This window comes from Methylobacterium sp. ARG-1 (assembly GCF_001262595.1).
Taxonomy (GTDB): domain Bacteria; phylum Pseudomonadota; class Alphaproteobacteria; order Rhizobiales; family Beijerinckiaceae; genus Methylobacterium; species Methylobacterium brachiatum.
The window spans coordinates 1-55,005 of record NZ_LHCD01000011.1 but is presented as its reverse complement, the minus strand read 5'-3'; the positions used below and the strand labels follow the sequence as shown (position 1 = coordinate 55,005).

The following is a 55,005-nucleotide window of genomic DNA, read 5'->3' as shown; positions in this document are numbered from 1 at the left end:
GCGAGGTCATACCAGGTCAATACGGTGTCGGCGGCAATCATCGGTCGCGCTCAGCCGGCGCGGATGCGCCGTTTCTGGTGCTTGCGCTAAGTTCGCATGGTAATCAGTTGGTTAACGACGGAGGGCCGGGCGATCACGGCGGCGCGAGGGTGGCAGAAGCGCCGCTATCCCAGCCGGCCGGGGGGCGGGCTTCGATCGCCGATCCACCAGTATTCGAGTCAAATCATCGCCCAGATAACATAAGTTACGAGCGCCTGATCTGCGGCAAATTCGGGAACAATGCCGGAGCGATCCGGTTTTCCGGGCATTCACCTCTGGACGTTGCCGGTGCCGATCCCGGCTGCGGTGCGTCCGCCCCTGCCGCCCCCGGCGACCCGACCCGGCGCTTCCATGCAGCTTCCCCGCGGCGCACGCCGCCTTATCGCCGTCCGGCCCCCGGGCCTCAAGGCGGGGCGGTGCATCCCTTCGCCGGATCGGGCCTGTGCGCCGCCGCGCTCTGCGACGAGCCGCCGAAGGGACCCTCGAGGACAGCCCAATGACGCGATCCGATCCCGTGGCCGAGCCCTTCCCGGACAACACGGACGCTTTGCTGGCTCTCGGCCATGCACTCCGTGAAGCCGGCTACAATTTCACCACCGTGACGCCCGCCACCCACGCCATCGTCAACGCGCGATCGCAGAACGCCGAGGCGCGCAACCTGCGCGACGTGGTCGGCTGGTCCCGGCCGTTCCGGGCGGAGATCCTGCCGGCGCCGCTCCTGGCGCTGATGCGGGAGGCCGGGGCGGTGGTCGAGGAGGACGGACTCCTGCGCCCCACCGTCCGGTTCTCAAGCCTCGACGACGAGCTGTTCGCCCATTCCTCCTACCCGCCGAGCGCGACCGACGCGGTGTTCTTCGGGCCCGACACGATGCGCTTCGTCGGCGCGGTGCTGGCGCATCTCGCGGCGCGCAAGACCCCGGTGCGCCGGGCGGTCGATCTCGGCTGCGGCTCGGGTGCGGCCGGGATCTGCATCGCCAAGCGGTCGCCGGGGGCCGAGGTGGTGCTGGTCGACATCAACCCCGCCGCGCTGCGGGCCGCGCGGGTCAACGCCCGGCTCGCCGGCACCGACGGCATCGAGGCCCGGCACAGCGACATGCTGCGCGACGTCGAGGGCACCTTCGACCTCATCGTGTCGAACCCGCCCTTCATGGTCGATCCCGCGGCCCGGGCCTACCGGCACGGCGGCGGCCCGCTGGGCGCCGGCCTGCCGCTGGCGGTGGTCGAGCAGGCGATCGAGCGGCTCGCCCCCGGGGGCAGCCTCGTGATGTTCACCGGTGCGGCGATCGTCGATGGGGCGGACCCGTTCCGCGACGCCGTCGCCGAGGCTTGCGGCCGGGCCGGGCTGGACTGGACCTACCGGGAATTCGACCCGGACGAGTACGGCGAGGAATTGGCGAACGCGGTCTACGCCGATGTCGAGCGCCTCGCCCTGGTCGTCGTCACGGTGGCCCGGCCGTGAGCACACCGATCGGGATCCCCGATGCGCAGCAGGAATTCCTGCGCGATGCCCTGGCGGGCCTGACGGCCGAGCCCAAAACCCTGCCGGGCAAGTATCTCTGGGACGAGACCGGCTCCGACCTGTTCGACCGGATCTGCCACAATCCCGATTACTACCCGACCCAGGAGGAGATGACGCTGCTGCCCCGGGTCGCCGCGGAGCTCGCGGCCCAGGTGGCGCCGGGGGTGACCGTGGTGGAATTCGGCAGCGGCGCGAGCCGCAAGATCCGCACGCTGCTCGACGCCCTGACGGCGCCGGCCGCCTACGTGGCGATCGACATTTCGGGCGAGTACCTGGAGGGCGCGATCCGCCGCCTGGCGCCGGATTATCCCGGCATCGCCATGGTGCCGGTCTGCGCCGATTACTCGAAGCCGGTGCAGCTTCCGGTCGCGGCGGGGCCGGGCGGGATCCTGGGCTTCTATCCCGGCACCAGCATCGGCAACTTCGCGCCCCCGGACGCCGCCCTGTTCCTGGAACGAGCCCGGGCGACGCTCGGGCCGAGCCTGTTCCTGGTCGGGGCCGATGCCACCACCGCGCCCGAGCGGCTGCAGCGCGCCTATGGCGCCGCCGACGGGTTGATGGCGGCGTTCCACCGCAACATCCTGGTCCGGCTCAACCGGGAACTTGGGGCCGATTTCGACCTCGACAATTTCGGGCACGCGATCACACTCTGCCCCGATCCGCTGCGGGTCGAGGCGCATCTCGTGGCGCACCGGCCGGCGACCTACCGGCTGGGCGGGGCGAGCATCGCCTTCGCGGCCGCTGAGCACGTCCGGACCGACACGTCCCACAAATACACCCCGGCGGCGTTCCAGGCCCTGGCGATCCGGAGCGGCTGGCAGCCGCGCGGCCTCTGGCAGGCCGAGGGCGGCAGCTTCGCCCTGCATCTGCTGGAGAGTCCGGGCTGATCGCGGGATTTCCGATGCCGGCACCTGATTCTGGGCGACGGGGGCCGGCTCTCCCGGCTTCGACCGCATGAGGCGCGGGTCCACTCGCCTGGGTGTGGGAGCGGGTTCATAGAACGCGGTCCGGACGGTTCTCGGCGGCAAGAGACGTCTGTCCGTGGCCAACACGCGCCTTCCCTCCCCCTCCGCGGGGGAGGGTGGCCCCCGAAGGGGGTCGGGAGAGGGGAGCAACGGTTCAGAAGACGGCATTGGCCGTCATGCCGGTCGCGCCTTGTCCTGAACCCGGGTTCTTCTCTCCCGATCCTCGCCAACGCGAGGTCCACCCTCCCCCGCAAAGGGGGGAGGGAAGGCGCGCGTGGGGTTGGCCTTGGTTCGCCTCCGGCGGCGATGTGTGAACATCGTGGCTCCCACGGCAGAGGATCCTGTCGCGCTTCGTTATCGCCCTCGGCTCCGAACCGGGATGGCCTCTGGTGCCACGGGATACGGAGCGCGCGGCGCCGGGCGCGGAAGCTCCGAAACCCTGGAGCCTGCCACCGAGGGCTGCCGGTGCGGGCGCGTCGGGACGACGGGGCGTCCCCTGCGGTGGTCGCGACCGAGCGGCCGTCTACGGCGTCTCGAACGGACGGTGCTTGTCGTCAGCGGTATGCCCGGCTGCGCCCTTCGGCACCGCGCTGGTGTCGACCATCGTCCGCTGGTCGCGCACCGGCGGGGGGAAATCCGTGAGCGGGCGCCAGGGCGTCGCCGGCAGGCCCATGCGGATGGCGGAATTTGACGACCGGAACAGCCAGGCCGCGACCAGCATCCAGGGCACGACGAAGAAGACGAAAGCAGTGAGTCCCACGACGATCCTCCGGGGCGATGAGCCGTCCCGGGAAACGCGGGACCGGCCAGCATCGATCCGGCGCCTCCCCGCGCCGTGCGCAGGCCGCTCGCCTGAAGAGCCGCCCCGCCCGCCGCTTCGAGGACGGTCCGCCAGGCGCCCTGGCTATCCGCGCGGGGCCGTGCCATGGGCAACGCGGTGATCGATCATCCCGCCCCCGTCCTTGCGATGTCCCCGACAGGTCTGGGATGGTCCGCGTTCTTCGAGGACCAGCGCAGCCCCCAGGAGGCCGCGCTGGCGGCCATGCGGATCGCCACGGTCCACCGCGCGCGCCTGACCGCCCTGTCCCCCGCCGGCCCCGTCGAGCTGGCGCTCCCGATCCATACGAAGACCAGTGCGTTCGCGGTGGGCGATTGGGTCTTGGTCGATCCCGAGACCCTGACCGTGCAGCGCCGGTTGGACCGCAAGACCGTCCTGGAACGGCGCGTCGAGGGCAGCGCGACCCTTCAGGCCGCCGCGGCCAATGTCGACACCCTATTCGTGGTCACCTCCTGCAACGCCGATTTCAACCCCGCCCGGCTCGAGCGCTACTTGGCGCTGGCCAACCAGGGGGGCGCCGATCCCGTCATCCTGCTCACCAAGGCGGACATGACCGCCGATCCGGGCGACTTCGAGCGCCAGGCCGCGGCCCTGCAGCGCGGGCTGACCGTGCTGGCCGTCAATCCCCGCGTCCCGGAGGCGGCGGACCTCCTGGCCCCGTGGTGCGGCGTCGGGCAGACCATCGCGCTGGTCGGCTCGTCCGGGGTCGGCAAATCGACCCTCGTTAATACCCTGACCGGCCCAGGCCGGGACGCGCCCCAGCAGACCGGCGGCATTCGCGAGCACGACGCGAAGGGGCGCCACACCACGACGGCGCGGTCGCTGCACGCCATCGCGGGCGGCGGCTGGGTCATCGACACGCCGGGCATGCGCACCCTCCAGGTCAGCGACGCCGCCGACGGCATCGCGACCCTGTTCGCCGAGATCACCGAGCTCGCCCCGTCCTGCCGCTTCCGGGACTGCACCCACGCGCATGAGCCGGGCTGCGCCGTGCAGGCCGCCATCGCGGACGGCCGGCTGGACCCGGAGCGGCTGACCCGCTGGCGCAAGCTGCTTACCGAAAGCCGCGGACCCGCCTCGATCCCCGCCGGGCCGCGCGGCCGCAGACGGCCGCATTCCTGATCAAGCCGAGCGTCCGGCCCGTTCACGCCGCCTTGGCGCGCGATCACCGCGCAACGCAGCCCGGTGGCCGAAGCCATTGTGCCAGCAAAAAGTTCGGGTTCCTTCCGTGCTGCCAAGGTTACCGGAAGATCGATCGCAACATAGGTTTATCTTGGCTCACAGTCTCAGAAGCTTGGGCGTGCCATCCACTAACATGGTTTGGTTTTTACGCCATTTTATGGGCGAACTAGGCTGAAAATGGCCTGCCGGTCTTAAAAGAATACTGAACCAATAGCCCGAAGCGCGGTTGGTCGAGGAGCGAGGCGGGATGCCCTGACGGGCCATCGCGTCCCCGAAAGCGCGCGCGGTGAAGTCCCGTGCCGTGCCTCCAGCAAGGACCGGACAGCATGTATTACCTCGACAAGCGCCTCCAATACCCCGTGAAGGTCGACAAGCCCGATCCGATCTACGCGCGCATGCTTCAGCAGGCGATCGGCGGGATCGAGGGCGAGATCCGCGTGTGTATGCAATACTTCTTCCAGGCTTGGGGCAATCGCGCGCCGACCACGAAGTATCGCGACATGCTGCTCAACACCGCCACGGAAGAGCTGGGTCATATCGAGATGCTCGCCACCGCGGTGGCGATGAACCTCGAGACCGCCCCCACGAAGGTGCAGGAGGCGGGCGCCGCCGACGCGATCGTCGGGGCCGTGATGGGCGGCGAGAACCCGCGCCACATCGCCGAGGGCATGCTGCACAAGACGCTGCTGTCCACCGGCATGGCGGCCTTTCCGGGCAATTCCGACGGCCTGCCCTTCGACATGAGCCACATTTACGCCAGCGGCAACATCGCGGCTGACATGTACTGCAACGTCGCCGCCGAGAGCACCGGCCGGGTTCTGGCCGTGCGCTTGTACAACGCGACCAACGATGCCGGCATGCGCGACATGTGGAGCTTCCTGATCGCGCGCGACACGATGCACCAGCAGCAATGGCTGGCGGTGATCGAGGAGCTGGGCGGCCATCAGGGCAACCTGCCGATCCCGAATTCCTTCCCGCAGGAGAAAGAGAACCAGAAGTTCAACTACAACTTCTTCTCGTCCTCGGCCGACGGCTCGCCGCCGCCCGAAGGCCGCTGGACCCAGGGCCCGTCGCTCGACGGCAAGGGCCAATACAGCATCGTCCAGAACCAGCCGATGGGTCAGGAGCCGGTGCTCGGCCCGGCCCGTCCCGACAGCGCCGCCCAGTCCGAACAGATCGGCTGAGCTCGCGGCGTTCCGGAGGTCGGCCTGCGGGCCGGCCCCGGAGCGCCGTTTTGCCGTGCGGACAGAACAATCCTCCCGAGTGTTGGTTAGTCTTCAGACAACCACCCGTGGAATGACAGCCGGAACATCGCTCCCATGAAGGCACTCGTCTGGCACGGCACCCGTGACGTTCGCTGCGACACGGTCCCGGATCCGGAGATTGAGGATGGCCGCGATGCCATCATCAAGGTGACGAGCTGCGCGATCTGCGGCTCGGACCTCCACCTCTACGATCACTTCATGCCGGGCATGAAGTCGGGCGACGTGCTGGGCCACGAGGCCATGGGCGAGGTCGTCGAGGTCGGCAAGGACAACAAGGCGCTCAAGGTCGGCGACCGGATCGTTGTCCCGTTCACCATCACCTGCGGCCAGTGCGAGCAGTGCCGGCGCGGCAATTTCTCGGTGTGCGAGCGTTCGAACCGCAACAAGGGGCTGGGCGATACCGCGTTCGGGCACACGACTGCCGGTCTGTTCGGCTACACCCACCTGACCGGCGGCTATGCGGGCGGCCAGGCCGAATTCCTGCGCGTGCCGTTCGCGGACTCGACGCATATCAAGGTCCCCGAGGGCATCTCGGACGAGAAGCTCCTGTTCCTGTCGGACGTGTTCCCGACCGGCTGGCAGGGCGCGGTCCAGTGCGACATCCAGCCGACCGACACGGTGGCGATCTGGGGCTGTGGCGCGGTCGGCCAGATGGCGATCCGCTCGGCGCTGCTCCTCGGGGCCAAGCGCGTCATCGCGATCGACCGCGTGCCCGAGCGCCTGCAGATGGCCGAGGCCGGCGGTGCCGAGGTGATCGACTACGACGCCGAGCCCAACATCGTCGGCCGCCTCAACGACATGACCGACGGCCGCGGCCCGGAGAAGTGCATCGACGCGGTCGGGCTCGAGGCGCATGCCATGGGCGCCGTGGACGCCGTCTACGACCGGGCCAAGCAGGCGATGCTGCTGGAGACCGACCGCGCCCACGTGCTGCGCCAGATGATCATGGTCTGCCGCCCGGCCGGCGTGCTCTCGGTCCCCGGCGTGTATGGCGGCCTCATCGACAAATTCCCGATCGGTGCCCTGATGAACAAGGGCCTGACGGTCCGCACCGGCCAGACCCACGTCAACCGCTGGACCCCCGACCTGCTCAAGCGGATCGAGGACGGCCAGATCGATCCGTCCTTCGTCATCACCCATACGATCGGGCTGGAGGACGGCCCGGAAATGTATCGGGTGTTCCGCGACAAGCAGGACGGCTGCATCAAGGTGGTGATCCGGCCATGAGCAACAGCACGCATCAATCTCCCGCCCCCCGCACGGCCCCCCGTGGTGCCCCCGGCGGCGGCGCCTATACCCGGCACGACGAACTGGCCCGGGGCCTCGGCTGGTTCTCGATCGGGCTGGGCCTCCTGGAACTGACCGCCGCGCACGGCCTGTGCCGGGCGCTGGGGCTCAAGGGCCGCGAGACCCTGGTGCAGGCCTACGGCGTCCGCGAGGTGGCGACCGGCGTCGCGATCCTCATGAGCCACGATCCGACCCCCTGGATCCTGGCCCGCGTCGGCGGTGATGCCCTCGATCTCGCCACCTTGGCCACCGGCTTCGAGGACGACAACCCGAAGCAGTCCAACCTCGCCGCCGCCACCGCCGCGGTCGCGGGCGTCACGGTCCTGGACGTGATCTGCGCGCAGGGGCTGATCGGCCAGAAGCGCCTCTCGCGGCCCGGCGCCTTCGATTACAGCGACCGGAGTGGCTTCGCGCGGCCCGCGCGGACCATGCGGGGCGCGGCCTCCGACTTCGCCACGCCGGAGGATTTCCGCATTCCCGAGCCTCTGCGGCCCTGGACGGAGGAGCGGGCTTAGCGACCCCGGCCAAGAATCGGGCCGCCCGCGCCGTCGTGCGCAGGCGGCCTCAGCTGTCGATCACGTGGGGCACGAACCGCGCCCGGTCGGTGGTGATGCGGCGCGGGCCCTCACGCATGCAGAGGCCGGCGGGCTCGTCGCCGACGATCCAGCTGCCCACCAGGGCATGGCGGTCGGCGAAGACCGGAAGCTCGGCCAGTGCCTGCCGCACGAAGCCTTCGCGTCCGTAGGGGCCCTCGTCGCGCTCCAGAAGCACGCCGTCGCGCACGAGCATTATGTTGGCGCCCTCGCGCGAGACGAGCGGCTTCCGCACGAAGGATTTGCCCAGGGCCGCCTTGGCGGGATCGGCCTCGAAATAGGCCGGGAGCAGGTTCGGGTGGCCGGGCGCCATCGCCCAGAGATGGGCGAGCAGGCCCTTGTTGGACAGCACGGCCTTCCAGGGCGGCTCGACGAAGCGGGTCGGCGCGGCGCCGATCGCGGCCCCGAAGGCGTCGCCGAACATCCACTCCCAGGGATAGAGCTTGAACAGGGCGGCGAGCGGCCGGCCGCCGCCGAGGAATTGCCCGTCCTCGGACAGGCCGATCGCCTCCAGCGGCACGAACGGGGCGGCGAGCCCCGCCTGCACGGCGCAATCCTGGAGGTAGGCCACCGTGCCCCGGTCCTCGGGCACGTCGGGATAGCAGGTGAAGGCCAGGGTGCCGGGGAGCCCCATCGCGGCGAGGCGGGCGATCAGCCGCTCGTGGAGTGCGTTGAACTGGTCCGTCCACGCGGGCAGGATTCCGCGGGCCAGGCCATCCTCCAGCCAGAGCCACTGGAACACGGCGCTCTCGTAGAGGGCGGTCGGCGTGTCGGCGTTGTATTCGAGGAGCTTGGCCGGCCCGGTCCCGGCGCTACCGTAGCGAAGGTCCATCCGGCCGTAGAGGGATGGGTCGCGCCGCCGGAAACTGTCCGCGATGGCGTCCCAGGCCAGTTCGGGGATCGCCAGGGAGGCGAGGATCGCGCCATCCGTCACGGCCCGCTCGGTGAAGGCGAGGCAGAGGGCGTGGAGCTCCCGGGTCGGCGCCTCGATGTCGTCCTCGATCTCGGCCAGGGTGAAGGCGTAATAGGCGCTCTCGTCCCAGTAGGGTTCGTCGTCGAAGGTGTGGAAGGTGAAGCCGGCCCGCGCCGCGTGATCGCGCCAATCCGGCCGCTCCGGCAGGGACACCCGGCGCATCAGCCGCCTCCGAACCCGCCCGAACGGCTGCCCGCGGACGCGATCGCCCGCCCGGTCGCCCCGAACCCGCCCTGGGAGACCATCCGGGGCGCGGATGACGTCGTGCGCGCCACGCTGGAGGCGACGCGGGTCGCCGGGCGGCCCGCCGAGGCGTAGACCCGGCCGCCCGAACCGGTGCAGTAGCCGCCGCCCCCACCGCCGCTTCCGCCGGACGCCGGGGGCTCCTCCGCGTGCCGGTAGAGCGGCTGGGCCGGCAGGCCCTGCTCCAGCGTGCGCCCGATCATGTAGCCGGCCATCAGGGGCACGAAGGACCCGGCCGCGTCCGGGGCGATCGTCTCCCCGGCGACGCAGCCATCGGCACCGTGATGCGCCCGGCAGGCCTCTGCGGTGGCTTAGCGCGGCGCGGTGGCGGGATAGGCCGACTGGGCCGCCGCGTAATCGGTCGTGCAGGCATCCTCCGTGCGCAGGCCCTGGCCGATGCAGGCGGCGAGGCTGTCGTAGACGAGGGCGTCCTCCTCCTTCTGGGACGGATCGAGCCAGCCCAGCCTCAGCGCCGCGGCGCCCGCCGCCGTGACCAGGACCAGGGAGATGGCGGCCGAGCGCTTGCGGCGACGGCTCTCGGCGGGGTCTTCCCCGACCCCGACCGGGCGCGCCTCCGCCATGTCAGGCGGTCATCGCGGCGGCGTTGACGAGGCCGCCCGCGAAGGAGGCCGCGCCCAGGAGCACGGCGGCGGCCATCCGGCCGTCCTCGATGCGCCGGGAGAGATCGGGCACCGCGAGGCGCACGAGCCAGTAGATCAGGATCTGCGCCACGAGGGCGACGAGGCCCCAGACGATGCAATCGAGGATCGACTGGGCGTTGTAGATCGCCACCGAGAGCGGCAGCGCGAAGCCGACCAGGCTGAAGCCCAGGGCCACCGCCGCGGCCGCCACGTCCCGGCGGATTAGCGCGAGTTCGTTGTGGGCGGTGGCGAGGGTATAGACGAGCAGATAGAGACCGATCAGGCCCCCGGCCGTCACCACGTAGAGCAGGAAGGCCGGCAGGCCCGAGATCGAGATCACGCCGCAGGCCTTTCGGCCAGAACCGGCGCGGAGCCCGATGATGAACCGGTCGGGTCGTGCATGGAGGCGTATCCGTCGCGTCGCGCGCAGCCGATCACGGCTGGAACCTGTCGTTCCGCAAGGCGTAACACGCGCTCGGCGACGGTCACAAACGAAGGCCGGCGATGCCGCGCCGGGGCCGAGCGAGCGGGTGCGGGGCTTCGTTCTCCGCGCGTCCCGCCGGGCGCGGACGCGGTGGGTGCTGCGCGGAACGGGTGCGCGGCCGCAGGGGCGGTGCCAAGCACGGTGCCGCGGATTCGCGTCGCTTCTTAGAAGCATCAAAAAATATTGCGCTAGAAGTTCGGCGCCCGTTTCGTATGATCCGTAAGCACAAAAGAGGTCTCTCATGGACAATGGATCGACGTTCGTTCAGGCTTTCACGATCCTGTTCAGGGAGGGGCTCGAAGCTTTGCTGGTGGTCGCCGCGCTGGCCGCCTTCATGCGGCGGGCCGATGCCGGTCACCGGATCGCCCCGATCTATCTCGGTGCCGGGGCCGCGGTGCTGGCCAGTCTCGGCATGGCCTGGGTGTTCGAGACCTATTACGACGGCAACCACAACGACCTGATCGAGGCCGGCGTCATGCTGCTGGCCGCCGCCCTGATGTTCTATATGAGCGGCTGGCTGTTCCTGCGGCAGGATCCGAAGGCCTGGCAGGCGGACCTCAACCGCCTGGCCGAGCAGGCGCTCGGGGCCGGGACCGTGCTGTCCCTGGCCGGCATCGCCTTCCTGGCCGTGTTCCGCGAGGGGGCTGAGACGGTGCTGTTCCTGCACGCGCTCGCCCGGACCGCCGGCGGCTGGGACGGGCCGCTGTTCGGCGGGCTCGGCGCGGCGGCGCTCGCGCTGATCGCCCTGTACGCCGCCATGCAATGGCTGGCGCTGCGCCTGCCGCTGCGGCCGATCTTCGTGCTGACCTCGGCGTTCCTGTTCGTGATGGGGTTGAAGCTCGTTGGGGCCGCGATCCAGGAATTGCAGGAGCAGGGGCTGGTCGCCGTGCACGATGACGGCGTGCCGGGCTTCGTGGCGGATATCGGCTTCAACGGCAGCTGGGAGGCGCTGGGAATCCAGGGCGCCCTGGTCCTGACGGCCATCGCCGGCCTGCTCGTGGTCCGGGCCCGGCGAGCCGAGCCGGCGAGCCGGACCAGCCCGGCCGTGTCGCGCTGAGGCGTCCCCGATCCTGAGCGCATCGGGAAGAGCCTGACCCGGCAGCGGCATTCGCCGAGCGAGCCGGGCCGACTACAAAAACGGGCCCTGCGAAGGAGGTAATGGGGCTGCCGATCTCGGCGGCCCGCAGATGACGCGCATTCGTGAGCGCACCGCTCGATCGTTGTCCAGGCCGGCTCCGAGTCCCGGCCCCCCGCACCGTAAACCCGTCGCAACGCCGCAGGCGGGATAGGTTTCCGGATCCGGGTGGTTTGCGAGACGACATCACGAGTGCACGATGGACGTCCGCAACACGACGACGCCGGCGGCCCTGGGCCACCACGCGGAACTGACCCTGCGCGGGATCGTGCTCGGGGCGGCAATCACGGTCATCTTCATGGCCGCCAACCTCTATATGGGGTTGAAGACCGGGATGACGTTCTCGTCGTCGATCCCGGCCGCAATGATCTCGATGGGTGCGTTCCGGCTGATGGGCGGGGCCGGCATCCTCGAGAACAACATCGTCCAGACCCAGGCCTCGGCCGCCGGCACCCTGTGCAACGTCGTGCTGGCGCTGCCCGGCCTCGTGTTGATCGGGCATTGGAGCGGCTTCCCGTTCTGGCAGACCACGGCGGTCTGCGCGCTGGGCGGCCTGCTCGGCGTGGCCTTCTCGATCCCCCTGCGCCGGGCGCTCGTCTCCGGCAGCGACCTGCCATACCCAGAGGGTGTGGCGGCCGCCGAGGTTCTGAAGACCGGCCAGGAGGATGCCGGCGGCCACGGCCTGCGCGACCTGCTGGCGGCGGCGGGAGTCGCCGGCACGATCGGGCTCGCCACGACCGGGCTCAAGCTGCTGGGCGACGGGCTCTCCGGCGCGATCAGTCTCGGCGGCGCCGCCTTCCGCACCGGCACCGGGTTCTCCCTGGCGCTGGTCGGCGTCGGCTACCTGGTCGGCATCGGGGCCTGTCTCGCCTTGCTCACCGGCGTCGTGATCGCCTGGGGAATCGCGGTGCCGATCCTGACCGCGCTCGCGCCCGACGCCGGCAAGACCGCCGGGCAGGCCGCCGAGGCGGTCTGGTCCGAGCAGGTGCGGCTGATGGGGGCCGGCATCATCGCGGTGGGCGGCCTCTGGACCGTGGCCTCGCTCGCCCGGCCGATCGCGGCCAGCATCCGCACCGCCCTGTCGACCACCGGCAGCAGCCTGGGTTCCGATCACCCGCGCGAGGAGCGCGACCTGCCGATCGCCTGGGTCGGGGCCGGGGCGCTCGCCCTGTGCGTGCCACTGGCGCTCCTGTTCGGCGCCTTCGCCGGGCCGGCCGGGCTCGGCGGGACCATGATCACCCTGGCGCTCGCCGCGACCCTGTTCACGGTCCTGTTCGGCTTCCTGATGGCCGCCGCCTGCGGCTACCTGGCGGGGCTGCTCGGCTCCTCGTCGAGCCCGATCTCGGGGATCGGGATCCTCACCACCATGGCGACCGCGCTGCTCCTGCCGCTGTTCCTCGGCCAGGTCGGCGGGCCGGACGGCGACCGGTTCGCCACCGCCATGGCGCTGCTGCTCACGGCGGTCATCGTCACCACCGCGTCGATCGCCAACGACAATCTGCAGGATCTCAAGACCGGGCAGGTGGTCGGCGCCACCCCCTGGCACCAGCAGGTCGCGCTGATCATCGGGGTCTCGGTCGGCTCGCTGGTGATCGCGCCGCTGCTCGAGCTGCTCTACCAGGCCTACGGCTTCATCGGTGCGCCCTCGCGCGAGGGGCTCGATCCGGCAAGCGCCATGGCGGCGCCTCAGGCCGCCCTGATGACCCAGATCGCCAAGGGCATCACCGAGGGCGCGCTGCCGTGGACGATGGTGCTGATCGGTGCCGGGCTCGGCGTGGTGCTGGTGGCGGTGGAGGCCTGGCTGCGGCGGCGCAACCTCACCTTCCCGGCGCTCACGGTCGGGATCGGCATGTACCTGCCGCTTTCCGTCGAGATGACCATCGCGATCGGCGGCATTCTCGGCTGGATCGCCGAGCGCCGGTTGCGCGGCCGGGTCCGCGGCTCCCGGCGGGAGGCGGTGCTGGGCGCCGCCCGCCGCCGCGGCGTGCTCCTGGCCTCGGGCTTCCTGGTCGGCGAGAGCTGCGTCGGCGTGCTGCTGGCGGCCGCCGACCTGATGGCCGGGCACAGCGGAGCACTCGCCATCGCCGGGCCGGGCTTCGCGTCGACGGCGACCTGGCTCGGGCTGGCGGTGTTTCTGGCCGGGCTTGGGGTTTATCTGCGGCTGGTCTCCGCGGTCGACGACGCGGCGCGCGCATGAGGCCGCTGCGCTCGCAAGGACGGGTAGAGGATCGGGTTATGAATCCGGGGCCGTTGTCCAATCCCCGTGCCGGGAGATCGCCATGAGAGCGGCTGTATCCGAGACCCGCGCGTTCCCGCTGAGCGCCGGAATCTTGTTCGGGCTGGGGCTCGGCGGGTTCTTCGACGGGATCGTGCTGCACCAGATCCTGCAATGGCATCACATGCTCAGCAGCTGGTACCCGATCGATTCCATTCCCAATCTCGAGCTGAACACCCGCTGGGACGGGATCTTCCACAGCGCCACCTACGTGTTCGTGGTGCTCGGGCTGTTCATCCTGTGGCGCGCCGCCCATCGCGGGCACCTGTCCTGGTCGAACAAGCTGCTGGCCGGCTCGCTGCTCATGGGCTGGGGCCTGTTCAACAGCGTCGAGGGTGTGATCGACCACCAGATCCTCGGGGTGCACCACGTCAACGAGACGATGCCCCGGGACCAGTGGGTGTTCTGGGATTCCGGCTTCCTGCTCTGGGGCCTCGCCATGCTGATCGTGGGCTGGCTGCTGGTCCGGGCCGGCCGCCGGGAGCGGGCGGCGTGAGGCTTCAGCGCGCCGCCCTGCCGGCGTTCGTCCCCTGGCTCGTCCTCGGGGCGGCCTTGGTTCTGGCAACGATGCCGGCCTGGCGGCCCCTGATCTTCGGCACTGCGCTCACCCTCGACGACCTGTTGAGCCTGCGCTGCCTGTCCGGCTGAGCCTCAGGCGCCGACCTCGCCAAGCAGCGTCTGGACGAAACGGCGGGTGCGGGGATCGGCGGGCCGGGCGAACAAGTCGGCCGGTGGTCCCTGCTCCACGACGGTGCCGCCGTCGAGGAACACCACCGCGTCGGCGACCCGGCGGGCGAGGCGCAGGTCGTGGGTCGCCATCAGCATGGTCATGCCCTCGCGGGCGAGGCCGGCCAGCACGTCCACCACCTCTGCGGCGAGCTCTGGATCGAGCGCCGAGGTCGGCTCGTCGCACAGCAGCAGGCGCGGGGAGGGGGCCAGCGCCCGGGCGATCGCCACGCGCTGCTGCTGGCCGCCGGAGAGGCTCGCCGGCCAAGCCTCGGCCTTCTGGGCGAGGCCGACCCGGTCGAGCAGCTCCAGCGCCCGGACCCGGGCCGCCGCCTTGGGCCATTTGCCCACGGTGATCAGCCCCTCGGTGATGTTCTCGATCACCGTGCGGTGGGGAAACAGCTGGAAGTTCTGGAACACCATGCCGGTCTGGCGGCGCACCGCGAGCACGTCCCGCCGGGCGGGCGGCGCACCGGGCCGGAAGTCGAGCCGCTGGTCGCCCAGCACCAGCGTGCCGGCCTGCGGGATCTCCAGCAGGTTCACGCAGCGCAGCAGCGTCGACTTGCCCGAGCCCGACGGGCCGATCAGCGCCGTGACCTTGCCCTCCGGCACCGTCAGGTCGACGCCGCGCAGGATCGGGTTGTCGCCGAAGCGCTTCTGGATGGCCTGGAGGGCGATCATGCCCGGGCCTCCAGGTAGCCGCCGTAGCGCCCGAGCCGCCGCTCCAGCCCGCTCTGGAGCCAGGACAGGGCGGAGCACAGCACGAGGTAGATGAGCGCCGCCTCGACGTAGAGGATCAGCGGCTCGTAGGTGACCGCGACGATGCGCTGGGCCGCCTGGAACATCTCCGGCACGGTGATCGCGGCGGCGAGCGAGGTGTCCTTCACCAGGGCGATGAAGGTGTTGGACAGGGACGGCACCGCCACCCGGGCCGCCTGGGGCAGGATCGTGCGCCGCATGGCCTGGGCCGGGGTCATGCCGGTGGCGTAGGCGGCCTCCCACTGCCCCTTCGGGATCGACGCGATGGCGGCGCGCACGATCTCGGACGCGTAGGCGCCGATATTGAGGGTGAAGCCGATCACCGCGGCCGGAAAAGCGTCGATCAGGATGCCGACGCTCGGCAAGCCGTAGAAGATCACGAACAGCTGCACGAGGAGCGGCGTGCCCCGGAAGATCCAGACATAGGTCCAGGCGAGCGCCGCCAGCGGCCGCGGCCCGAACAGGCGCGCGAGGGCGATCACCAGCGCGAGGCTCAGCCCGAGCGCGAAGGCGATCAGCGTCAGCGGCACGGTGAACCGGAGACAGGCTGCGAGCAGCGGCCCGAGCGACTGGAGCATGAGGTCGGGCCAGTGCGGCACGGGTCGGTGTTTCCTGCGGGATCGGGCGACGGTCTATACGGCTTTGCGCCGCGGATCGCGCGGGGGATTTTTCGGGTTGGTTTCGGATCACCCGCGCCTTGAGGGGAATGCGGTTCGGTGACCGAACCCGCCCAGCGGGGGCTGACGGGCTCACACCTTTCCGGACGAGGCGCGGGTCCCCTCTCCCGGGCGGGAGAGGGACAGGGTGAGGGATGCCACCTCTCCGGATAGACCTGTCCCCTCACCCCAACCCTCTTCCGCACGGGAGAGGGGGCGTGTTGCGGCCTGCGCGGACCGGAAGGGGGAGGGCGGCTATCTACCGCGAAACGTCCGCCCCAAAATACGTCTGCGCGATCGCCGCGTAGCTGCCGTCGGCCTTGATCTCGGCGAGCGCCTTGTCGATCGCCGCCTTCAGGGCGGGGTTGTTCTTGCGCAGGAGGATGCCAGAGGCGTCGGCGTCGTCCTTCTGGGCGACGATCTTCACGGGGGCGTTCGGCTGCTTCTTGTGGAAGTCGAGGAAGGACAGGTTGTCGTTGACGGTGGCGTCGGCGCGGCCGGTGACGACCAGCTGGATTGACTGGTCGAACCCGTCGGTGCCGACCGGCTCGGCCCCGGCCTCGGTGGCCAGCCGGGCGAAGTTGCTGCTCAGGCTCTGGGCGGACTTCTTGCCCTTCAGGTCGGCGAAGGACTTGATCGTGCCGTTGTCGGCCCGGGTGATCAGCACGGCCCGGGAGCGGATATAGGGCTCGGAGAAGTCGAACTTCGCCTGGCGCTCCTTGGTGATGCTGACCTGGTTGATCACCACGTCGTAGCGCTTGGCATCGAGCCCGGCGATCAGACCGTCCCACTTGCCCTCCACGAACTGGGGCGTGACGCCCAGCTTCTCGGCGACCTTGCGGCCGATCTCCACGTCGAACCCGGCCAGCGCCCCGGAGGCGTCGTGGAAGCTGAACGGCGCGTAGGTCCCCTCGGTGCCGATCCGCAGGGTCTTGGCGGCCCGGATCGCGTCGAGGTCGTCGGCCCGCGCGGACGCGCCCATGAGAAGCGCCGCGGCGGCGAAAATGGCCACGCGGGCGGCGGAGACAAGACGCATCACGGGGAACTCCAGAGCTGGATGATCGGGTGCTTCGGGGCCGGCCCGTCACCGCCGGCGTCAGGCCTGAACTCCTATACCAAGCGGCCCCGGCGGCGCCTACGCCGCGGCGGGGCGGGGGTTTGCCCGGGAGCAGGGTCTTTCCGGAGGCGCCGGATTTCGGGCCGATCCGTTCTCCGCTCTGGGCCGCGCGGTTTCCGGCCCGGACGCGCCCGAGCACGGGCCGCCGGCGCCGCAAGGCTATGATCGGGCGGGCCTTTCCGGCCTCAGGCCCCGCCGCGCGGCCCCGGGATGGCAGAGCGGGGACCGAGCGTCTGCCGGGCCCTCAAGCTGTGGATCGGGGAGAAGATTTTCCGAGGCCGCGGCGAGCCGGCGCCACCTCGAGCCGCTTCGCCGCGCACAAGGCCGGAACCCGCGAAATCTTCCACATCCTGTCGGGGTGCCTGGAGATCCACAGGACCCGGGAAGTCATCACCCTGGAGGGCGGCGACACGGCGACGATCCGGGTCGATGTCGCGCACGGGTTCGTGAATGTCGGCCCCGTGGTGAGCAAGCTCATCCTGCTGATCCTGTCGGCGCTAGGCTTGCGGCACCCGGGCCGGCGCCGCGCAAACACATCGCGGCTTTTGTCGAGCCCGTGCCGGGGCGGGCGTTGATCTCGGATGATCCTTCGGCACAGTGCCGGCGTGTCGCCGATCCGGGGTGGCCGCGTCGCCCCGGAGCGGCCCGGACCGGTCTCTTTCTGTGAGCCGGGGCGCGCGGCCCGCCCCGGCGGAGGATCGCGCATGAGCTCGCCCGCCCAGCCCTACCAGGGCGTCTTCCCGGTCGCCCCCACGGTGTTCGACGCCTCGGGCGCCCTCGATCTCGACGGGCAGCGCCGGGCGATCGACTTCATGATCGAGGCCGGCAGCCACGGAATCTGCATCCTGGCGAACTTTTCCGAGCAGTTCGTCCTCACGGACGCCGAGCGCGAGACCGTGATGCACGCGGTGCTCGACCACGTCGCCGGCCGGGTGCCGGTGATCGTGACGACCACGCACTTCGCCACACAGGTCTGCGCCGAGCGCTCGCGCCGGGCGGAAGCAGCCGGCGCCGCCATGGTGATGGTGATGCCGCCCTATCACGGCGCCACCATCCGGGTGCCGGAACTCGGCATCTACGATTTCTTCCGCGGCGTCTCGGACGCGATCTCGATCCCGATCATGATCCAGGACGCGCCGGTGGCGGGCACACCGCTCTCGGCCGCGTTCCTGGCCCGCATGGCCCGGGAGATCGAACACGTCTCCTACTTCAAGATCGAGACCCAAGGGGCGGCGGGCAAGCTGCGCGAGCTGATCGCGCTCGGCGGCGACGCGGTGATCGGCCCCTGGGACGGTGAGGAGGCGATCACCCTGATGGCCGATCTCGATGCCGGCGCAACCGGGGCGATGACCGGCGGCGCCTATCCGGACGGGATCCGCCAGATCACCGACGCCTACGCGGCCGGACGCCGGAACGACGCGCTCGACGCCTACGCGCGCTGGCTGCCGCTGATCAACCACGAGAACCGGCAATGCGGCCTGCTCGCCTGCAAGGCGCTGATGGCCGAGGGCGGGATCATCGCCCACGAGACCGCCCGCCTGCCGCTCCAGCCCCTCCATCCCGATACGCGCGCGGCGCTGATCGAGCTGGCGCGGCGGAACGATGCGCTGGTGCTGCGCTGGGGGCGGTGAGGGTTATCGGGGCGGGCGGCGCTCTGACAGACGCGCGGCCCGCCCTCGCTGTGAGGCTCACATCGGCGTCCGTGAGGCGCGACGGACTCCCTCTCCCGCACGGGAGAGGGAACCTGCGTTTCATTCGGCGATGCAGGATCCCCGCTCTCGCGCCGGACCTGAGACCGCAGGCCCTGCGGATCAGTTCGCCCGCCCGGACGAACCCCGCCCCAACACCCCCGACAACCGCCGCACCGCCTCCCGCGCCAGCTCCGGGCTGATGGCGAAGCAGATGCGGATCAGGCCTTCGCCCGCGGGGCCGAAGGCCGTGCCCGGGGCGACGCCGACCTTGGCGTCGCGCAGCAGGCGGTAGGCGAGTTCGAGGCTCGGCTCGTCGCCGGCGATCCGGGGCATGAGGTAGAAGGCGCCGTCCGGCGGCGCCACCGTCACGCCGGGCAGGCGCGCCAGCCCCTCCACCAGAATTGCCCGGGCCTCGGCGCAGCGGTCGACCATGGTGCGGATGAAGCCGTCGCCCTCCTCGAGGGCCGCGATGCAGGCGTGCTGGATGAAGGTCGGGATCGAGGTGGTGCTGTACTGGCCGAGCTTGGCGAAGGTCGGCGCCAGGCCCCGGGGGAAGATCACCCAGCCGGCGCGCCAGCCGGTCATCGCCCAGTTCTTCGAGAAGGTGTTGGTGACGATCAGGCGGTCGTCCTCCGTGCAGATCTGCAGGAAGGACGGCGCGATCTGGTTGCCGTAGGTGAAGTGCGCGTAGACCTCGTCGGAGAGGATCCACAGCCCGCGCGCGCGGGCGAGGTCGCGCAACGCCGTCATCTCGGCGAGCGGCATGGTCCAGCCGGTCGGGTTCGACGGCGAGTTGACCATGATCACCCGGGTGCGCGGCGTCAGGGCCGCTTCGATATCGGCCAGCGGCAGCGTGAAGCGCCCGTCGGGCTGGATCCGGTAGGGCACCGTTACGGGCACGCCGCCGGTGATGCGGACCGCCTCGGCGAGGTTCGGCCAGGCCGGGGCGGGGATGAGGATCTCGTCGCCCGGCTCCAGCAGCGCCTGCGCGGCCTGCATGATCGCGTTCATGCCACCGGCCGTGACGGCGAACCGTTCCGCCGGGACGTCCACGCCCCAGTGCCGGGCGTGATAGGCGCCGAGCGCCGCCCGGAGGGCCGGCAGGCCGAGCGAGGTGGTGTAGCGGGTATGCCCGGCCTGCATCGCCCGGTGCGCCGCCTCGACGATGAAGGGCGGCGTCGGCAGGTCGCCCTCGCCGATCCAGAGCTTCACAACGTCCGGGTCGTCCCGGCCGCGATCCGCCACCAGTCCGATCTGGCTCGTGCCGATCCCGCGGATGCGCTCCGAGAGGAGGGCGGCGAGGTCGACGGGCGTGTTGAGGGCGGCAGCGGCAACGGGTTCGACCATGGGCGACGGGTCTCGTGGTGTCCGGGGAACGGCGCGGCCCGAGGCGAGGCGGCAAGCGGGCGGGCGCCATGCCTGCAAGGTCCCGGCCGTTCGGGGAATCGGCCCGAGCCTGCCGTGTCCGGCCGCGCGCGTCCAGGCCCAGGACAGCCCCGGCACAGGTTCGGATATTTTCGGCTTTTCAGAAATTTCTGAAATCGGTATACGTGGAGGCACTGATCCCGAGCCGGAGATTCGTCGTGCTCGACACCCTCGACCCCCTGATCCTTGCCCGCATCCAGTTCGGCTTCACGGTGGCGTTCCACATCGTGTTCCCGGCCTTCTCGATCGGGCTGGCGAGCTTCCTCGCCGTGCTGGAGGGCCTGTGGCTCGCCACCGGCCGGCAGGTCTTCATGGACCTGTTCAAGTACTGGCTGAAGATCTTCGCCATCGCCTTCGCCATGGGCGTCGTCTCCGGCCTGGTGATGTCCTACCAGTTCGGCACCAACTGGTCGGTCTTCTCCGACAAGACCGGCCCGGTGCTCGGCCCGATGATGGCCTACGAGGTGCTGTCGGCCTTCTTCCTGGAGGCGGGCTTCCTCGGGGTGATGCTGTTCGGGATGAGCAAGGTCGGGCCGCGCCTGCACTTCGCCGCGACCCTGATGGTGGCGTTCGGGACCTTTTTCTCGGCGTTCTGGATCCTGTCGGTGAATTCCTGGATGCAGACGCCGACGGGCTACGGCACCAACGCTGCGGGCCAGTTCGTGCCGCTGGACTGGTGGGCGATCGTGTTCAACCCGTCCTTCCCGTACCGCCTCGTCCACATGGTGCTGGCGGCCTACCTGACCACGGCGCTCGTGGTCGGCGCGGTCGGCGCCTGGCACCTGCTGCGCGACCGCACCAACCCGGCGGCGCAGACGATGTTTTCGATGGCGATGTGGATGGCCGCCGTGGTGGCGCCGGTCCAGATCCTCGCGGGCGACGCCCACGGGCTCAACACCCTCGAGCACCAGCCCGCCAAGGTCATGGCCATGGAGGGCCACTTCCAGAGCCACCCGGACGGGGCGCCCCTGGTCCTGTTCGGCCTGCCCGACCAAGAGGCCGGCACGATCCGCTACGCGGTGGAGATCCCGAAACTGTCCTCGCTCGTGCTCAAGCACAGCTTCGACGCGCCGCTCGCCGGCCTCGACAGCCTGCCGCGCACGGACTGGCCGCCGGTGCCGATCGTGTTCTGGTCGTTCCGCGTCATGGTCGGGCTCGGCCTGCTGATGCTGCTGCTCGGGACCCTGAGCCTGCTGGCCCGCTGGCGCGGGGCGCTCTACCGGTGGAGCCCGCTGCACCGCTTCGCCGTCGCCATGGGCCCGGCCGGCTTCGTGGCGGTGCTCGCCGGCTGGATCACCACCGAGGTCGGGCGCCAGCCCTACACGGTCTACGGCCTGCTGCGGACCGCGCACTCCGCCTCGCCGCTGCACGGCCCGGCGGTGGCCGCCTCGCTCACCGCTTTTGTGGTGATCTACTTCTCGGTGTTTGCCATGGGGGTGTTCTACATCCTGCGCCTGATGGCCCAGCCGCCCCATGCCGGCGAGTCCGGGATCGAGCCCGGCGCGCCGATCCGCACCGCCGGCATCACCCCCGCCCCGTCGGTCGATCCCGACCGCGCCCTCCAGCCGGCCGAGTGAGGCAGCCATGGTCTACAGCGTCGATCTCACCGTGATCTGGGCGTTCGTGATCGCCTTCGCGGTCTTCGCCTACATCGTCATGGACGGTTTCGATCTCGGCATCGGCATCCTGTTCCCGGCCCTGCGGCCGGGACCGGAGCGCGACACCGCGATGAACTCGGTCGCCCCGGTCTGGGACGGCAACGAGACCTGGCTGGTTCTGGGCGGCGGCGGCCTGTTCGCGGCCTTCCCGCTGGCCTACGCGGTGATCCTGCCGGCGCTCTACGCGCCGATCATCGCGATGCTGCTCGGGCTGATCTTCCGGGGCGTTGCCTTCGAGTTCCGCTGGCGCGATCCCCGCCACCGGGCGGCGTGGGACGTCGCCTTCACGGGCGGCTCGGTGGTGGCGGCGCTCGCCCAGGGGATCGCGCTCGGCGCGCTCTTGCAGGGCATCGCGGTCGAGGGCCGGGCCTATGCCGGCGGCTGGTGGGACTGGCTGACCCCGTTCAGCCTGCTGGTCGGCGCGAGCCTCGTGGTCGCCTACGCGCTGCTCGGGGCGACCTGGCTGGTGATGCGCACGGAAGGGCTGCTCCAGCTCCAGGCCCGCCGGCTGGCGCAGCGCCTGACGCTCGCCACGGTTGCGGCGATCGCGCTGGTCAGCGCCGCGACGCCGTTCCTGCAGGGGCGCTACTTCGAGCGCTGGCTGGCGATGCCGAACGTTCTGGTCTCGGCGCAGGTGCCGCTGCTGGTGGCGCTGGCCGCCTACGCCCTTTGGCGGACCCTGCGGGACGGGGGCGAGCGGGCGCCGTTCCTGATCGCGCTCGGCCTGTTCGCCCTGTCGTTCCTGGGGCTCGGGATCAGCATCTTCCCCGACGTCGTGCCGGGCCGGATCACGATCTGGCAGGCGGCCGCCCCCGAGGCGAGCCAGATCTTCATGCTGGTCGGCGCCGCAATCCTGGTCCCGATCATCCTGATCTACACCGCGTATTCCTACTGGGTGTTCCGCGGCAAGGTCGACGCGCACGGGTATCACTGATGGCGCCTGCAACCCCGCTCCCGCTCTGGAAGCGCCTCGCCTGGTTCGCCGCGATCTGGGCCGGGAGCATCCTCGGCCTCGGCGCCGTGGCGACGCTCCTCCGGTTCTGGCTCAAGAGCTGATAAGCCGGCACCGCCCTCCGCTATCCCGGGGGCTCCACCGTTCGACGGATCACCGCCGTGCAACTGCCTCCCCTGGTCCAGACCTTCGTGCTGCATTTCGGCGAGATGGGCTCGCGCTGGGGCATCAACCGGACGGTAGGGCAGATCTACGCCCTGCTGTTCGTGGCCGAGCGGCCACTCAACGCCGACGAGATCGTCGAGCGGCTGGGCGTCTCGCGCTCCAATGTCAGCATGGGGCTCAAGGAGCTGCAGGCCTGGAACCTCGTGCGGCTCCAGCACATGCCCGGGGATCGGCGGGACTATTTCGCCACCCCGGAGGACATCTGGCAGATCGTCCGCACCCTGGTCGAGGAGCGCAAGAAGCGCGAGATCGACCCGACCCTGACCCTGCTGCGCGAGCTGCTGATGGTCGAGCCCGGAACCGAGGCGGAGCGCCACGCCCAGGCCCGGCTCCGGGAGATGCACGACCTGTTCGAGCTGTTCGCCGGCTGGTACGCCGACGTGCGCCGGCTCGACACCGAGCGCCTGGTCCAGCTCCTCACCCTCGGCTCCAAGGTCCAGAAGGTGCTGGCGATGAAGGACCACCTGACCGGCCTGCCCGGCCGCCTCGTGCGGCGGACCGACAAGGGGGAGTGAGGGGCCGGGATATCCGAGGGGTGGGTCGCACCCGCCGCCTCACGCGCTGAGCGCGCGCCGGTAGATCGCGATCAGCGATTGCGCCGCGTTCTCGATATGGCGGCGCAGGAGGTCGGCGGCCGCGTCGATCTTTCCGGCCTCGCACAGGGCCAGGATCTCCCGGTGCTCCCGGTCGGCGCGGGCGACGTCCCCGGAGGCCGAGAGCTGGAGCCGGGTCGGGCGGTCGCAATCCTGCAGCAGGCCGGCGACGATGCTCAGCGAGCGCGGGCGCTCGGCGTGCTGCAGCAGATCGAGGTGGAAACGTCGGTTCAGCTCGCCCCAGCGCAGGATCTCGCCGGCCGCCAGGGCGGCGCTGTAATCCTCGGTAAGGCCGTGCAGCGCCTCGAAATCCGCCTGCGACAAGCGCCGCGCCGAGAGGGCCAGCAGCTCCGGCTCGAGCTGGACCCGGAGGGTGAAGATGTCTTCCACCTCCTCCACGGACAGGCCCGAGACCACGGCGCCGCGATGCGGCATGATCTTGATCAGGCCGGTGGCCTCGAGCTGCAGCAGGGCCTCCCGGATCGGGATCCGGCTGATCCCGAACTCCTCCGCCAGGGCGTCCTGGCGCAGCTGGGTGCCGGCCGGGAACTCGCCGGTCAGGATCCGCTGCCGCAGCGACTCGGCGACGGCGGCAGCCACGGTCTTGTGGACGAGCCGGTCGGGCGCGGGTCGAAGGTGTGCCGCAGGGGACATCAGGGCCTCAAGGACAGGATCGGATCGCCTAGCACCGGAAGCCACGCGTGCAATCGCAAGGCCAATGCCTGAATCGCGGGCGGGCTCGAGGAACAGGCCGAACCGCGCTCCGCAGGGCCCGCACGGCCGGCCTCATCGGGCGGACGCGAACACGCGCAACGGCAGGCCGGCCTTCGAGACGGTTCCGTCGTCGGTCGGACGCGCACCAGCCCGGATAGAGCGCCCACACACAACCTGAGGGGCGCGGGGACCGGGCATAGATGGGCCACTGACAGACGTCGAAACCCTCAAGGACACAAGGGTATCTAAGCTTTATCGACTACGCCAGATACGATCATGCAAGTCAAGAATATTTGTATAAAATCATCCACAGAGTGAGATTTGTACGCTTCCGACATTCGCGCGGTGGTCCGGCCGGCGCCTGGCTCGGCTAGTGCGGTGCCGGCCCGGCCCAGGGCGCCTGGGCGAGCTTCTGCCCGAGATAGCCGATCAGCGCCGTGATCCGGGCCGGCCGCGGGTCGCCGGGGGGCGTCACGAGGTGGAGCGCGATCGGCGGCGGCGACCAGCCGGGCAGGACCCGCTCCAGGCGCCCGGTTTCCAGGTCGTCCCAGATCATGAAATCGGGCTGCAGGGCGAGGCCGAGACCGGCCCGGAGCGCCGGCGCCAGCGCCTCGGCGTTGTTTGCGCGCAACTGCCCGCCCGGTACGATCACGGCTTCCGCGCCGGCCGCGTCGATGAACCGCCAGCGGTCGGGCGTCGGCAGGTAAGCGTAGCCCAGGCAGGCGTGGCGGGCGAGGTCGTCCGGATGGTCGGGCCGTCCGTGCCGGTCGAGATAGGCGGGCGTCGCCACCAGCGAGCGCCGGATCGCGCAGAGCCGCCGGGCGCGCAAGGAAGAATCCGGCAGGGCCGCGATCCGCAGCCCGATATCGAAGCCGCCGCCCACGAGGTCGACCACCGCATCCGACAGGTGCAGGTCCACGGAGACGGACGGGTGCTGCCGCAGGAAATCCGGCAGGAGCGGCGCGACATGCATCACCCCGAAGGTCATCGGCGCGGCCAGGCGCACGAGGCCGCGCGGCTCGGCGGCGCCCGCGATGGCCAGCGCCTCCGCGGCCTCGCCCTCCGCCAGGATCCGGGCGGCGCTGGCCTTGGCGGCGTGGCCGGCCTCCGTCAGGGCGAGCTTGCGCGAGGTGCGGTTGAACAGGCGCGCGCCGATCCGCGCCTCCAGCCGGCCGACCGCCTTCGAGACGGTGCCCTTCGACAGGCCCAGATCCTCCGCGGCCCGGCCGAAGGAGCCGACCTCCACCACCTTGGCGAAGACCGCCCAGGCCTCGAAATCGGGGAGCCGCATGAGTCGCATTCCGGAAACGATGGGTTTCCATCGTTTCTATTTTACAGCGCCATCGCAAGGGCCAGATTGCCGTCATCGCAAACGCCCCGCGCAATGCACGGCGGCTTCTCGGGAGATAGCGTCATGGTGCAGTCCGGCCTCCACCACGTCACGGCCTTTTCCGGCCCGGCCCTCCGCAACCTCGACTTCCACACCCGCGTGCTCGGCCAGCGGCTGGTGAAGAAGACCGTCAACTTCGACGATCCGGGCACCTACCACCTGTATTACGGCGACGCGGCCGGGCAGCCCGGCACGATCATGACCTTCTTCCCGATCGCGCATGCGGCCCCCGGCCGGGTCGGGATCGGCGAGACCCAGGAGACCGCGTTCCGGGTGCCCCGTGGCTCGATCGGCTGGTGGACCCACCGGCTGATCGAGAAGGGCGTCGCCCACGAGCCGCTGGTCCAGGTGTTCGGTGCGCCGACCCTGCGGTTCCGCGACCCGGACGGGATGATGCTGGCGCTCGTCGGCGTCGACGGCGCCGAGGCGGAGGCCGCCTGGGCCTCGGCCGAGGTTCCGGCCGAGCACGCGATCCGCGGGCTGCACGGGGTCACGCTCCTCCTCGAGAGGGAAGAGGCCACGGCCGCGATCCTCACGGAGGTGCTGGGCCTGCGCGAGGAGGCCCGCGAGGGCAACCTGATCCGGTTCGCCGGCAGCGCGGCGCTCGGAAGCTTCGTGACCCTCCGGGCGGTCGGCGGCTTCCTGCCCGGCCGTCAGGGGGCGGGCTCGGTCCACCACATCGCGTTCCGGGCGGCGGACGATGCCGCGCAGGCCGCGATGGCGGAGAAGCTCGCCGGGCTCGGGCTCCAGGTCACCGAGCAGCGGGACCGCCAGTATTTCCGGTCGGTCTATTTCCGCGAGCCCGGCGGCGTGCTGTTCGAGATCGCCACCGACGCCCCCGGCTTCGCCGTGGACGAGCCGATGGATGCCCTCGGCACCGCCCTGAAGCTGCCCGCCGGGCTGGAGCCGCACCGGGCCCAGATCGAGGCGGTGCTGCCGAAGGTCGCCTGAACCAGATCTCCGCCCCGGAGGAACGGGGCGGAGGTGCAAATATACTCATCAGCGAGGTCGCCATGACCCAAGACGTCCGCACGCCCAATGCCCTCGGCCTGATCCACCACTTCGAGCCCGGCGCCACCGAAGCGCGGCCGTTGCTGCTCCTGCACGGGACCGGCGGCAACGAGCACGATCTCCTGCCGCTCGGCCGGATCGTGGCCCCGGGCGCCGCCCTGCTGTCGCCCCGCGGAGCGGTGTCGGAGAACGGTATGCCGCGCTTCTTCCGGCGGCTGGCCGAGGGTGTGTTCGACGAGGCCGACCTGCGCCGCCGCACCGAGGATCTCGCGGCCTTCGTGGCCGCGGCGCGGGCGCGCTACGGCCTGGCCGCCCCGCTGGCCCTCGGCTTCTCGAACGGCGCCAACATCGCCGCCGCGCTGCTGATGCTGCACCCGGAGGTGCTGGCGGGCGCGGTGCTGATCCGGCCGATGGTGCCGCTGGCCGAGCCGCCCGCCGCCGACCTCGCGGGCAAGCCGGTGCTGATGCTCTCCGGGGCGATGGACCCGATCGTCCCGGCCGAGAATGCCGGCCGGCTGGCCCGGCAGCTCACAGCCGCCGGCGCGGCGGTCGCGCACCAGATCCTGCCGGTCGGCCACGGCCTGTCGCAGGCCGATGTCAGCCTCGCGGCCGACTGGGTCCGCGGCCTCGCCCGGCCGGGCGCGGCCTGATCCCCACAAGACATCCCACGTTGAACCGGAGTATTGCCATGGCCGCCCCGTTCGCCTCCGCCACCGCCCTGCTGCCGGTGACCGGCCGGGTCCTGATGAGCGCGCTGTTCCTGGTGAGCGGGGTCGGCAAGCTCGCCGCCCCGGCCGCCACGCTCGCCACCATCCGGGCCGCCGGCCTGCCGCTGCCGGAGGTCTCGTTCGCGGCCGCCGCCCTGGTGGAGGTCCTGGGCGGCCTGCTGCTGATTGCCGGCTACCGGACCCGGCTCGTCGCCCTGGCGCTTGCGGGATTCGCGGTGGCCACCGCCCTGACTTTCCACACGGCCCTGGCGGACCCGAACCAGATGTTCCACTTCCTCAAGAACCTCGCCGTGGCGGGCGGCTTGCTTCAGGTCGCGGCCTTCGGGGCCGGCCCGTTCAGCCTCGACGCCCGTCGGGGCCGGGCCTGACCAGGCGTCGCCACACAGGGAACCGGGATGACCACAACCGACCAGCTGCTCGCCCTCGGGATCATCGGCGCCGGCATCATGGGCGAGCGCCTGATCGGCGCGATCCACGGCGCGTCGGATTCGCCGGTCCGGGTCGCCGCCCTGTGGGACCCATCCCCGGAGGCCCTGGCCCGGGTCGGCGCCGCCTACCCGGTGGTGCCGCAGGTTGCCGATTCCGACGCCGTCGTGGCGGCGAGCGCCTGCGTCTACGTCGCCTCGCCGCCGGCCTCGCATCTCGGCTACGCCCGCGCGGCGCTGGCTGCCGGCCGGACCGTCTTCTGCGAGAAGCCCCTGGCGATCGACCTTGCCGACGCCCGCGCCTTCGTGGCCGAGGCCGGGGCGGCCGGGGCGGTGAACTTCCCGTTCGCCTCCTCGCCCGGCGTCGCCGCGCTGGAGCGCTGGATCGCCGAGGGCGCGGTCGGGACGCCCCGCCGGCTCAGCATCGCGGTGGCCTTCGCCCGCTGGCCGCGCCCCTGGCAGGCCGACGCGGCGCGCTGGCTCGACGCCCGGGCCGAGGGCGGATTCACCCGCGAGGTCGTCTCGCACTTCCTGTTCCTCGCCCGCCGCCTGTGCGGGCCGCTGGACGGGCTCGCCGGCACGGTCGCCTTTCCGGAGCCCGGCCGCTCCGAGCGGGCGATCGACGTGACCCTGAGGGCCGGTGCCATCCCGGTGACCCTGACCGGCCGGGTCGGCGGCGTCCCGGAGGACGACCACAACACTTGGACGCTGGAGGGCGATGCCGGCGCCATCCGCCTGCGCGACTGGGCCATCGCCGAGCGCCGCGGCCCGGACGGGACCTTCACCCCGGCCCCCGATGCGCTCCCCAACGCAGAGGTGCGCCCGATCGCGCTGCGCCGCCAGCTCGCGGGCGTCGTCCGCATGACGCGCGGCGAGCCCCACCACCTCGCCACCCTCGCCGAAGCGCTCGCCGTGCAGGAGGCGGTGGAGGGGATTCTCGCGCTCTGAGTTCTTGTGCGGCCCGATGTGCCTGGAGCGGCGGCACACGCGCCTCTCGCCCTCTCTGCGGGCTACGGAGTGAACAGGTGGGAGGATTCATCTCTCGAGGAGTGAGACCTCAAACTTGATCACCCGCGCCGTCATTCCGGCCTCCGCTGTGCGGCCCCGGGATGACGGTGCGTCGCTGCACGCGCAATCCCGGCAACAGACCTCCGCTCCGGGCTCCGATCAGCTCCCCAGCAGCTCGACCAGGAACGGGATCAGCGGCGCGTCGGCCGGGGGCATGGCGAGGTCGCGCAGGGCCTTGGGGCGGACCCATTTGAGCGCCTGGCCTTCCATCGGGCGCGGCGTGCCCGACCAGCGCCGGCAAACGTAGAGCGGCATCAGCAGGTGGAAATCCGGATAGGCGTGGCTCGCGAAGGTCAGCGGCGCCAGGCACGGCTCCTCGACCCGGATGCCGAGCTCCTCGGACAGCTCCCGGATCAGGGTCTCCTCCGGGCGCTCGCCGGCCTCGACCTTGCCGCCGGGAAATTCCCACAGGCCGGCAAGCTGCTTGCCCGCCGGGCGCTCGCTCACCAGAACGCGGCCGTCGACGTCGACTAGCGCCACCGCAACCACCAGCAACAGGCGCAGCGGCTGGCTCACGGCGCCACCGCGAAGCTGGCCGAGACCTCGGAGGAGAGCTGGATCGTGCCGGCCTCGATCGGGACGCGCCGGCCCTTGGCCGCCATCGGGGCCGCGAGGGTGCGGCTGTAGACCGGCGGCGGCGGGACCGCGGCGCCCGGGTTGCCCAGGGTGCAGAGCGGCCCGAGCTTGGCGCCCACCGCCTCCGCCAGGGCCTCGGCCCGGCTCCGGGCATCCCGGGCGGCCGCGACCTGGAGCGCCGATTCGGCGGTGTCGGGATCGCGCAGCCCGAAGCTGACCCCGTCGATCCGGTTCGCGCCCGAATCGAGCGCCTGGCGCAGCAGGTCGCCCAGGCGGTCCATGTCGGCGAGCCGGACGGTCACGCGGTTGCCGGCCCGGTAGCCGTCGGGCTCCTCGGTGACCGCGCCGCCGGGCCGGGTCACGCTGCGGGAGCCCGCCTGGAGCGTCACCGCGGCGGTGCCGATATCGGCCGGCGGCACGCCGAGCGCCCGCGCCTGCGCCGAGATCCCGGCCACGGCCTTCGAGGCGGCATCGAGGGCGGCGGCCGGGGTCGCGCCCCGGGCCTCGATCCCGACCGTGACCTCGGCGAAGTCCGGCGCCCGCGTCTCCGCGGCCCGCCCGACGACGCTGATGCGCCGCTTGCACGCCGAATCGTCGGCCTGCGCCCCGGCGGGCAGCAGGGCCAGCAGGAGCAGGCCGGCGAGGCGCGCCCTCACGAGCGGTAATCCCCGTTGATCTCGATGTAGGCCTTGGTCAGGTCGCAGGTCCAGACGCGGGCCTGACCCTCGCCCAACCCGAGATCGACCCGGATCCCAATCTCGGGCTCGCGCATCACCGCGCTGGCGGCCGCCTCGCTGTAATCCGGGTCGCGAGCGCCCTGGACGGCCACGCGCACGTCGCCGAACCAGATCGCCAGGCGATCCCGGTCGGCGGGCTCGCCGGCCTTGCCGACCGCCATCACCACCCGGCCCCAATTGGCGTCCTCGCCGGCCACCGCGGTCTTCACCAGCGGCGAGTTGGCGATCGACATGGCGATCCGGTGGGCGGAGGCGTCGCTCTCGGCCCCGGTGACCCGCACGGTGACGAACTTGCGCGCGCCCTCGCCATCCTTGGCGACAAGCTGCGCGAGCTCGATCAGCAGGCTGTCGAGCGCCGCCTTGAAGCCGGCGAGACGCGGGTCGGCCGCGTCGGCGATCTCGGCATTGCCGGCCTTGGCGGTGGAAAACAGCAGCAGGGTGTCGGAGGTCGAGGTGTCGCCGTCCACCGTCACGCAGTTGAAGCTGGTCTGGGTGCCGGCCGTGAGCAGTGCCTGGAGCGCCGCCTGGGGCAGGGCGGCGTCGGTGAACACGAAGGCCAGCATCGTCGCCATGTCGGGGGCGATCATGCCGGCACCCTTGGCGATGCCGTTGATGGTCACGCGCACGCCGTCGATCTCGGCGGTGCGGGTCGCGAGCTTGGGGAAGGTGTCGGTGGTCATGATCGCCCGGGCGGCCTCGGCCCAGGCGGCCGGCCCGTCCGTGGCCCGGGCGGCGCAATCGGCCAGCACGCCCTCGAATCGCTCGGCCGGCAGCGGCTCGCCGATCACGCCCGTGGAGGCGACGTAGACCTCCCGGTCGCTGCAGCCGGCCGCCTGCGCGGCGATCTGCACGGTCTTGGCGACGGCCTCCCGGCCGAGCCGGCCCGTGAAGGCGTTGGCGTTGCCCGAATTGACCACCACGGCCCGGGCCGCGCCGTGCGTCAGGGCCTCGCGGCACCAATCCACCGGCGCCGAGGGACATTTCGAGCGGGTGAACACCCCAGCCGCCCGGGTGCCGGGGGCGAGGTCGACATAGAGTACGTCGGTGCGGCCGCTGTAGCGGATGCCGGCCTGGGCGGTGGCGATTCGCACGCCCGGCAGCGGCGGCAGCTCCGGCACCGTAGCGGGCGCCAGCGGAGAGACGGGAGGGGATTTCGCGGACGACATCGGCTCAAGCTCCGGCAGCGCGCGGGGCCTCCCGCGGCGGCCCGGTGTTGCCCGCGCGACCCCGGCGCCGTCAACCGCAAGCCTACGCTATGACCACGCTGCGGGCTGCATGCGCTTTGGGCAACAGCGGCGCGGATTGCGGCGCCTTCGCGGCCAGAGGCTTGCGCGTGTCTTGGTTCCCGGCTTAGCATGATGCATTGCAAAGCCAGAGCGAGGTCGAGTGCGGACGATGCCCACAACCGACGTCGAGACGGCCTCCGGCAGGCTGCCCCAGGGCGTTTGTTACCGGATCCAGGTGCTGGTCGTCGGCCGCCACAAGCGCTGGCGCGACGAGATTTCCGCCGAGATCCGGATGCTGGGCTACCAGGTGACCGCCTGCGACCGGGGCGTCGACGCCATGACGGTCCTGGCCCTCGGGCTGCCCGTGGACGTGATGGTGGTGGACGCGGCCCTGCAGGGCGGCCTGTGCTGCGCGCAGCTCGCGGTCGAGGCGCGGGCCCTGCGCCCGGGCCTGCGCATCGTCCTCTCCAGCGATCCGGTCGACCCGCCGGAGCAGGACGCCTCGGTGCTGGTTCCGGACGCGCTGTTCATCCAGCGCGAGCAGTTCCAGGACGGGATGGTCGCGAGCCTGATGCGCGAGGCTCTGGCGAATCGCGCGGCCTGACGCGCTTCGTCGCGCGCACATCCTCTTCACCCCGTCTGCCCTCGGCCCGTCGCCCTCCCAATAGATGCGCGCCGAATCGGTCGTGCGAGCTTCGGCTGGAATCTCCCAACCGGGCTCCCCGGGCCGAAATCCGGGCCTCTGAGCATCGGTCCGAATGCCCGCGGCCGGACGGCGCTTCGGGTCTCCGACGAGCGGCTTTCCGCGCAGATCATTGGGGTCCAGGATATGATAGACTCTTGGTTTTTGGTCCGTGGCACCGCCGAGGCGCGGTGTTAGTTCGGTATTGTCCGCGTAGTCTTGATCGCATGTATTAAAAAATAGGATTATAATAAAGATCTATTGGATATAATCCTGAATGCAATGGTGTCAGCTGAGGTTTGAATTGGGCGAGCGGATTGAACCCATCCGACGGTCGTGAATCTTTACTCTTGCGTCCTACGCACGGATGTAGGGTCGTTGCCGAGACTAGAACAGTAATGATGTAAAGATTACCTGAGGTTGAGGTGCGAATGCTGACACAATAGTGTCATCGAACCGACTTTTATCGGTGTCGTGCCCGATGCGGGCATGTCCTTTGGAAAGTCCTCCACCCGTGAAGTTGGGAATTCGCCACCGGCTCTATGCCGGCTTCGCCATGCTCGTGCTGATTGCCGGCGGCATTGGTGCGTATTCGCTCTATCAACAGAGCTTCATCACCGACCAATACGAGATGCGCGCTCGGTTCGAAGTCGGCGTACGGTCGATCCTCACGATCAACAGCCTCGCGGCGCGCCTGACCGGCGCCGCAGAGCATTACCGCCTCGCCCCGAGCGCCGAGCAGATCACCGCGATAGAGCAGTCGCGGCGCGCCATCGAGGAGACGAGCGAGATGCATTTCACGCGTGCCCTGCATACCGAGCGCCGTCCGCTCTACGGGCAGATGCGCGACGATGCCCGCGCCCTGAAGGCGGGGCTGGAGCGGCTCGCGACGGCCGGCCAGCGCGTGAGCGAAACCCGGACGAACATGTTCAAGGCCGGTGATGCGCTCGCGCACACCTTGAATGCGCTGGTCGTGGCGGTTCGCGAGCGCATGGGCACCGCGATGGCCGATCGCGTTCAGAAGATCGAGATCACCATCCTGCGGGCCCGGCTCGGGGCCGCGCGCTTGACCATGCGGCTTTCGGCGGAGGATCGGGCGGAGTTCCTGGCGGCGGTCGAGCAGGCGCGCGGCGCCCTGAAGGCCTTCGGCGCGGTGGAGGGCGGCGCGATCGTCGCGCCGGAGATCAAGGCGGTCGCCGAAGGGTTGGACGCCTATGCGGCGACCGTGGCGGCCTGGGACGGCGCGACGAGCGTCGCCAACGACGCGTTCGAGACGGGCATCAAGCCGTTCGCGGCGTCGATCGAACGGGTCGGCGAGACCGCGCGCGACAAGATCTTCGTCGCGGTGAACGAGCTTACCGAGGCGACCACCGCGTCGGTGGAGAACGCCCGGCGCATCCAGGTCGGCCTGATCAGCCTGGCGGTGGTGCTCGGCGGCGCGCTGGCCTTCCTGATCGCCCGCAGCATCATCCGGCCGATCGTCGGAATGACCAACGCGATGAAGCGCTTGGCCGAGGGCGACACCGATGTCGCGGTGCCGCAGCCGGAGGTGCGTGACGAGATGCGTGAGATGGCCAAGGCGGTGGACGTGTTCCGCCAGAACGCGATCGCCCGGACTGAGCTGGAGGCCGCCCAGGCCGCCGAGCAGGCCGCCCGGCTCAGCCGGGTCGAGCGGGTCGACCAATTGGTGAGGGCCTTCCAGCAGAACGTCGCGGCCTCGCTCGAGGTGGTCACCGGGGCCGCCACGGAACTCGACGCCACGGCGCGCTCGATGACCCAGGTCGCCGACGACACCAACAATCAGGCGGTGGCCTCCAGCGCCGCCGCCGAGCAGGCCTCGACCAACGTCCAGACCGTGGCGGCGGCGGCCGAGGAGATGGTCTCGTCGCTGCAGGAGATCGAGCGGCAGGTGCTCCGCTCCAACGAGGTCGCGGGTGCCGCCGCCCATGAGGCGCAGGCCACCAACGCCGCCATGGCCAGCCTGCGGGTAGCCGCCGAGCAGATCGGCGCGGCGGTGACGACGATCTCCGGGATCGCCGGGCAGACCAACCTGCTGGCGCTCAACGCGACCATCGAGGCGGCGCGCGCCGGCGACGCGGGACGCGGTTTTGCCGTGGTGGCCGCCGAGGTGAAGGAGCTCGCCGGCCAGACGGCGCGCGCCACGGAGGAGATCGGCGGCCAGATCGCCGCGATCCAGTCCGCCACCGGCCAGGCCGCGGACGCGATCGAGCAGATCGCCCGCACCATCGCGGCGGTGAACGAGATCAGCGGGGCGATCGCCTCGACGGTGGTGCAGCAGACCGCCGCGACCAGCGAGATCTCGCGCAATGCCGGCGAGGCCGCCCGGGGCACCCGGGACGTGTCGGCCAACGTGGTCCAGGTCTTAGCCTCGTCCAGCGAGACCGGCAGCGCCGCGACCCAGGTGCTGCACGCGGCCTCCCAGCTGGCGACCCAGTCCCAGAAGGTCCGGCAGGAGGTCGACAGCTTCCTGCGGGACATCCAGGCCGCCTGAGGCGGGCGACGGCGCGCCCCAACGGGAGCGCCGTTCCGGCCGGGTCTGTCCCGCCCTCGGCCTCACCCGTGATCTACCGGGGTGAGGGCGCGGTGGCGCCCTGGCGGCCCTCCCGGCTTACGCCCGCCACAGCCGCAACCGCCCGTGATCCGGCCCGGTCGCCTCGCGGGCCAGGCCGTAATGCTCGGCCAGGCGCCCCAGGGCGATGCGGGCGACGACCTTGGCCGAGCGGGCCGGCCAGCGGCGCTCGGCCTCGATCCGCTCCAGGCCCTTGAGGAAGCCGCACAGGTCGATCAGCAGGCCCGACAGGTCGCTGCCGACCGCGTCGAGGGCGCCGCGCACCCGCTGGCGGGCCGCGATCACCTGGTCGGCCGCGGCGGCCGGATCGCGGGCGCCGCCGCCATCGACCCGGGGCGCGCCGAGCTCGGACCCCATCCGGGGCAGCATCGCCGCCTTCGTCATGTCCCGGCGCAGCCGCTCGCCGGCCTCGAACGCGGCCGGATCGATCAGCGGTGTGCCGTCCGGGTTCCGGCGCCGGACCATCCAGGCCAGGGGATTTTCGGACGCGTTCCGGATGGTCGGCTCCGCGCCGCCGCCGTCGATCACGGTCAGATCCTGGTGCTGGGCGCGATAGGCCATCCCGTCCGGGGCCTGCTTGCGCCGCAGCCGCGCCTGCCCGGCCGGCCCGATCGTCAGCCGGGTGCCCGCGGGATCCCAGGCGGCGAGGTCGGCCTCAACCAGCGCCCGTCCGGCGGCCTGTGCGAAACGCCCGCTGCCCACCGAGACGCCGTCGCCGCCGCCCCGGACCAGCAGCCCGTCCTCGGTCAGCGGATCGGGCCGCGCGTAGGCCCCGGCCTCGCCGAGCCGCGCTAGCAGGCGCGTCGCCTCCGCCGGCAGGGCGACCGGCTCCGGCGCGCCCCGCCTCGCCCCCGCCCTGGCCCGTCCGGCCCTCGAGTTTTTGTTCATGATTTGTTCCTACCATGGTACGCAGGCTCGACCGGCCGCGACCCTTGCAGGACACCCCCACGAAGTCAAGGACTTTTTGCCTAAAGGAAGAATCAGGTCCGGCGCGGTCGACTCGGTGGCTGGCGCAGGATCTCGGCGATCTCGTCCTCGGACTTGCCGCGAACCGGGTAGCCCAACTCTTCGAAGCGATCGATCAGGGCGGCGCTGTCGGTGGCGGACCGCGCGGCCCATTCGGAGAGAAGGGTGTTCATCCGCTCGAGATCCTTCGCAGGATCACCATCCCGCGGGTCGGGAAACGCGTTCATGCACAGCACCTCGGCGCCGGACGGGGTCTCGACCGCATCGCACAAACGAGCGGTTGCACCCCAACGTCCGACATCGGTTCCGTATCCCTCGCCCGTATCCCCCGGTTGTGCCGAGGGGCCGGGCCGGTCCGGCTCAGGCGGCGTCGCGCAGCGCGTCGGTCCGGCCCAGCCCGATCGCCTTGGCGAGCTCGGAGCGGGTCTTGGCGTAATTCGGCGCGACCATCGGATAATCGGCGGGTAAATTCCACTTCGCGCGGTATTGCTCGGGGCTCATGTTGTACATCGCCCGGAGATGGCGCTTGAGCGACTTGAACTTCCGGCCGTCCTCCAGACAGACGATGTGATCCGGCGTCACCGACGCCTCAACCGGCACGGCCGGCTCCGACACCGTGACCGCATGGCTCTCGGCGACGCGCTTCAGGGCCGCGTAGACGTTGCCGAACAGCGGGCGGAGCTCGCTCACCGGAATGGAATTGTTGCGCACATAGGCAGCCACGACCTCAGCCGTCGCGCCGACAAGATCTAAGGGTTTCCCGTTTTCGCTTATCATGATACCCCCGATGTATTGCGAGGATTTGTATTCGCCAACGCAATGACAGTTTCGTGCGTGTTTCCGATCACGCGCCGGGACGTACGGGTACACGACGCGAACGTGCTGGCCCCAAGCCGCGTGTGCACCAATCGATCCCTTGTACCAAGGTACAACAAGAAGTTTTAGGCCACAAGATCGAATGAGATTACCAAGTTCTGCTCGATCCGTTCGATCCCGGACACTATTGAACCAGATTTTCCATCCAGAAGTAGATGCGATCTTGCTTCGATCGAACTTAAAGTTGGCAGCGGCCCGCTCCGGCGTCGCGGCGGCTTGCGTCGCGGCCCCGGGCGCGACACATGCCAGGACCGGGCGCCCGGACCGGGCGGACAGGACCCGGCGGGAGATACGATGACGGAGATCGGGCGCGGCTTTCATGCTCACCGGACCGAAGCACCGGTGGCCGAACCCCGGCCGCGGCGCTTCAGCGTCCACGGACGGGAGATCGTCGACGACTACGCATGGTTGAAGGCGGAGAACTGGCAGGCGGTCCTGAAGGACCCGGCCGCGCTTCCCGAGGACATCGCCGCTTACCTCAAGGCCGAGAACGCCTACGCGGAAGCCGCGCTCGCCGGCAGCGCCGACCTGCGCAAGGCCCTGGTCTCCGAGATGCGCGGCCGCATCCAGGAGGATGAGAGCGGCGTGCCCGATCCCGACGGGCCCTATGCCTATTACACCCGCCACCGCGAGGGCGGGCAGCACCCGCTGGTCTGCCGGCGGCCGTCCACGTCGCCGAACGTGCCGGATTCCGGCGCCGACCCGGACGAGACGATCCTGATCGACGGCGACCGCGAGGGCGAGGGCCTGCCGTTCTTCGAGATCGCCGCCGCGGTCCATTCCGACGACCACGGGCTGCTCGCCTGGAGCGCCGACACCAAGGGTTCGGAACTCTACACGATCAAGGTCCGCGACCTCGCCACCGGCCTCGACCTTGAGGACCGGGTCGAGGCGACCTCCGGCGAGGCTGTCTGGGCCGCGGACGGGCACAGCTTCTGGTACGTGGCCCTCGATGCCAACCACCGGCCCGCCAAGGTCATGCGCCACCGCCTCGGCACCGCGCAATCGGCCGACGAGACCGTCTACACCGAGCCGGATGCCGGCTACTTCGTCCATATCGGCCGCACCCAGTCCGGCGCCTTCCTGGACGTGACCGCGAGCGACCACGAGACCTCCGAAATCCGGCTCCTCGACCGGCACGCGCCCTCGGCCGCCCTGCGGCTGGTCCAGCCCCGCGAGCCGCTGCTGATCTACGACGTCGAGCATCGCGGCGACCGGCTCTACATCCGGACCAACGCGGACGGCGCCGAGGACTTCAAGATCGTCACCGCCCCCCTGGACGATCCGGGCCGGGCGAACTGGACCGACCTCGTGCCCCACCGGCCCGGGGTGATGATCCGCCACCTGCACCTGCTGGCCGGCCACCTGATCCGCCTCGAGGTCGAGAATGCCCGGCCGCGGATCATCGTGCGCGACCTCGCCGACGAGTCCGAGCACAGCGTCGCCTTCCCCGAGGAGGCCTACGCGCTGGGCCTGCGGGGCGGGCACGAATTCGACACGGCGACGATCCGCTTCGTCTACTCGTCCATGACGACGCCGTCCGAGACCTGGGACTATGCCTGCGATAGCCGTGGCCGGACCCTGCGCAAGCGCCAGCACGTCCCGAGCGGGCACGATCCGGCCGCCTACGTCACCCGCCGGCTGTTCGCGACCGCGCCGGACGGCGAGCAGGTACCGATCTCGCTCCTGCACCGCCGGGGCCTTGCGCTCGACGGCTCCGCGCCGCTCCTGCTCTACGGCTACGGCTCCTACGGGACGCTGATGCCGGCGGGCTTCCGGACCAACCTGCTGAGCCTGGTCGATCGCGGCTTCGTCTACGCCATCGCGCATGTCCGCGGCGGCACCGAGAAGGGTTGGCGCTGGTATCTCGACGGCAAGCGCGAGAAGAAGCCCAACACCTTCACGGATTTCATCGCCTGCGGGCGGGCGCTGATCGCGGCCGGCTACACGGCGGAGAAGCGCATCGTCGCCCATGGCGGATCGGCCGGCGGCATGCTGATGGGCGCGGTCGCCAACCTCGCCCCGGAGCTGTTCGCCGGCATCGTCGCCGACGTGCCGTTCGTGGACGTGCTCAACACCATGCTGGACGCGGAACTGCCGCTCACCCCGCCGGAATGGCCCGAATGGGGCAACCCGGCCGAGAGCATCGCCGCGTTCGAGACGATCCTGTCGTACTCGCCCTACGACAACGTTGCCGCCAAGGACTACCCGGCAATCCTCGCGCTGGGCGGCCTCACCGACCCGCGGGTGACCTACTGGGAGCCGGCGAAATGGGTCGCCCGCCTGCGCGCCACCATGACCGGCGGCGGCCCGATCCTCCTGCGCATCAACATGGAGGCCGGTCACGGCGGCGCCGCCGGCCGCTTCGACCGGCTGGAGGAGGTGGCGCTGATCTACGCCTTCGCGCTGATGGCGGTGGGGCAGGCGTAGGGAGCGTCGAGAGGCGGATAAACGGTCGGCACCGGCGGCCTGCGTCTCGTCTGATCGGCCCATCCCACCCACTTGCCTCATCCTGAGGTGCCGCGCAGCGGCCTCGAAGGAGCCCTCCAGGGATCGCGCGCTTGGCTGGAGGCTCCTTCGAGGCCTCCGCTGCGCTCCGGCACCTCAGGATGAAGGGAGAGGGTGGGATTTTCGCCGCGTCGGCCGCCGCGCTTCGCCCGTCCGAGGACGGGACCGGCGATCCAGGCCAAAACGTCCGATGCCGCGATCAGGGCCTGCTCGAGGGCTGCGCGGCCTCCGGGGCGCCTGGCTGCCCCTCGGCCGTGCCCTCGCTCTGCGCCCGCGCCCGGGCCTGCCGGGCGGCTTCCTCGGCGGCCGCCTTCTCGGCGGCGGCCTTGAGGGCCGCGGCGCGGGCGCGGTCCATCTCGATCCGGGCCCGGCGGCGCTGGCGCTCGACCTGGTCGGCCTCGGTCAGCTCGATGGTCTCCAGCTCGCGCTGGAGCACGAAGGCGGCGAGCCCGCTCGACAGGGCGCTGACATCGAGGACGGACTCGGGCGCTCCGAGGGAGCCCGTGAAGCCGAGCTGGACGGAGGGCGCGCCGGCGCTCCAGCCCCGGGGAACCGGGCCGCCGGACAGGAATCCGCGGGCATCGAGGCGGTTGCCGCGCAGGTCGTAGCCGAGGGTGCCGGACCAGCGGGCGGCCCCGAAATCGAGGTTGAGGGGGCCGGCCCGCAGGATCCCGCCGACGATGGTGGCCGGGCTGCTTGCCGGCGCCTTCGCCTGCGCGCCGCCCTTGGCGAGTTCCTCGGCCACCAGGGCCTGCAGCCGCCCCTCGCGCAAGGGGTCGTCGATCTCCACCGCTCGGGTGAGGGCACGGCCCAGGGCCGACGGGTCGGCCTGCGGGACGCTCAGGTCCTTGAGCGTGAGGCTGCCGCTGCCGGACAGGGTGTCGGCGAGGCCCGGGGCGGTCTCCGCCTGGGTGGTGAAGCGCAGGGAGGCGGTCAGGCGCCCGCCGATCGGGCTGGACCCCGCCAGGGTGGCGAGCGCGACGTCGTCGAGCGCGCCCTCGCCGGAGACCGTTGCCTCGGCCCCCCGCCGGGTGAGCGTGGCCGAGCCGGCGATCCGCCCGCCGGCGAGCTTGGCCGTGAGGTTGCGCAGGGTCAGGGCGCCGTCGGCCAGGCCGAGGGCGAGGTTCGCCTCCGTAGCGGTGAGGCCGCGGCCGAGATCGAGGCTCGCGACCCGGGCATCGAGGGCGAGCGGCGCGATGGGCTGCGGCGCGGGCCCGAAGCGGTCGCCCTTGGCCGGGTCCGGCGGCAGCAGCAGAGCTGTGGCCAGTTGCGGCACCGACAGGCGGTCGAGGCTGAGGCGCCCCCGGAGCGCTCCGCCCGGCGCCCGCAAAACCTTGCCGCTCAAAGCGGTGCCGGCGATCCTGCCGGCGGTGTCGGCGGCGATGTCGCCGGCATCCTTGGCCAGCACGAAGGTCAAGTCGGCCGGCCAAGCGCCGGGGCTGAGCCGGGCGGCGCCGGCCAGGGTCAGGAACGGGGCGAGGTCGGCGGTGTCGGCCCGGATCTCGCCGGCATTCGGCAGCGCGTCGGCGCCGATCAGGATCGGCCGGGCGGTGGCGAGCTTGAGGCCGGCGATCGTGCCGTTGACGGTCAGCGCGAGGGTGTCGGCCTCCGGCCGCTCGGCGTTCAGATGCAGTTCGGCGGGCTGCTGCAGGCCGGCGATGTCGGTGCGCCCGAACCAGATGCCGGCCCGGGCTGCGGTGAGCGTCGCGGTGCCGCCCTCGATCTGCGTCCCGCGGCTCGCGAGCGTCAGGTCGAGGGTGCCGCCGCCGGCATTGCCCCGGGCCTGGCTGCGCAGGGCATCGGCCGCGCCGCCTTCCCGGTCCAGGGTGACGGCGAGGTCGAGGGGCGCCTCGCGCAGGAAGGCGGGCAGCAGGCGGATCTCGCCGAGCCAGACCCGCTCGAGCAGGCCGAGCAGCGGCGCCGCCACCGGGGCCTTCAGCCGCCCGGAGACGCGGCCGGTCCCGTCCGCGCTGATCCGCCCGGACAGTTTCGCGCTGGCCCCCGCCAGATCCGCCACGTCGAGGCTGTCGACCACGAGGCTCGACCCGTCCGACTGGATGCTCGCCGCGATCGTGCCGTTGCCCGAGCCGGCCGGGCCGTAGCGCACGTCCTTGGCCTCGAGGGTCAGGGCGAGGTCGTGGTCGCGCAGGCTGCCGAGGGTTGTGCCCAGAGGCGGCAGGGCGGCGATGTCGATGCCGCTGGCGCGGATCTGGGCGTCGAAGCGCCCGCGCGAGCCCGCCTCCGCGGCGGTGTATCGGGCATTGCCGGTGATGCGCGCCGGCCCGAGGCCGAGGCGCAGGTTGCGCAGGGACAGGCTGGAGGCCGCCGCGGACAGGTCGGCGGCCGCCTCGATCCGGCGCCCGTCGAGGAGCGCGGTCAGCGGCCCCTCCAGGCCGAGCCGGCGCAGGTAGCGCCCGAGCGGCTCGGAATCGGGGGCATTCAACGCCACCGGGCCGGTGAGGCGGAACGGTGCCGCCTCGATCTGGCCGGTGACATTCAAGGTTGCGTCGCCGGGGCCGACCGCGGACAGGCGGCGCAGCAGCAGGCCGCCCGTGCGCTCGACGGTGCCGGCGAGCGCCAGGTTCGACCATTCGTCGCCGCCGAGCACCAGGCTGCCCACCGCGAGATCGAGGTCGAGCATCGCCGGCAGGCCGCGCCCGAGATCCGGGACGCCGCGGGCGATCAGGTTCTGGCCCTCGGGCGAGGTCAGGAAGGCGTCGAGGTCGAGGCGGCGGCCCTCCAGGTTCAGGCTGGCGCGCCATTGGCGCAGATCGAGCCGGCCGGTGCCGGCGAACCGCAGGGCGCGCCCGCCCGGATCGATCGCGAGTTCGACACCCTCGAACCGCACCTGCGCGCCGCGGGCCTTGAACGTCCCGCCCAGCGAGAACGGCAGATAGGGGCCGGCCGCCTGGGTCGGCGGCCCGACCACGAGGCGGGCCGAGCCTTCGGATTCGATCAGCGTCGTCCCGTCGGCATCGTTGGGCACGAGGCCCAGGCGCGCATCCGCCTCGAAGCGCGGATGCGCGTCGCCCCCGCCCACGATCTTCACGGCGAGCCGCCCGTCGGCCCCCGGCGTGCCGCTGACCGCCCGGAACGGGACGCCGCCGCTCGTGCCCTCCACCCGCCACGGCCCGATCAGGGCGGGGGTCTGCAGGTGCAGGTCCTGGACATAGAGCTGGTCGGTCCGGCCGGTGGCCGGCACCTGCGTGGTCACGAGGAATTGTTGGACGTGCAGGTCCTCGATGGCGAAGTCGCGGGCGCGCAGGGCCTCGCCGAGGTCGGGCGGGATCCGCACGGCGTCGCTCGCCGCCACCGGGAGCTTGATCTCGGCGCGGCCCACCCGCGTCTCGGTGAAGCGGAACTCGCCCTTCAGGAGCGGCGCCAGCGCGACCTCGGCCTTGACGAAGCGGGCATCCAGGGTCGGCCGGTTCGGGTCGGTGCCGATATGCAGCCGGTCGATGCGCAGCCGCGGCGAGGGCAGGAGCCGCACCTCGATTCGGCCGTCGGTCCGGACCGGAACGTCCAGGGACCGGGCGAGCGCCCGGTCGACGAGGCCGCGTTGGGCCTGCCAATCGATGACGGGCGGGACGGCCAGCGCCGCGACGAGAACCAGGATGACGGCGCCCGCCAGCGCGGTCAGAAGATCACGCACGCTCACCGTTCCGCGAACCACCCCGCGCGGTCGCGGCACCGTGATGCCCCGCCGTCGCGTGCCCCCCTGGGCAACCTGCGACCGGCCATAGCACGATAAGTCCCGGACGGCGCCAGAGGGCCGCGCCGAGCTGAACACCCTCGACGCCGTTCGCGATTTGGTCCAGGGAGGCGGAATGCAGAATGGCCCGCACGCGCAGCCCGCCGGGGACGGCGCTCCGACCTCCATCGCCGCCCGCGCCATGGGCGCCCTCCGGCGGGACGCCGCCAGCTATCTGGAAGGGCTCAACCCCGAGCAGCGCCGCGCCGTCGAGGCGACGGAGGGTCCGGTGCTGGTTCTGGCCGGGGCCGGCACCGGCAAGACCCGGGTGCTGACCACCCGGATCGCCCACCTGATCGCCACCGGCCGCGCCCGCCCCTACGACATCCTGTCGGTGACCTTCACCAACAAGGCCGCCCGGGAGATGAAGCACCGGATCGGCGCGCTGATCGGCCCGGCCGGGGAGGGCATGCCCTGGCTCGGCACGTTCCACGCCATCGGCACCAAGATCCTGCGGCGCCATGCCGAGCTGGTGGGGCTGAAGTCGGACTTCACGATCCTGGGTACCGACGACCAGCTGCGCCTGATGAAGCAGGTGATCGCCGACCAGAACATCGACGAGAAGCGCTGGCCGGCCCGGGCTCTGGCCCACACGATCGACGGCTGGAAGAACCGCGGCCTCGGCCCCGAGCAGGTGCCGCCGGGCGAGGCGACCTCCTTCGCGTTCGGCAAGGGCGGCGCGCTCTACGCCGCCTACCAGGCCCGGCTCGCGACGCTCAACGCCGTCGATTTCGGCGATCTTTTGTTACTTTGCCTCAAGCTCTGGCGTGAGAACAAAGATATCCTCGAAAGCTATCAGGAACGCTTTCGCTACATCCTGGTGGACGAGTACCAAGACACCAACGTCGCCCAGTACCTGTGGCTCAGGCTGCTTGCGCAATCACGAAAAAACATCGCCTGCGTGGGCGACGACGACCAGTCGATCTACGGGTGGCGCGGCGCCGAGGTCGACAACATCCTGCGCTTCGAGCACGATTTCCCGGGCGCCGTGGTGGTGCGCCTGGAGCGCAACTACCGCTCCACCGGCCATATCCTGGCCGCCGCCTCGGGCCTGATCGCCAAGAACGAGAGCCGGCTGGGGAAGACCCTGCGCACCGAGGACGAGCCGGGCGAGCGCGTCACCGTGACCGGCGCCTGGGATTCCGAGGAAGAGGCGCGCCAGCTCGCCGAGTCGATCGAATCCCTGCAGGCCAAGCAGCATCCCCTCTCGGAGATCGCCGTGCTGGTGCGGATCTCGGCGCAGATGCGCGAGATCGAGGATCGCTTCGTCCAGCTCGGCCTGCCCTACCGGGTGATCGGCGGCCCGCGCTTCTACGAGCGGGCCGAGATCCGCGACGCGCTGGCTTACCTGCGCGTCACCATGAATGTCAGCGACGACCTCGCCTTCGAGCGGATCGTGAACACGCCCAAGCGCGGCCTGGGCGACGCCACCCTGCAGCAGCTCCACACCTACGGCCGCGCCAACCGCCTGCCGCTGCTGATCGCCGCCCAGCGCCTGTGCGAGACCGACGAGCTGAAGCCCCGGGTCCGCGCGACCCTGCGGGCGCTGACCGAGAGCTTCTCCCGCTGGGCCCGCCTCATCGAGACGCAGCCGCACAGCGAGGTCGCCCAGACCATCCTGGAGGAATCCGGCTACACCGAGATGTGGCAGAAGGACCGGTCCGCCGACGCCGCCGGCCGCCTGGAGAACCTGAAGGAATTCGTCCGTTCCATGGAAGAATTCCCCGACATGGCGGCCTTCCTGGAGCACGTCTCCCTGGTGATGGAGGCCTCCGAGGCCGAGGGTGCCGAGCGGGTCTCGCTGATGACGCTCCACGCCGCCAAGGGGCTGGAATTCGACACCGTGTTCCTCCCCGGCTGGGAGGACGGCCTGTTCCCCAACCAGCGGGCGCTCGACGAGAGCGGCCGGGCCGGTCTGGAAGAAGAGAGGCGCCTCGCCCATGTGGGTCTGACCCGGGCGCGCAAGCGCGCTAAGCTGTCGTTTGCGGTCAACCGGCGGATCCACGGCCTGTGGTCCTCGACCATCCCGTCCCGGTTCATCGACGAATTACCGGACTCGGCCGTCGACGTGGTCGAGGCGCCCGCGCATTTCTCGGCCGGCGCCTCGCGGTTCGACCGCAACCCGACGCCGTTCGGCTCGAGCTACGGCACGCCCGGCTGGCAACGCGCCCAGGCCAACACCGCCGCGGGCTCTGGCAACCGGTCCGGCTTCGGCAGCGCCCCGGGCGGCCGGTCCGGCGGGCCGCGCCAGATCGAGGGCGAGCTGATCGCCAAGTCGACCGGCGCGCCCTCCGCGTTCCAGGACGGCCAGCGGGTCTTCCACATGAAGTTCGGCCCAGGGACCGTCGCCGGCGTCGACGGCAACAAGCTCACCGTTGACTTCGATAAAGCCGGCCGGAAAATGGTTCTCGACAGCTTCATCCAGCCTGGATGAAGCGGGTCCCGCCGATCAAGCCCGGACGTTTCAGGGCGGCAGGGTCGGCCGGCTTCGCCCGTGCGGGCGGAGAGGATCGCGGTCGTGCAGGATGCCGCGTCACCCCGTGTCCCCGGCTATCGGCCTGATGCAGCCTTGCCAGCCAGCCGGCTTTTTCTGCACCGCAGCACCAACCGTCACCCCCTAGTCACACCCGCCGCGCAATCGTCGGGTGCGAATCGCGTTGGTGCGACGCTTGCACTGCGTATTCGACCCCGGGCGAGGCGGCGTGACGCTCTCCACAGGCGAATAGCACGGGGTGGAACCTTCGGCATGGCGCCGGAATTAGTTGCGTAATATAATAAATCCGGGAGCAGCAAGGTAAACGGCAGTTCATCGACAGATCCAGGTTGGCAAGTCCCGTTGGAGTGTTGATCCATGAAGAGACGCCGCACACGACTTGAACTGGTTGAAGACCGCACGCCCCGTATTCATCGCACCCGCTTCGACGAAGAGCGCAACCTCAGCCCGATACAGCCGCTCACCGAGCGCCAGGCCGAGTATCTCGACGCCCTGGCCAGCTCCCCTCAGGTGATCGTCCTCGGCCCCGCCGGCACCGGAAAGACCTACATCGCCGGGACCCGCGCCGCCGACCAGCTCCGCCAGCGCCGCATCTCCAAGGTCGTGATCACCCGCCCGAACGTGCCCTCGGGCCGCTCGCTCGGCTTCTTCCCCGGCACCCTCGAGGAGAAGATCGCGCCCTGGGTCGCCCCGCTCACCGAGGCCATGAAGGAGCGGATGGGCCAGGCCGCCTTCGAGATCGCGCTCAAGACCGGCGACATCGAGATCGTGCCGTTCGAGGTGATGCGCGGGCGCACCTTCAAGAACTGCCTGGTGATCCTCGACGAGGCGCAGAACACCACCACGGCCGAGATCAAGATGTTCCTGACCCGGATCGGCGACGATTGCCAGGTCATCATCAACGGCGACGTCTCCCAGACTGACCTGCGCGAGACCTCTGGCCTGCGCACGGTCATGCACCTGATCAAGAGCCGGATGATGCCGATCCCCGTGGTCGAGTTCACCCGCGACGACATCGTCCGGTCCGGCATCTGCGCCGAATGGGTGAAGGCGTTCGAGGAAACGAATCTCTAACCCAGAAGTTGATGGCGGCGGGTCCTCGCGGGCCCGCCGTGCCCTCACCGGCACGAGACGACTCTCCGGACCTCCCGTTTGGGAGGATGAACCGGGCGTCATGCCCGGACATCAGAACATTGGAGTCTCCTCGTGAGGAAACTGACCTTCGCCTTCGCCGTGCTGGCCTCGCTGGGCGGTGCTGCCCTCGTCCAGCCCGCCAGCGCCGCCCCCGGCCTCCCCTCGGGCATCACGGCGCCCGACGCTGTGACGCAGGTCCGCCTGACCCCGATGGAGCGCCGCATGATGCATCGGCGCATGGAGCGCCGGATGATGCACCGGCACATGCACCGCAAGATGATGCACCGTCGGATGATGCGCCGCATGTGATTGCGACGGGCGGGGCCTTCGGGCCCCGCTTCCGTGTCCGGGCCGCGTTTCGGGCGTTGCTCCGCACCCCGCGGATTCCTATCTCGTCACCCTGAATCGCGCAGTCAGGCCGCCGAACGGTAGCCGGCCGATCCGGGAGACCACGATGCCCCCTTCGAACCGACTGTTCGACGATCTCGCCCGCCTGATGACCGATGCGGCCGGCGCCGCCCAGGGCGTGCGCCGCGAGGCCGAGACGGTGGTCAAGGCGCAGGTCGAGCGTCTCGTCCGCGACCTCGACATCGCCTCCCGCGAGGAGCTCGACGTGCTGCGCGATATGGTGACCAATCTCCGCGCCCAGAACGAGGCGCTCGCCGCCCGTGTGGCCGCCCTGGAGGCCCGGGAGGGCAGCGCCGGGGCCGGCGCCGCGGGGCTCAGCGAGGCCGTCTGAGTCCGGACGGCAACGCTTCAGGCTTTTGCACAGGAAGCGCAGCCGATGATTTCGTTTCCTGTTCACCGAGCGTGACCTGCACTTTGTGTCGCGAGTCACGGCCGGTCTATAGTCAGGCATAGGGTGATTCGGCGGCTGCGGGGCGATGTCCGCAGAGCTTCGACAGTCGATCGCGTCAACCCCGGCCTGTCGTCGCCGGTCGTATCAAGTTCTCGGAGTGTTCTCGCACTCTTCTCGCGTCCCCGTCACGTCGGTCCGGGTCGATTCCGGGCCGTCCTTTTGGATCGTCATGCCGCTTCTCCACGTCGACTTCCACGACCCTGACCGGAACGAGCATCCGCTCGACGTCGTCGAGCGTTTGGCGTCCCTGCGCGACTGGATCTTCGACCGGGCTGAGACCGACGAGATGTCGATCACCAGCCCCGGCCGCTGGACCGATTACCATGTGGCCTTCACCTGGATCGAGGATGTCGAGGCCCTGCACGTGGCCTGCGCCTTCGACCTGAAGGTACCGGAGCGGCAGCGGACCGAGGTGCTGCGGCTGATCGCGATGATCAACGAGCAGCTCTGGATCGGCCATTTCGACCTGTGGTCGAGCGACAGCGTGGTGATGTTCCGGCACGCGCTGCTGCTGGCGGGCGGCGCGGTGCCGACCCATCCGCAATGCGCCACCATGATGAAGACCGCCGTGGATGCCTGCGAGCGCTACTTCCAGGCGTTCCAGTTCGTGCTCTGGGCCGGCAAGAGTGCCCGCGAGGCGCTGGACGCCGTGCTGTTCGAGACCGAAGGCGAGGCGTGACGGCGGCCCCGACCTCGACGCGGATGCCCGCCTCCCTGGTTCTCGCCGGGGCCGGCAAGATGGGCGGCGCGATGCTGGCGGGCTGGCTCGACGCGGGCCTCGATCCCCGCGCCACCACGATCATCGACCCGGTGCCCGCCCGCCCGATCGTGGATCTCTGCGCCCGGCACGGCATCCGGCTGAACCCGACGGAGCCCGAGCCCGGGGCGGTGATGGTCCTGGCGATCAAGCCGCAGGGCCTGGAGGCGGCAGCCCCCGGCCTCGACCGGCTCGTCGGCCCCGATACGCTGCTGGTGTCGATCCTGGCGGGCAAGACCATCGCGGATCTGCGCGCCTGGCTGCCCCGGGCCCGCGCCGTGGTCCGGGCCATGCCGAACCTGCCGGCGAGCATCGGCCGGGGCGCCACCGGCGCCTGCGCGAATGCGGAGGTGACGCCGGCGCAGCGCGACGCGGCCGACGCCTTGTTCGCCGCCAACGGCACCGTGGCTTGGCTCGCCGACGAGGCGCAGATCGATGCCGTGACCGCGGTCTCAGGCTCCGGGCCGGCCTATGTCTTCCTGCTGGTCGAGGCCCTGGCCGAGGCCGGGATCGCCGAGGGGCTCGAGCCTTCGGTGGCGCAGGCCCTGGCCCGGGCCACCGTCTCGGGTGCCGGCGCGCTGCTGGAGGCAAGCCCGGAGGCCGCGGCCGAGCTGCGCCGCAACGTCACCTCCCCGGGCGGGACCACGGCGGCGGCCCTCGACGTGCTGATGCGGCCGGACGGCCTGGCGCCGCTCCTGCGCGCGGCCGTGGCGGCGGCACGGCGCCGGGCGGCCGAGCTCGCCGGCTGACATCCGTGCGGCATCGCCGCGCGACGGCCCTGCCCATCGCCGCCGCCTTTCCTACATGAGAGCCGACGACCGACAGGAGCGGGCGACAGACCCATGACCGAGACCAGAGCCCCGTCGAAGCGCACCCGCAAGGTTGCCGGTGCCGTGCAGGACGACACGAATCAGGCCGACACGGCCCAGGACGCCGCTGCGCAGGCCGAGAGCCCGCCGAAGCTGCCGCCCCGCGAGGCCGCGGTCGAGGCCCTGATGCGCCTGGCCGCCGAGCAGCCCTGGAACGACATCGAGATCGGCGATATCGCCCGCGAGGCCGGCCTGACGCTCGCCGAGTTGCGCGACCTGTTCCCCTCGAAGGGCGCGGTTCTGGGCGGCCTCACCCGGATCATCGACCGGAAGGTTCTCGAAGGGGACATCTCGGGCCTCGAAGAGGAGCCGACCCGCGAGCGCCTGTTCGACGTGCTGATGCGCCGGCTCGACGCGATGACGCCCTACAAGCCGGCTTTGCGCCGGATCGCCTACGCCCTGCGTGGCGAACCGCTGTCGATGCTGGCGCTGAACAGCGTGATGCTGAACTCCCACCGCTACATGCTGGCGGCGGCCGGGATCGACACCGAAGGCCCGCTGGGCCAGCTCAAGCTCCAGGGCGTGGTGATCGCCTTCGCCCGCGTGACGCAGGTCTGGCTCGAGGACGACGACCCGGCGCTCGCCCGGACCATGGCCAAGCTGGACAAGGAGATCCGAAACGGCGAGCGCCTGATGGAGCGCGCCGAGGATGCCCGGCGGCTGACCGCGCCGCTGCGTGCCCTGGGGCGCTCCCTCCTCGACCGCCGTCCCCGGACCCGCCGCCCCACGCCGGACGGCGACGAGACCGACCCCGCGGCGGCAATCTAGCGCTTCGGGCGAGGCGCCATCGCGAAACCGACGGCGCCCTATCCCTCGACCTGCAGGAACCGCACCGCGTCGCGGTGCACCCGGTCGGCCATGGCGCGGACGCCGTTGGAGCGCTGCGGGGTCAGGTGCTCGCCCAGGCCCAGCTTGGTGTAGAGCGCGAAGGCGTCGGTCTCGGCGGCTTCGCGCAACGGCTTGCCGTCGAACAGGGCGATCATCAGGGCCACCAGCCCACGCACGATATGGGCGTCGCTGTCGCCGCGCATGCGCAGGCGGGGCTCCGCATCCGAGCGGTCGACGTCGAGGTCGATCCAGACCTGGCTGGCGCAGCCCTGGACCTTGTTGGCCTCGGCGTGAAGCTCCGGGTCCGGGGGCGGCAGGGCGCGCCCGAGCTCGATGAGGTAGCGGTAACGCTCTTCCCAATCGTCGATGAAGGCGAAATTCTCGACGATGGTGTCGATCGGGGGAACCATGAGGGACCGGATTTGGGGTGGGCCGGGGCCGCTATAGAGCCCTGGCGAAAATCTGGCGACTCCATCGCAAATCGCCAGGGGGCGCGGCGCCGGAGATCACGCCTCCGGCGGCTGCGTCGGCGGCAGGGTCAGGATCAGGGGCGCGGCGGTGCTGGCATCGCCCGTCACCTGGATCTCGGCCTGGGCCGCGTAGGCGGCGATCAGGCGCGGCCCGAGATTGGGCACGTTGGACCGTCCGGTGGCCGCCATCTCGCTCACCCCGGAGACGATCGAGACCCGCAGCGGATGCCCCGCGGCGGAGTCGATCTCGATGACGATGGAGCAGGCGACGTGCTCGGCGGTGGCGTCGAGGCACTCGGCCACGATCTCGGCGACGATCATGCCAAGCGCGTTGGCGGTGCGCGGCTCGACCAGCCCGGTCCCGGAGCCGCCGACCTGGACGCTAATCCGCCCGGCGCGCCGGAGCTGCCCGAGGCCCGAGGCCAGGCGGTGGAGGTAATCATGCAGGTCGATCGACGCGATATGGGGTGCCTCGTGCAGGTGCTGCTGCACCAGCGCGATCGCCCGCACCCGCTGGCCGAGCGCCTCGAAGCTGCCGCGGCACGGGTCCGGGGCGGCGCGTCCGTAGAGGCCGATCAGGCTGACCATCACCTGCAGGTTGTTGCGCACCCGGTGATAGACCTCGGCGAGCAGCGCCTCCTTCTCGGCCAGCGCCTGCTCGATATGCTCCTCGGCATGCTTGCGGTCGGTGATGTCGAAGCAGGAGCCGAGATAGCCCTGGAACCGGCCGTCCTCGACCAGCGGGCGGGCAGTGTCGAGCAGCCAGCGGTAGACGCCGTCATGCCGCTTCAGGCGGAATTCCACGGAGAACGGCGCCTGCGCGGCGAAGGCCTCGGCCACGATCCGGGCGTGGCGCTCGAAATCCTCGGGGTGAAGCCCACTGCGCCAGCCGAGGCGCAGCTCCTCCTCGAGCGGGCGCCCGGTGAAGTCGAGCCAGCACTCGTTGTGGTGGACCGCGTGGCCGTGCTCATCGGAGCGCCACAGCATCAGCGGCACCACGTCGGCGAAGCGCCGGAAGCTGTCGCTCAACGCGATGGACCCCGCTTCCGACGCCCCTCGGCCCGGATCCCCCGCGGGGTCCGTCGCCTGCGACGCAGCCGTTCCGGACCCTGGTGGCTGACCGCCCATTCTGTACCCGACCCGCTGTGCCGAACTGTGTGAGACGCCGTTCTCGTATCCTGATGGCGCCGGTCAACGTGCCGGTAGGGGTCCCGTTCCGGTCCCACGTTGCCGCTGCGGTGCTCATCCACACGTTTGTGCGGATTTAGACGGAATGACCGGGTTTGAGGGCGTTTTGGGGCGCGGGCGCAGGGTTCGTACGTTCGGTTACAGATCATCTCCTCTTGGACAGGATATTCGATCCCAATGGCGCGCTCTTCAGCGCCGATAGAGGCGCGAATATCGGGCCGTCGGGCTACGCCGTGTCTGATCTTCGATGCGGGCTCGCGGATGCCGGATTCTTTCACCGCGTGATGCGGGGGGCTCTCCCGCACGAGCGAGTGCGCGTTAGGCCCTACGCGGTGCGAGGTGAGTACTTTTCAGCCTGCATGGGAGAGCCCCCCCCGGGGCCGATCCCGCGCTGCGTGAACCCGCCCGGGCGGCCCGACTTCAGGCCCGGATCAGCTTCGAGACCACCGCCAGGAGCTGCTCCGGCTTGAACGGCTTGGTGATCCAGCCGGTGGCGCCGGCGGATTTCGCCTGCTGCTTGATGCTGTCGTCCGATTCGGTGCTCAGGAACAGGATTGGCACGCCCGCGCAGGACGGCACCGTGCGCAGCTGCTTGATCATCTCGATGCCGTTCATCACCGGCATGTTGAGGTCGGTGATCACCAGGTTGATCGTCTCGGCCTTGGCCTTGGCGAGGCCTTCGGCGCCGTCCTCGGCCTCGATCACCGTGTGGCCGGCGGGGCCCAGCACGATCTTGATCATCTGGCGGATGCTGGGCGAATCGTCGACGGCGAGTACGGTGGCCATGAAGGGAATCCGGTGTTGAGGTCAGAGGGCTGAGGCGGAATCCGCCGTGAACGGGGCGTGCGGCGTGAAGCCGGCGCGCCGGAAGGCCGCCGCGACCGCGTCGGGCGGGTTGGTCAGGTCGAGGGTGGCGCCGCGCGCGCCGGCCGACTTGGCGGCCGCGACCACGAGTTGGACGAAGGTGACGTCGACCTTCTCGACCGCCGCGCAATCCAGCAGGAGGCCGGGCGCGCCGTCGAGCGCCGCCAGCAGGTCGGCCTGGAGGGCCTGCGCCGTCCGGAGCGTGCATTCCGGCGGCAGGGTGAGGGTGGCGGGTTCGGCCATGAGGAATCCGTTGCGGTTGCACGGCCAGACGGGCTGTAGTCGATCTCTTTAAGATTCGCGGCCGTTAAGTTTCCCTTGAGCTGATCATAGCGAGGGACGTTGTCCGACCCTTGGCCTCGGGTTTCCTGTTGAAAACTGCCGAGGTGCGCCTGGTGTACCATTTTGTATTGTAAAAGCTGATTGGTGAATTTACCGGCAAGAAAATCGACACTTGCTGGTATTCGATCGCATTTTGACCCAAGAACGCCGAAAGCATTGATATTCGCGGATCGAAATATATCCGCAATCTCCGCGTGGTGTGGGTCGCATAATCCGTGTGATCGGCTGCGCATATTGCCTCGGTCATAACTGTTCATTCAGATGACTGGCCTAGGCACCGGGGGTTCACAGTCGTGCGTTCGAGCCTGTCCCCGGCAAGATCTGACAGAGTCCAAGGAATACCTATCGATGGCCTTCTGGGGGCGTGCGAATCTGAAGTCGGATCACGAGGCTGCATCGGATTCGCTCGCGGCGCTCGACCTCGACCGGGAGGCGTCCCCCGTGCCGGCCGTGCCGGTGCCCCCGCTTGGGGCCGCGGATGTGATCCAGGCCCGGCTCGGCCTGTCCGAGGTCCAGCGCAAGACCCTTGACGTCCTGATCGACGAACTCGGGATTATCTCGGCGGATGTCGAGACCGACGTCCACGGCCTGTCGGACCGGTTCCAGCGCATCGCCACGACCACCCGGGGGCAGTCGGAGATCGTGCAGGGGCTGGTGACGGCGATCCAGTCGGTGCGGATCGACGGGGCCGAGCGGCCGCTCGCCGAGGTCGCCACGGCGCTCGGCGAGATCCTCGCGATGCTCAACGACAAGATCGGCTTCATGTCGTCCCGCGGCGCGACCATGGAGAGCGCGCTGAACGGCGTGCTGGGCGAATTGTCCTCGGTAGACGGCAGCGTCGCCGAGATCGAGAAGATCAACCGCCAGACCAACCTGCTGGCTTTGAACGCCAAGATCGAGGCTGCCCGGGCCGGGGAGGCCGGGCGGGCCTTCGCGGTGGTGGCCGACGAGGTCCGCAGCCTGGCCGGCGCGATCAACGCCCTGTCCGGGGTGATCAAGCAGCAGATCGGCTCGATCGCGGGCGGCCTGCGCAGCAGCCACGCGCTCCTGCACGACATCGCCACCATCGACATGTCGGAGGAGAGCCGCAACGCCGACGCCCGGGTCCGCATGGTGATGCAGGCTCTGGTCGAGCAGAGCTCGCGGTTCGCCGGCGTGCTGAGCCAGACCGTGCAGACCACCGAGGCGATCACCCAGGACGTCTCGGGCGCGATCGTGGCCATGCAGTTCCAGGATCTCGCCAAGCAGCGCATGCAGAACCTGCAGGCGATCCTGCGCGCCTTGCAGGCCGAGCCGGACCGCCGGGCCGAGGCGGAGCGCGACTGGGCCGTGGCATTGATCGCCGGTTGCACCCTGGGTGAGGTCCGGGAGCGGTTGTCCCGCCGCCTGCTCGGCACCGCGGCGCCGGCGTCGGATGCGGATGATGATCCCATGGCCGGGGTGGATCTGTTCTGATCCGGAGGCGGATTTTGCAGTGCATCGAACGCATTCAGCAGAATATCCGGAAAACCTATTCGATAAATTCCGAATTGTCGCTGTTTTCGCACAACGAGTAAGTATAAACTGCCATATGTGGTGGTTATAAAAGGATAAAAGATTGGTATATATTGTTTATTCTAGGATTGGATGGGTCCGGATTCTGAAAAAATTAGGAGTAAAGAACTTTTAACTCAGATCAGGTCTTCACTTTTTAACGGTTTTAAGGTAGTGTCATTCCCGTGTGATGGACCGAGTCTTCGGTCGATCGGGCGTCGGCCGGCAGGATCGCGAGATCTAGCCTCGGGTCGGCGCCCGGGCCGGGTGCGGAAGTGCCCCGGTTCCTGAAAGACGGTGCAACGGGATCCGCTCGACGATGACTGATCACGATCCGCGCGCGGTGTTTCTGGCCGAGGCCAACGAGCTTCTCGATCGGCTGGAGACGACGCTGCTCGACCTCGGCGACCGGCCAGACGATTCGGCGCTGATCGACACGGCGTTCCGGGCCCTGCACACGATCAAGGGATCGGGGGCGATGTTCGGCTTCGACCGGGTCGCCGCCTTCACGCACGATTTCGAAACCGCCTTCGACCTCGTCCGCCGCGGCGAGGTCCCGACCAGCGCCGACCTGGTCAACGTGTCGCTGTCGGCCAAGGACTTTATCCGCACGCTGATCGAGGATCCCGACGCCACCGCCCCGGTGATCGGCGAGGCGATCCTGGCCGAGCTCGAGCGCCTGATCAGCCGCGCGAAGGAGGCGCCCGAAACCGAGCTGGCGGCCGAAGGGCCGAGCCCGGATCCCGCGACCGAAGGCTGGCGGATCGGGATTGCCTTTGCCCCGGACGTGCTGCGCAACGGCACGAACCCGCTGGCCCTGCTCGACGAGCTGCGCGAACTCGGCCCCTGCACGGTCGTGCCGCGCGTCGCGGACCTGCCCGACCTCGCCGGCCTCGACCCGGAGAGCCTGGCGCTCGGCTGGGACGTCACGCTCCGCGGGGGCGCGACCCGCGAAGCGATCGAGGACGTCTTCCTGTTCGTGCGCGACGATATGGTGCTGACCCTGGCGCCGCTGGACGCGCCCGAGCCCGCCCGCGAACCCGCCCTGGATCCTTCTCCCGCGCCCGTTCCGGTGCCGATGCCGGTGTCGGCTCCTGCCCCGGCGCTCGCCCGATCCACCGCCACACCGGCCGTCGAGCCTGCACCCGCGCCCGCCGCGAAGCCGCCGGAGGCCGAGC

The 55,005-nt window shown here is 70.6% G+C and carries 53 protein-coding genes and 1 pseudogene (1 of these 54 only partly in view); 32 read left to right on the top strand and 22 right to left on the bottom strand.

Going from position 1 to position 55,005, the window contains the following annotated elements; translation table 11 throughout:
- Nucleotides 1–41, bottom strand: partial view of a YgjV family protein gene (locus AKJ13_RS12770; protein ID WP_050733681.1) — the start only. Its footprint begins 538 nt before the window's first position; 41 of the gene's 579 nt are visible here — the first part of the coding sequence; the start codon lies at nt 39–41; its stop codon lies off the left edge, out of view.
- Between the two features lie 494 nt (nt 42–535).
- Between AKJ13_RS12770 and AKJ13_RS12765 the strand changes: the two genes are divergently transcribed.
- Together AKJ13_RS12765 and egtD are read left to right on the top strand one after the other, a co-directional pair.
- Nucleotides 536–1,498: a methyltransferase gene (locus AKJ13_RS12765; RefSeq protein WP_050733680.1), complete on the top strand. Its 963-nt coding sequence runs from the start codon at nt 536–538 to the stop codon at nt 1,496–1,498.
- Nucleotides 1,495–2,445, top strand: a complete 951-nt coding sequence (gene egtD, locus AKJ13_RS12760) for an L-histidine N(alpha)-methyltransferase (protein WP_050733679.1) — start codon at nt 1,495–1,497, stop codon at nt 2,443–2,445. Before AKJ13_RS12765 ends, egtD begins: the two co-directional genes overlap by 4 nt.
- A gap of 601 nt (nt 2,446–3,046) precedes the next feature.
- Here the strand turns inward: egtD and AKJ13_RS12755 are convergent.
- Entirely contained in the window at nt 3,047–3,283 is a 237-nt protein-coding gene (locus tag AKJ13_RS12755; protein ID WP_050733678.1) for a hypothetical protein, read from the bottom strand.
- A 165-nt stretch (nt 3,284–3,448) separates the two neighbouring features.
- Here AKJ13_RS12755 and rsgA point away from each other — a divergent pair, with 165 nt between their 5' ends.
- The 4 genes from rsgA to AKJ13_RS12735 all read left to right on the top strand — a co-directional run bounded on the left by rsgA (nt 3,449) and on the right by AKJ13_RS12735 (nt 7,610).
- On the top strand, nt 3,449–4,483 hold the full coding sequence (gene rsgA / locus AKJ13_RS12750) for a ribosome small subunit-dependent GTPase A (RefSeq protein WP_050733677.1): 1,035 nt from the start codon (nt 3,449–3,451) through the stop codon (nt 4,481–4,483).
- Between the two features lie 386 nt (nt 4,484–4,869).
- Nucleotides 4,870–5,727, top strand: coding sequence for a manganese catalase family protein (locus tag AKJ13_RS12745; RefSeq protein WP_050733676.1), 858 nt, complete (start codon nt 4,870–4,872; stop codon nt 5,725–5,727).
- Between the two features lie 135 nt (nt 5,728–5,862).
- On the top strand, nt 5,863–7,035 hold the full coding sequence (locus AKJ13_RS12740) for a zinc-dependent alcohol dehydrogenase (RefSeq protein WP_050733675.1): 1,173 nt from the start codon (nt 5,863–5,865) through the stop codon (nt 7,033–7,035).
- Nucleotides 7,032–7,610 (top strand): hypothetical protein, encoded by a 579-nt coding sequence (locus AKJ13_RS12735; RefSeq protein WP_050733674.1) that lies wholly within the window; start codon nt 7,032–7,034, stop codon nt 7,608–7,610. The genes AKJ13_RS12740 and AKJ13_RS12735 overlap by 4 nt, the downstream gene beginning before the upstream one ends.
- Before the next feature lie 49 nt (nt 7,611–7,659).
- On the opposite strand, the gene AKJ13_RS12730 is transcribed toward AKJ13_RS12735, so the two are convergent.
- From AKJ13_RS12730 to AKJ13_RS12720, 3 genes and pseudogenes are all read right to left on the bottom strand, one after another.
- Nucleotides 7,660–8,823 carry a glutathionylspermidine synthase family protein gene (locus AKJ13_RS12730; protein ID WP_050733673.1) on the bottom strand — a complete coding sequence of 388 codons (1,164 nt, stop codon included), beginning with the start codon at nt 8,821–8,823 and terminating at the stop codon, nt 7,660–7,662.
- Nucleotides 8,823–9,485, bottom strand: a pseudogene (locus AKJ13_RS12725) (DUF1190 domain-containing protein). Before AKJ13_RS12725 ends, AKJ13_RS12730 begins: the two are co-directional and overlap by 1 nt.
- Before the next feature lies 1 nt (nt 9,486).
- Nucleotides 9,487–9,885, bottom strand: a complete 399-nt coding sequence (locus AKJ13_RS12720) for a DUF350 domain-containing protein (protein WP_050733672.1) — start codon at nt 9,883–9,885, stop codon at nt 9,487–9,489.
- 385 nt (nt 9,886–10,270) lie between these two features.
- Here AKJ13_RS12720 and AKJ13_RS12715 point away from each other — a divergent pair, with 385 nt between their 5' ends.
- The 4 genes from AKJ13_RS12715 to AKJ13_RS32255 all read left to right on the top strand — a co-directional run bounded on the left by AKJ13_RS12715 (nt 10,271) and on the right by AKJ13_RS32255 (nt 14,087).
- Nucleotides 10,271–11,086, top strand: a complete 816-nt coding sequence (locus AKJ13_RS12715; protein ID WP_050733671.1) for an FTR1 family protein — start codon at nt 10,271–10,273, stop codon at nt 11,084–11,086.
- Between the two features lie 277 nt (nt 11,087–11,363).
- Entirely contained in the window at nt 11,364–13,361 is a 1,998-nt protein-coding gene (locus tag AKJ13_RS12710; protein ID WP_050733670.1) for an oligopeptide transporter, OPT family, read from the top strand.
- Between the two features lie 82 nt (nt 13,362–13,443).
- Nucleotides 13,444–13,935 carry a DUF2243 domain-containing protein gene (locus AKJ13_RS12705; protein ID WP_050733669.1) on the top strand — a complete coding sequence of 164 codons (492 nt, stop codon included), beginning with the start codon at nt 13,444–13,446 and terminating at the stop codon, nt 13,933–13,935.
- Nucleotides 13,932–14,087: a hypothetical protein gene (locus tag AKJ13_RS32255; protein ID WP_200905623.1), complete on the top strand. Its 156-nt coding sequence runs from the start codon at nt 13,932–13,934 to the stop codon at nt 14,085–14,087. The genes AKJ13_RS12705 and AKJ13_RS32255 overlap by 4 nt, the downstream gene beginning before the upstream one ends.
- Nucleotides 14,088–14,090: 3 nt before the next feature.
- Here AKJ13_RS32255 and AKJ13_RS12700 read toward each other — a convergent pair whose 3' ends face one another.
- The 3 genes from AKJ13_RS12700 to AKJ13_RS12690 form a co-directional block, all read right to left on the bottom strand.
- Nucleotides 14,091–14,846 carry an amino acid ABC transporter ATP-binding protein gene (locus AKJ13_RS12700; protein WP_050733668.1) on the bottom strand — a complete coding sequence of 252 codons (756 nt, stop codon included), beginning with the start codon at nt 14,844–14,846 and terminating at the stop codon, nt 14,091–14,093.
- A complete protein-coding gene (locus tag AKJ13_RS12695) occupies nt 14,843–15,523 on the bottom strand; it encodes an amino acid ABC transporter permease (protein WP_050733667.1) in 681 nt (226 codons plus the stop codon). Before AKJ13_RS12695 ends, AKJ13_RS12700 begins: the two co-directional genes overlap by 4 nt.
- 316 nt (nt 15,524–15,839) lie before the next feature.
- Nucleotides 15,840–16,616 carry an amino acid ABC transporter substrate-binding protein gene (locus AKJ13_RS12690; protein WP_050733666.1) on the bottom strand — a complete coding sequence of 259 codons (777 nt, stop codon included), beginning with the start codon at nt 16,614–16,616 and terminating at the stop codon, nt 15,840–15,842.
- A 332-nt stretch (nt 16,617–16,948) separates the two neighbouring features.
- On the opposite strand from AKJ13_RS12690, the gene AKJ13_RS32430 reads away from it, so the two are divergent.
- Complete coding sequence (locus AKJ13_RS32430; protein WP_050733665.1) at nt 16,949–17,272, top strand: cupin domain-containing protein; 324 nt, start codon at nt 16,949–16,951, stop codon at nt 17,270–17,272.
- A 129-nt stretch (nt 17,273–17,401) separates the two neighbouring features.
- Nucleotides 17,402–18,328 carry a dihydrodipicolinate synthase family protein gene (locus AKJ13_RS12680; RefSeq protein WP_050733664.1) on the top strand — a complete coding sequence of 309 codons (927 nt, stop codon included), beginning with the start codon at nt 17,402–17,404 and terminating at the stop codon, nt 18,326–18,328.
- Nucleotides 18,329–18,508: 180 nt separating this feature from the next.
- Here the strand turns inward: AKJ13_RS12680 and AKJ13_RS12675 are convergent, their stop codons facing one another.
- A complete protein-coding gene (locus AKJ13_RS12675) occupies nt 18,509–19,735 on the bottom strand; it encodes a pyridoxal phosphate-dependent aminotransferase (protein WP_050733663.1) in 1,227 nt (408 codons plus the stop codon).
- Between the two features lie 236 nt (nt 19,736–19,971).
- On the opposite strand from AKJ13_RS12675, the gene AKJ13_RS12670 reads away from it, so the two are divergent.
- From AKJ13_RS12670 to AKJ13_RS12655, 4 genes are read left to right on the top strand one after another with little or no spacing between them, the layout of a single operon-like run.
- The gene (locus AKJ13_RS12670) at nt 19,972–21,390 is read left to right on the top strand and encodes a cytochrome ubiquinol oxidase subunit I (RefSeq protein ID WP_050733748.1); all 1,419 of its coding nucleotides are present in this window, start codon (nt 19,972–19,974) and stop codon (nt 21,388–21,390) included.
- Nucleotides 21,391–21,397: 7 nt separating this feature from the next.
- Nucleotides 21,398–22,405 (top strand): cytochrome d ubiquinol oxidase subunit II, encoded by a 1,008-nt coding sequence (gene cydB / locus AKJ13_RS12665; RefSeq protein WP_050733662.1) that lies wholly within the window; start codon nt 21,398–21,400, stop codon nt 22,403–22,405.
- Nucleotides 22,405–22,527 (top strand): DUF2474 family protein, encoded by a 123-nt coding sequence (locus AKJ13_RS12660; RefSeq protein WP_007569138.1) that lies wholly within the window; start codon nt 22,405–22,407, stop codon nt 22,525–22,527. The genes cydB and AKJ13_RS12660 overlap by 1 nt, the downstream gene beginning before the upstream one ends.
- Before the next feature lie 57 nt (nt 22,528–22,584).
- On the top strand, nt 22,585–23,163 hold the full coding sequence (locus AKJ13_RS12655) for a GbsR/MarR family transcriptional regulator (protein ID WP_050733661.1): 579 nt from the start codon (nt 22,585–22,587) through the stop codon (nt 23,161–23,163).
- Nucleotides 23,164–23,202: 39 nt separating this feature from the next.
- Here the strand turns inward: AKJ13_RS12655 and AKJ13_RS12650 are convergent, their stop codons facing one another.
- Complete coding sequence (locus AKJ13_RS12650) at nt 23,203–23,895, bottom strand: GntR family transcriptional regulator (RefSeq protein WP_050733660.1); 693 nt, start codon at nt 23,893–23,895, stop codon at nt 23,203–23,205.
- A 430-nt stretch (nt 23,896–24,325) separates the two neighbouring features.
- Nucleotides 24,326–25,246 (bottom strand): LysR family transcriptional regulator, encoded by a 921-nt coding sequence (locus tag AKJ13_RS12645; protein ID WP_050733659.1) that lies wholly within the window; start codon nt 25,244–25,246, stop codon nt 24,326–24,328.
- Nucleotides 25,247–25,369: 123 nt separating this feature from the next.
- Here AKJ13_RS12645 and AKJ13_RS12640 point away from each other — a divergent pair, with 123 nt between their 5' ends.
- From AKJ13_RS12640 to AKJ13_RS12625, 4 genes are all read left to right on the top strand, one after another.
- Nucleotides 25,370–26,296 (top strand): ring-cleaving dioxygenase, encoded by a 927-nt coding sequence (locus AKJ13_RS12640; protein ID WP_050733658.1) that lies wholly within the window; start codon nt 25,370–25,372, stop codon nt 26,294–26,296.
- 62 nt (nt 26,297–26,358) lie between these two features.
- Entirely contained in the window at nt 26,359–27,006 is a 648-nt protein-coding gene (locus tag AKJ13_RS12635; protein WP_050733657.1) for an alpha/beta hydrolase, read from the top strand.
- Between the two features lie 38 nt (nt 27,007–27,044).
- The gene (locus tag AKJ13_RS12630) at nt 27,045–27,452 is read left to right on the top strand and encodes a DoxX family protein (RefSeq protein ID WP_050733656.1); all 408 of its coding nucleotides are present in this window, start codon (nt 27,045–27,047) and stop codon (nt 27,450–27,452) included.
- Between the two features lie 27 nt (nt 27,453–27,479).
- Nucleotides 27,480–28,457 (top strand): Gfo/Idh/MocA family oxidoreductase, encoded by a 978-nt coding sequence (locus AKJ13_RS12625; RefSeq protein ID WP_050733655.1) that lies wholly within the window; start codon nt 27,480–27,482, stop codon nt 28,455–28,457.
- A 219-nt stretch (nt 28,458–28,676) separates the two neighbouring features.
- Here AKJ13_RS12625 and AKJ13_RS12620 read toward each other — a convergent pair whose 3' ends face one another.
- From AKJ13_RS12620 to argJ, 3 genes are read right to left on the bottom strand one after another with little or no spacing between them, the layout of a single operon-like run.
- Nucleotides 28,677–29,093 carry a (deoxy)nucleoside triphosphate pyrophosphohydrolase gene (locus AKJ13_RS12620; RefSeq protein WP_007569123.1) on the bottom strand — a complete coding sequence of 139 codons (417 nt, stop codon included), beginning with the start codon at nt 29,091–29,093 and terminating at the stop codon, nt 28,677–28,679.
- Nucleotides 29,090–29,809: an SIMPL domain-containing protein gene (locus AKJ13_RS12615; RefSeq protein ID WP_050733654.1), complete on the bottom strand. Its 720-nt coding sequence runs from the start codon at nt 29,807–29,809 to the stop codon at nt 29,090–29,092. The genes AKJ13_RS12620 and AKJ13_RS12615 overlap by 4 nt, the downstream gene beginning before the upstream one ends.
- A complete protein-coding gene (gene argJ, locus AKJ13_RS12610; RefSeq protein ID WP_050733653.1) occupies nt 29,806–31,056 on the bottom strand; it encodes a bifunctional glutamate N-acetyltransferase/amino-acid acetyltransferase ArgJ in 1,251 nt (416 codons plus the stop codon). Before argJ ends, AKJ13_RS12615 begins: the two co-directional genes overlap by 4 nt.
- A 229-nt stretch (nt 31,057–31,285) precedes the next feature.
- Between argJ and AKJ13_RS12605 the strand changes: the two genes are divergently transcribed.
- Together AKJ13_RS12605 and AKJ13_RS12600 are read left to right on the top strand one after the other, a co-directional pair.
- Nucleotides 31,286–31,720, top strand: a complete 435-nt coding sequence (locus AKJ13_RS12605; RefSeq protein ID WP_050733652.1) for a hypothetical protein — start codon at nt 31,286–31,288, stop codon at nt 31,718–31,720.
- A gap of 559 nt (nt 31,721–32,279) precedes the next feature.
- Nucleotides 32,280–34,310, top strand: coding sequence for a methyl-accepting chemotaxis protein (locus tag AKJ13_RS12600; protein WP_082316938.1), 2,031 nt, complete (start codon nt 32,280–32,282; stop codon nt 34,308–34,310).
- A 117-nt stretch (nt 34,311–34,427) separates the two neighbouring features.
- Here the strand turns inward: AKJ13_RS12600 and AKJ13_RS12595 are convergent, their stop codons facing one another.
- The 3 genes from AKJ13_RS12595 to AKJ13_RS12585 all read right to left on the bottom strand — a co-directional run bounded on the left by AKJ13_RS12595 (nt 34,428) and on the right by AKJ13_RS12585 (nt 36,131).
- Entirely contained in the window at nt 34,428–35,276 is an 849-nt protein-coding gene (locus AKJ13_RS12595; RefSeq protein WP_200905622.1) for a DUF6456 domain-containing protein, read from the bottom strand.
- 92 nt (nt 35,277–35,368) lie between these two features.
- On the bottom strand, nt 35,369–35,581 hold the full coding sequence (locus AKJ13_RS12590; protein WP_050733746.1) for a hypothetical protein: 213 nt from the start codon (nt 35,579–35,581) through the stop codon (nt 35,369–35,371).
- A 133-nt stretch (nt 35,582–35,714) separates the two neighbouring features.
- On the bottom strand, nt 35,715–36,131 hold the full coding sequence (locus AKJ13_RS12585) for a MucR family transcriptional regulator (RefSeq protein WP_007569108.1): 417 nt from the start codon (nt 36,129–36,131) through the stop codon (nt 35,715–35,717).
- 393 nt (nt 36,132–36,524) lie between these two features.
- Here AKJ13_RS12585 and AKJ13_RS12580 point away from each other — a divergent pair, with 393 nt between their 5' ends.
- The gene (locus AKJ13_RS12580; RefSeq protein ID WP_050733650.1) at nt 36,525–38,660 is read left to right on the top strand and encodes a S9 family peptidase; all 2,136 of its coding nucleotides are present in this window, start codon (nt 36,525–36,527) and stop codon (nt 38,658–38,660) included.
- Nucleotides 38,661–38,937: 277 nt separating this feature from the next.
- Here the strand turns inward: AKJ13_RS12580 and AKJ13_RS12575 are convergent, their stop codons facing one another.
- Nucleotides 38,938–42,390: an AsmA-like C-terminal region-containing protein gene (locus AKJ13_RS12575; RefSeq protein ID WP_050733649.1), complete on the bottom strand. Its 3,453-nt coding sequence runs from the start codon at nt 42,388–42,390 to the stop codon at nt 38,938–38,940.
- Between the two features lie 175 nt (nt 42,391–42,565).
- Here AKJ13_RS12575 and AKJ13_RS12570 point away from each other — a divergent pair, with 175 nt between their 5' ends.
- From AKJ13_RS12570 to AKJ13_RS12540, 7 genes are all read left to right on the top strand, one after another.
- Nucleotides 42,566–44,923: a UvrD-helicase domain-containing protein gene (locus AKJ13_RS12570; RefSeq protein ID WP_050733648.1), complete on the top strand. Its 2,358-nt coding sequence runs from the start codon at nt 42,566–42,568 to the stop codon at nt 44,921–44,923.
- 417 nt (nt 44,924–45,340) lie between these two features.
- Nucleotides 45,341–46,057: a PhoH family protein gene (locus AKJ13_RS12565; RefSeq protein WP_050733647.1), complete on the top strand. Its 717-nt coding sequence runs from the start codon at nt 45,341–45,343 to the stop codon at nt 46,055–46,057.
- A gap of 132 nt (nt 46,058–46,189) precedes the next feature.
- Nucleotides 46,190–46,426 carry a hypothetical protein gene (locus tag AKJ13_RS12560; protein WP_007569165.1) on the top strand — a complete coding sequence of 79 codons (237 nt, stop codon included), beginning with the start codon at nt 46,190–46,192 and terminating at the stop codon, nt 46,424–46,426.
- Between the two features lie 145 nt (nt 46,427–46,571).
- Nucleotides 46,572–46,856, top strand: coding sequence for an accessory factor UbiK family protein (locus tag AKJ13_RS12555; RefSeq protein WP_007569164.1), 285 nt, complete (start codon nt 46,572–46,574; stop codon nt 46,854–46,856).
- A 289-nt stretch (nt 46,857–47,145) separates the two neighbouring features.
- Nucleotides 47,146–47,655, top strand: a complete 510-nt coding sequence (locus tag AKJ13_RS12550) for a YbjN domain-containing protein (protein WP_007569163.1) — start codon at nt 47,146–47,148, stop codon at nt 47,653–47,655.
- 23 nt (nt 47,656–47,678) lie between these two features.
- Complete coding sequence (proC, locus tag AKJ13_RS12545; RefSeq protein WP_144426243.1) at nt 47,679–48,482, top strand: pyrroline-5-carboxylate reductase; 804 nt, start codon at nt 47,679–47,681, stop codon at nt 48,480–48,482.
- Between the two features lie 93 nt (nt 48,483–48,575).
- Nucleotides 48,576–49,370, top strand: coding sequence for a TetR/AcrR family transcriptional regulator (locus AKJ13_RS12540; protein ID WP_200905621.1), 795 nt, complete (start codon nt 48,576–48,578; stop codon nt 49,368–49,370).
- 38 nt (nt 49,371–49,408) lie between these two features.
- Here AKJ13_RS12540 and AKJ13_RS12535 read toward each other — a convergent pair whose 3' ends face one another.
- The 4 genes from AKJ13_RS12535 to AKJ13_RS12520 all read right to left on the bottom strand — a co-directional run bounded on the left by AKJ13_RS12535 (nt 49,409) and on the right by AKJ13_RS12520 (nt 52,195).
- A complete protein-coding gene (locus AKJ13_RS12535; RefSeq protein ID WP_050733645.1) occupies nt 49,409–49,840 on the bottom strand; it encodes a SufE family protein in 432 nt (143 codons plus the stop codon).
- Between the two features lie 96 nt (nt 49,841–49,936).
- Nucleotides 49,937–51,028: a histidine kinase dimerization/phosphoacceptor domain -containing protein gene (locus tag AKJ13_RS12530; RefSeq protein ID WP_200905620.1), complete on the bottom strand. Its 1,092-nt coding sequence runs from the start codon at nt 51,026–51,028 to the stop codon at nt 49,937–49,939.
- 480 nt (nt 51,029–51,508) lie between these two features.
- Entirely contained in the window at nt 51,509–51,874 is a 366-nt protein-coding gene (locus AKJ13_RS12525) for a response regulator (protein WP_050733644.1), read from the bottom strand.
- 21 nt (nt 51,875–51,895) lie between these two features.
- A complete protein-coding gene (locus AKJ13_RS12520; RefSeq protein ID WP_050733643.1) occupies nt 51,896–52,195 on the bottom strand; it encodes an STAS domain-containing protein in 300 nt (99 codons plus the stop codon).
- Between the two features lie 447 nt (nt 52,196–52,642).
- Here AKJ13_RS12520 and AKJ13_RS12515 point away from each other — a divergent pair, with 447 nt between their 5' ends.
- Both AKJ13_RS12515 and AKJ13_RS12510 read left to right on the top strand, forming a co-directional pair.
- Nucleotides 52,643–53,749 carry a methyl-accepting chemotaxis protein gene (locus AKJ13_RS12515; RefSeq protein ID WP_050733642.1) on the top strand — a complete coding sequence of 369 codons (1,107 nt, stop codon included), beginning with the start codon at nt 52,643–52,645 and terminating at the stop codon, nt 53,747–53,749.
- Between the two features lie 397 nt (nt 53,750–54,146).
- On the top strand, nt 54,147–55,005 hold an 859-nt coding region (locus AKJ13_RS12510; RefSeq protein ID WP_200905619.1), incomplete at its 3' end, for an Hpt domain-containing protein.

What these genes read in the sequence shown, in the direction of transcription:
- AKJ13_RS12705 (WP_050733669.1), top strand. Translation starts at nt 13,444, where the DNA reads ATGAGAGCGGCTGTATCCGAGACCCGCGCGTTCCCGCTGAGCGCCGGA.
- AKJ13_RS12730 (WP_050733673.1), bottom strand. Translation starts at nt 8,823, where the DNA reads ATGCGCCGGGTGTCCCTGCCGGAGCGGCCGGATTGGCGCGATCACGCG.
- AKJ13_RS12530 (WP_200905620.1), bottom strand. Translation starts at nt 51,028, where the DNA reads ATGGGCGGTCAGCCACCAGGGTCCGGAACGGCTGCGTCGCAGGCGACG.
- AKJ13_RS12690 (WP_050733666.1), bottom strand. Translation starts at nt 16,616, where the DNA reads ATGCGTCTTGTCTCCGCCGCCCGCGTGGCCATTTTCGCCGCCGCGGCG.
- AKJ13_RS12745 (WP_050733676.1), top strand. Translation starts at nt 4,870, where the DNA reads ATGTATTACCTCGACAAGCGCCTCCAATACCCCGTGAAGGTCGACAAG.
- proC (WP_144426243.1), top strand. Translation starts at nt 47,679, where the DNA reads ATGCCCGCCTCCCTGGTTCTCGCCGGGGCCGGCAAGATGGGCGGCGCG.
- AKJ13_RS12590 (WP_050733746.1), bottom strand. Translation starts at nt 35,581, where the DNA reads ATGAACGCGTTTCCCGACCCGCGGGATGGTGATCCTGCGAAGGATCTC.
- AKJ13_RS12600 (WP_082316938.1), top strand. Translation starts at nt 32,280, where the DNA reads ATGCGGGCATGTCCTTTGGAAAGTCCTCCACCCGTGAAGTTGGGAATT.
- argJ (WP_050733653.1), bottom strand. Translation starts at nt 31,056, where the DNA reads ATGTCGTCCGCGAAATCCCCTCCCGTCTCTCCGCTGGCGCCCGCTACG.
- AKJ13_RS12735 (WP_050733674.1), top strand. Translation starts at nt 7,032, where the DNA reads ATGAGCAACAGCACGCATCAATCTCCCGCCCCCCGCACGGCCCCCCGT.
- AKJ13_RS12570 (WP_050733648.1), top strand. Translation starts at nt 42,566, where the DNA reads ATGCAGAATGGCCCGCACGCGCAGCCCGCCGGGGACGGCGCTCCGACC.
- AKJ13_RS12765 (WP_050733680.1), top strand. Translation starts at nt 536, where the DNA reads ATGACGCGATCCGATCCCGTGGCCGAGCCCTTCCCGGACAACACGGAC.
- AKJ13_RS12585 (WP_007569108.1), bottom strand. Translation starts at nt 36,131, where the DNA reads ATGATAAGCGAAAACGGGAAACCCTTAGATCTTGTCGGCGCGACGGCT.
- AKJ13_RS12540 (WP_200905621.1), top strand. Translation starts at nt 48,576, where the DNA reads ATGACCGAGACCAGAGCCCCGTCGAAGCGCACCCGCAAGGTTGCCGGT.
- AKJ13_RS12715 (WP_050733671.1), top strand. Translation starts at nt 10,271, where the DNA reads ATGGACAATGGATCGACGTTCGTTCAGGCTTTCACGATCCTGTTCAGG.
- AKJ13_RS12645 (WP_050733659.1), bottom strand. Translation starts at nt 25,246, where the DNA reads ATGCGGCTCCCCGATTTCGAGGCCTGGGCGGTCTTCGCCAAGGTGGTG.
- AKJ13_RS12640 (WP_050733658.1), top strand. Translation starts at nt 25,370, where the DNA reads ATGGTGCAGTCCGGCCTCCACCACGTCACGGCCTTTTCCGGCCCGGCC.
- AKJ13_RS12630 (WP_050733656.1), top strand. Translation starts at nt 27,045, where the DNA reads ATGGCCGCCCCGTTCGCCTCCGCCACCGCCCTGCTGCCGGTGACCGGC.
- AKJ13_RS12550 (WP_007569163.1), top strand. Translation starts at nt 47,146, where the DNA reads ATGCCGCTTCTCCACGTCGACTTCCACGACCCTGACCGGAACGAGCAT.
- AKJ13_RS12520 (WP_050733643.1), bottom strand. Translation starts at nt 52,195, where the DNA reads ATGGCCGAACCCGCCACCCTCACCCTGCCGCCGGAATGCACGCTCCGG.
- AKJ13_RS12650 (WP_050733660.1), bottom strand. Translation starts at nt 23,895, where the DNA reads ATGTCCCCTGCGGCACACCTTCGACCCGCGCCCGACCGGCTCGTCCAC.
- AKJ13_RS12680 (WP_050733664.1), top strand. Translation starts at nt 17,402, where the DNA reads ATGAGCTCGCCCGCCCAGCCCTACCAGGGCGTCTTCCCGGTCGCCCCC.
- AKJ13_RS12565 (WP_050733647.1), top strand. Translation starts at nt 45,341, where the DNA reads ATGAAGAGACGCCGCACACGACTTGAACTGGTTGAAGACCGCACGCCC.
- AKJ13_RS12605 (WP_050733652.1), top strand. Translation starts at nt 31,286, where the DNA reads ATGCCCACAACCGACGTCGAGACGGCCTCCGGCAGGCTGCCCCAGGGC.
- AKJ13_RS12625 (WP_050733655.1), top strand. Translation starts at nt 27,480, where the DNA reads ATGACCACAACCGACCAGCTGCTCGCCCTCGGGATCATCGGCGCCGGC.
- AKJ13_RS12535 (WP_050733645.1), bottom strand. Translation starts at nt 49,840, where the DNA reads ATGGTTCCCCCGATCGACACCATCGTCGAGAATTTCGCCTTCATCGAC.
- AKJ13_RS12700 (WP_050733668.1), bottom strand. Translation starts at nt 14,846, where the DNA reads ATGATCGCCCTCCAGGCCATCCAGAAGCGCTTCGGCGACAACCCGATC.
- rsgA (WP_050733677.1), top strand. Translation starts at nt 3,449, where the DNA reads ATGGGCAACGCGGTGATCGATCATCCCGCCCCCGTCCTTGCGATGTCC.
- AKJ13_RS12515 (WP_050733642.1), top strand. Translation starts at nt 52,643, where the DNA reads ATGGCCTTCTGGGGGCGTGCGAATCTGAAGTCGGATCACGAGGCTGCA.
- AKJ13_RS12555 (WP_007569164.1), top strand. Translation starts at nt 46,572, where the DNA reads ATGCCCCCTTCGAACCGACTGTTCGACGATCTCGCCCGCCTGATGACC.
- AKJ13_RS12595 (WP_200905622.1), bottom strand. Translation starts at nt 35,276, where the DNA reads ATGAACAAAAACTCGAGGGCCGGACGGGCCAGGGCGGGGGCGAGGCGG.
- cydB (WP_050733662.1), top strand. Translation starts at nt 21,398, where the DNA reads ATGGTCTACAGCGTCGATCTCACCGTGATCTGGGCGTTCGTGATCGCC.
- AKJ13_RS12675 (WP_050733663.1), bottom strand. Translation starts at nt 19,735, where the DNA reads ATGGTCGAACCCGTTGCCGCTGCCGCCCTCAACACGCCCGTCGACCTC.
- AKJ13_RS12525 (WP_050733644.1), bottom strand. Translation starts at nt 51,874, where the DNA reads ATGGCCACCGTACTCGCCGTCGACGATTCGCCCAGCATCCGCCAGATG.
- AKJ13_RS12635 (WP_050733657.1), top strand. Translation starts at nt 26,359, where the DNA reads ATGACCCAAGACGTCCGCACGCCCAATGCCCTCGGCCTGATCCACCAC.
- AKJ13_RS12580 (WP_050733650.1), top strand. Translation starts at nt 36,525, where the DNA reads ATGACGGAGATCGGGCGCGGCTTTCATGCTCACCGGACCGAAGCACCG.
- AKJ13_RS12660 (WP_007569138.1), top strand. Translation starts at nt 22,405, where the DNA reads ATGGCGCCTGCAACCCCGCTCCCGCTCTGGAAGCGCCTCGCCTGGTTC.
- AKJ13_RS12710 (WP_050733670.1), top strand. Translation starts at nt 11,364, where the DNA reads ATGGACGTCCGCAACACGACGACGCCGGCGGCCCTGGGCCACCACGCG.
- AKJ13_RS12740 (WP_050733675.1), top strand. Translation starts at nt 5,863, where the DNA reads ATGAAGGCACTCGTCTGGCACGGCACCCGTGACGTTCGCTGCGACACG.